The sequence below is a fragment of the Celeribacter halophilus genome (genome assembly GCF_018860305.1).
Taxonomy (GTDB): domain Bacteria; phylum Pseudomonadota; class Alphaproteobacteria; order Rhodobacterales; family Rhodobacteraceae; genus Celeribacter; species Celeribacter halophilus_A.
On sequence record NZ_JAHKPE010000012.1, the window covers coordinates 57,672 to 101,270 of the forward strand.

Annotated in this window: 35 protein-coding genes (1 of these 35 cut by a window edge); 19 read left to right on the top strand and 16 right to left on the bottom strand. The window is 57.2% G+C overall.

Annotation, left to right across the window (positions count from 1 at the left end):
• The 3 genes in view from KO492_RS01505 to glpD are tightly spaced (at most 43 nt apart) and all read right to left on the bottom strand, a layout consistent with a single transcriptional unit that may run on beyond the window.
• Positions 1–95: the beginning of an ABC transporter ATP-binding protein gene (locus KO492_RS01505; protein ID WP_216043348.1), read on the bottom strand. The gene continues 991 nt to the left of window position 1, outside the view; only the first 95 of its 1,086 coding nucleotides appear in the window; it begins with the start codon at positions 93–95; its stop codon lies off the left edge, out of view.
• 11 nt (positions 96–106) lie between these two features.
• On the bottom strand, positions 107–1,195 hold the full coding sequence (locus tag KO492_RS01510) for an ABC transporter ATP-binding protein (protein WP_216043349.1): 1,089 nt from the start codon (positions 1,193–1,195) through the stop codon (positions 107–109).
• 43 nt (positions 1,196–1,238) lie between these two features.
• Positions 1,239–2,834 carry a glycerol-3-phosphate dehydrogenase gene (glpD, locus tag KO492_RS01515; protein ID WP_216043350.1) on the bottom strand — a complete coding sequence of 532 codons (1,596 nt, stop codon included), beginning with the start codon at positions 2,832–2,834 and terminating at the stop codon, positions 1,239–1,241.
• Between the two features lie 257 nt (positions 2,835–3,091).
• Here glpD and KO492_RS01520 point away from each other — a divergent pair, with 257 nt between their 5' ends.
• The 6 genes from KO492_RS01520 to KO492_RS01545 all read left to right on the top strand — a co-directional run bounded on the left by KO492_RS01520 (position 3,092) and on the right by KO492_RS01545 (position 9,146).
• Entirely contained in the window at positions 3,092–3,853 is a 762-nt protein-coding gene (locus KO492_RS01520; RefSeq protein ID WP_216043351.1) for a DeoR/GlpR family DNA-binding transcription regulator, read from the top strand.
• Between the two features lie 83 nt (positions 3,854–3,936).
• Positions 3,937–4,293 (top strand): cupin domain-containing protein, encoded by a 357-nt coding sequence (locus tag KO492_RS01525; protein WP_216043352.1) that lies wholly within the window; start codon positions 3,937–3,939, stop codon positions 4,291–4,293.
• 409 nt (positions 4,294–4,702) lie between these two features.
• The gene (locus KO492_RS01530; RefSeq protein WP_216043353.1) at positions 4,703–5,941 is read left to right on the top strand and encodes a metal-dependent hydrolase family protein; all 1,239 of its coding nucleotides are present in this window, start codon (positions 4,703–4,705) and stop codon (positions 5,939–5,941) included.
• A gap of 138 nt (positions 5,942–6,079) precedes the next feature.
• Complete coding sequence (locus tag KO492_RS01535) at positions 6,080–7,198, top strand: C4-dicarboxylate TRAP transporter substrate-binding protein (RefSeq protein ID WP_216043354.1); 1,119 nt, start codon at positions 6,080–6,082, stop codon at positions 7,196–7,198.
• A gap of 63 nt (positions 7,199–7,261) precedes the next feature.
• Positions 7,262–7,756, top strand: coding sequence for a TRAP transporter small permease subunit (locus KO492_RS01540; RefSeq protein WP_216043355.1), 495 nt, complete (start codon positions 7,262–7,264; stop codon positions 7,754–7,756).
• A gap of 82 nt (positions 7,757–7,838) precedes the next feature.
• The gene (locus tag KO492_RS01545; RefSeq protein ID WP_066598678.1) at positions 7,839–9,146 is read left to right on the top strand and encodes a TRAP transporter large permease; all 1,308 of its coding nucleotides are present in this window, start codon (positions 7,839–7,841) and stop codon (positions 9,144–9,146) included.
• Positions 9,147–9,285: 139 nt separating this feature from the next.
• Here the strand turns inward: KO492_RS01545 and KO492_RS01550 are convergent, their stop codons facing one another.
• From KO492_RS01550 to KO492_RS01565, 4 genes are all read right to left on the bottom strand, one after another.
• Complete coding sequence (locus KO492_RS01550) at positions 9,286–9,789, bottom strand: hypothetical protein (RefSeq protein WP_216043356.1); 504 nt, start codon at positions 9,787–9,789, stop codon at positions 9,286–9,288.
• A gap of 13 nt (positions 9,790–9,802) precedes the next feature.
• Positions 9,803–11,119, bottom strand: a complete 1,317-nt coding sequence (locus KO492_RS01555; protein ID WP_066598674.1) for a TRAP transporter large permease — start codon at positions 11,117–11,119, stop codon at positions 9,803–9,805.
• 1 nt (position 11,120) lies between these two features.
• Positions 11,121–11,651 carry a TRAP transporter small permease subunit gene (locus KO492_RS01560; RefSeq protein WP_216043357.1) on the bottom strand — a complete coding sequence of 177 codons (531 nt, stop codon included), beginning with the start codon at positions 11,649–11,651 and terminating at the stop codon, positions 11,121–11,123.
• Positions 11,652–11,826: 175 nt separating this feature from the next.
• Positions 11,827–12,822 (bottom strand): TRAP transporter substrate-binding protein, encoded by a 996-nt coding sequence (locus tag KO492_RS01565; protein ID WP_216043358.1) that lies wholly within the window; start codon positions 12,820–12,822, stop codon positions 11,827–11,829.
• A 495-nt stretch (positions 12,823–13,317) separates the two neighbouring features.
• Between KO492_RS01565 and KO492_RS01570 the strand changes: the two genes are divergently transcribed.
• A complete protein-coding gene (locus tag KO492_RS01570) occupies positions 13,318–13,953 on the top strand; it encodes a TetR/AcrR family transcriptional regulator (RefSeq protein WP_216043359.1) in 636 nt (211 codons plus the stop codon).
• 3 nt (positions 13,954–13,956) lie between these two features.
• On the opposite strand, the gene KO492_RS01575 is transcribed toward KO492_RS01570, so the two are convergent.
• Together KO492_RS01575 and KO492_RS01580 are read right to left on the bottom strand one after the other, a co-directional pair.
• Positions 13,957–14,649 (bottom strand): GntR family transcriptional regulator, encoded by a 693-nt coding sequence (locus KO492_RS01575; RefSeq protein ID WP_216043360.1) that lies wholly within the window; start codon positions 14,647–14,649, stop codon positions 13,957–13,959.
• Positions 14,650–14,836: 187 nt separating this feature from the next.
• The gene (locus KO492_RS01580) at positions 14,837–15,730 is read right to left on the bottom strand and encodes a dihydrodipicolinate synthase family protein (RefSeq protein ID WP_216043361.1); all 894 of its coding nucleotides are present in this window, start codon (positions 15,728–15,730) and stop codon (positions 14,837–14,839) included.
• 221 nt (positions 15,731–15,951) lie between these two features.
• Between KO492_RS01580 and KO492_RS01585 the strand changes: the two genes are divergently transcribed.
• A complete protein-coding gene (locus tag KO492_RS01585; RefSeq protein ID WP_216043362.1) occupies positions 15,952–17,205 on the top strand; it encodes an NAD(P)/FAD-dependent oxidoreductase in 1,254 nt (417 codons plus the stop codon).
• Between the two features lie 3 nt (positions 17,206–17,208).
• Entirely contained in the window at positions 17,209–18,207 is a 999-nt protein-coding gene (locus KO492_RS01590; protein WP_216043363.1) for a 4-hydroxyproline epimerase, read from the top strand.
• Between the two features lie 67 nt (positions 18,208–18,274).
• Here KO492_RS01590 and KO492_RS01595 read toward each other — a convergent pair whose 3' ends face one another.
• The 4 genes from KO492_RS01595 to KO492_RS01610 form a co-directional block, all read right to left on the bottom strand.
• On the bottom strand, positions 18,275–18,706 hold the full coding sequence (locus KO492_RS01595; protein ID WP_216043364.1) for a universal stress protein: 432 nt from the start codon (positions 18,704–18,706) through the stop codon (positions 18,275–18,277).
• The gene (locus KO492_RS01600; RefSeq protein WP_216043365.1) at positions 18,703–21,318 is read right to left on the bottom strand and encodes a TRAP transporter permease; all 2,616 of its coding nucleotides are present in this window, start codon (positions 21,316–21,318) and stop codon (positions 18,703–18,705) included. The genes KO492_RS01595 and KO492_RS01600 overlap by 4 nt, the downstream gene beginning before the upstream one ends.
• Before the next feature lie 75 nt (positions 21,319–21,393).
• Positions 21,394–22,359: a TAXI family TRAP transporter solute-binding subunit gene (locus KO492_RS01605; protein ID WP_066598654.1), complete on the bottom strand. Its 966-nt coding sequence runs from the start codon at positions 22,357–22,359 to the stop codon at positions 21,394–21,396.
• Positions 22,360–22,408: 49 nt separating this feature from the next.
• Complete coding sequence (locus tag KO492_RS01610) at positions 22,409–23,272, bottom strand: MurR/RpiR family transcriptional regulator (RefSeq protein ID WP_303578347.1); 864 nt, start codon at positions 23,270–23,272, stop codon at positions 22,409–22,411.
• A 134-nt stretch (positions 23,273–23,406) separates the two neighbouring features.
• Here KO492_RS01610 and KO492_RS01615 point away from each other — a divergent pair, with 134 nt between their 5' ends.
• Both KO492_RS01615 and KO492_RS01620 read left to right on the top strand, forming a co-directional pair.
• The gene (locus KO492_RS01615) at positions 23,407–24,729 is read left to right on the top strand and encodes an aspartate aminotransferase family protein (RefSeq protein ID WP_216043366.1); all 1,323 of its coding nucleotides are present in this window, start codon (positions 23,407–23,409) and stop codon (positions 24,727–24,729) included.
• A 282-nt stretch (positions 24,730–25,011) separates the two neighbouring features.
• Complete coding sequence (locus KO492_RS01620; RefSeq protein ID WP_216043367.1) at positions 25,012–26,526, top strand: aldehyde dehydrogenase (NADP(+)); 1,515 nt, start codon at positions 25,012–25,014, stop codon at positions 26,524–26,526.
• Positions 26,527–26,772: 246 nt separating this feature from the next.
• On the opposite strand, the gene serC is transcribed toward KO492_RS01620, so the two are convergent.
• Positions 26,773–27,963 (bottom strand): 3-phosphoserine/phosphohydroxythreonine transaminase, encoded by a 1,191-nt coding sequence (serC, locus tag KO492_RS01625; RefSeq protein ID WP_216043368.1) that lies wholly within the window; start codon positions 27,961–27,963, stop codon positions 26,773–26,775.
• An 886-nt stretch (positions 27,964–28,849) separates the two neighbouring features.
• Here serC and KO492_RS01630 point away from each other — a divergent pair.
• From KO492_RS01630 to KO492_RS01655, 6 genes are all read left to right on the top strand, one after another.
• The gene (locus tag KO492_RS01630; protein WP_216043369.1) at positions 28,850–30,475 is read left to right on the top strand and encodes a hypothetical protein; all 1,626 of its coding nucleotides are present in this window, start codon (positions 28,850–28,852) and stop codon (positions 30,473–30,475) included.
• 373 nt (positions 30,476–30,848) lie between these two features.
• Positions 30,849–32,048, top strand: a complete 1,200-nt coding sequence (locus KO492_RS01635; protein WP_216043370.1) for a TolC family protein — start codon at positions 30,849–30,851, stop codon at positions 32,046–32,048.
• Between the two features lie 27 nt (positions 32,049–32,075).
• Entirely contained in the window at positions 32,076–34,211 is a 2,136-nt protein-coding gene (locus KO492_RS01640) for a type I secretion system permease/ATPase (protein ID WP_216043371.1), read from the top strand.
• Positions 34,208–35,380, top strand: a complete 1,173-nt coding sequence (locus KO492_RS01645) for an HlyD family efflux transporter periplasmic adaptor subunit (RefSeq protein ID WP_066601728.1) — start codon at positions 34,208–34,210, stop codon at positions 35,378–35,380. The genes KO492_RS01640 and KO492_RS01645 overlap by 4 nt, the downstream gene beginning before the upstream one ends.
• A gap of 119 nt (positions 35,381–35,499) precedes the next feature.
• Positions 35,500–36,780 (top strand): BamA/TamA family outer membrane protein, encoded by a 1,281-nt coding sequence (locus tag KO492_RS01650; RefSeq protein WP_216043372.1) that lies wholly within the window; start codon positions 35,500–35,502, stop codon positions 36,778–36,780.
• Between the two features lie 647 nt (positions 36,781–37,427).
• Positions 37,428–37,856 (top strand): hypothetical protein, encoded by a 429-nt coding sequence (locus KO492_RS01655; protein ID WP_216043373.1) that lies wholly within the window; start codon positions 37,428–37,430, stop codon positions 37,854–37,856.
• A gap of 22 nt (positions 37,857–37,878) precedes the next feature.
• On the opposite strand, the gene KO492_RS01660 is transcribed toward KO492_RS01655, so the two are convergent.
• Complete coding sequence (locus KO492_RS01660; RefSeq protein WP_252735175.1) at positions 37,879–38,532, bottom strand: response regulator transcription factor; 654 nt, start codon at positions 38,530–38,532, stop codon at positions 37,879–37,881.
• A gap of 157 nt (positions 38,533–38,689) precedes the next feature.
• On the bottom strand, positions 38,690–40,603 hold the full coding sequence (locus tag KO492_RS01665; protein ID WP_216043374.1) for a hybrid sensor histidine kinase/response regulator: 1,914 nt from the start codon (positions 40,601–40,603) through the stop codon (positions 38,690–38,692).
• A 297-nt stretch (positions 40,604–40,900) separates the two neighbouring features.
• Between KO492_RS01665 and KO492_RS18590 the strand changes: the two genes are divergently transcribed.
• Both KO492_RS18590 and KO492_RS01675 read left to right on the top strand, forming a co-directional pair.
• Positions 40,901–42,955: a BapA/Bap/LapF family prefix-like domain-containing protein gene (locus tag KO492_RS18590; RefSeq protein WP_252735176.1), complete on the top strand. Its 2,055-nt coding sequence runs from the start codon at positions 40,901–40,903 to the stop codon at positions 42,953–42,955.
• Between the two features lie 247 nt (positions 42,956–43,202).
• Positions 43,203–43,599: BapA/Bap/LapF family prefix-like domain-containing protein (locus KO492_RS01675; protein WP_436835690.1), on the top strand; the 397-nt coding region annotated here is incomplete at its 3' end.

Genomic DNA, 43,599 nt, shown 5'->3' on the forward strand with positions numbered 1-43,599 from the left:
CAGTCGTAATTGAGTTCCTTGAGCGCGAAATCCGCTTCCGAGGCAGGGTTTGCCATGTAGGAATGCGCGAGGTTATCGAGTGTTATACGTGCCATTTCCGCCTCCCTTACGCTGCCATCGCATAGGCAGCAGGCGCAACGAGACGCCCGTCTTCACCGAATACATAGACGTGACGCGGATCGAGCCAGACATCGAGCGCGCCCCCGATGTCGAGATCATGCACCCCGTGGATCAGCCCGACCCAGCGCGCGCCGTGGTGATCCAGATGCACAAAGGTCTCCGAACCGGTCAGCTCCGTCACATGCAGGCGGGTTGTGAATTTCAGGGCTGTCTCCGAATGTTGGAGAATTTCCAGATGGTTCGGACGGAACCCCGCCATATAGCGCCCGTCGGGCAGGTCCGCGAGCTTGCCTGTGGCTTTGGTGCTCTGCCCGTCTCCGAACATCAGCTGCTCGCCCGTCTTGGCGATTTGCAGGAAATTCATCGGCGGATCGGAGAACACCCGCGCCGTGGTTGCATCGACCGGCTGGCGGTAGACGGCGGGCGTCGGCCCGAATTGCGTCACGCGGCCTTCCCAAAGCGTCGCCGTGTTGCCACCCAACAAAAGCGCCTCTTCGGGTTCGGTGGTCGCATAGACGAAAATCGCGCCTGAGGCTTCGAAGATTTTCGGAATCTCGATGCGCAATTCCTCGCGCAGCTTGTAGTCGAGATTGGCCAGAGGCTCGTCGAGCAACACCAGCCCTGCATTCTTGACCAAGGCCCGCGCGAGGGCGCAGCGTTGCTGTTGCCCGCCGGACAGTTCAAGCGGCTTGCGCTCCAGCATCGGGGTGAGCTTCATCATCTCCGCGCTTTCGCGCACGCGGCGGTCGATCTCCGCACGGGAGACCCCCATCAGCCGCAGGGGCGAGGCGATGTTGTCATAGACGCTCATAGACGGGTAGTTGATGAACTGCTGATAGACCATCGCCACACGCCGGTCCTGCACCCGCATACCAGTCACATCCTGCCCGTCCCAAATGATCCGCCCCGAACTGGGCTGATCCAGCCCTGCCATGAGACGCATCAGCGATGTCTTGCCCGACAATGTCGGTCCAAGCAGCACATTCATTGTGCCTTTTTCGAGCGTCAAATCGGTCGGGGCTATATGTGTCTGCCCCTCCACGGTCTTTGACACGCCCTGTAATTCCAGCGTCATAAGGTCCTCCTCCCCGCGCCTGATTTCTGTCTGGCCGCTCCGGCTACTCTGCCGCGGCCACCCGTTCGCGTCGGGTTTTCATCCATTCCTCCAGTGTCGCGATCTGTGCCGCATCGAGCCGGAGCCCGAGTTTCGAACGCCGCCAGATCACATCTTCAGCGGTGCGCGCATATTCGTGATCCATGAGCCAGACAACCTCCGCCTCGCTCAGTGTCGCACCGAAATCCTCTCCCAGATCCTCAGCAGTTTTCGCCGCGCCAAGCAACAGCTGTGCTTCGGTCCCGTAGGCGCGCACCAGCCGTTTGGCCCAGCGATCCGTCAGAAACGGGTAACGGGCGCGTAGCTGGCCAACCAAATCCGCGACACCGTCCACCGGGAAATCGCCCCCCGCAAGAGGCACACCTGCCGTCCACGGGCCCGTCGCGTCCGGCAGATGTTCTGCAATCTTTTCAAGCGCGCTTTCGGCAAGGCGACGATAGGTCGTGATCTTGCCGCCGAAAATATTGAGCACCGGTGCGCCAGCAGTCGCATCCACCTTGAGCGTATAATCCCGCGTGGCCGCTGTCGCTGATGATGCGCCATCGTCATAGAGCGGGCGCACACCGGAATAGCTCCAAACCACATCTTCCGCAGAAATCGGCTCTTTGAAATACTTATTGGCGAAGGCGATCAGGTAATCGCGTTCCTCATCGGTGCAATAGGGTTTCTCGGACGGGTCGCGATGCTCCGCATCCGTGGTGCCGATCAGGGTAAAATCCGTCTCGTAAGGAATGGCGAAAATGATACGCCCGTCTGTGCCCTGAAAGAAGTAACATTTGTCGTGATCGTAAAGCTTGCGCGTCACGATATGGCTGCCACGCACGAGACGCACACCTTCTTTCGAGGGCAGGTCAATCGTCTCGTGAATGACATTGCCAACCCAAGGCCCCGCCGCATTCACCAGCATTTTCGCATAATGGGTCTGCGAACCGCCGCTTTCCATGTCCTGCACCTCAATGCGCCACAAATCGCCTTCGCGGGCGGCGCGGGTCACTTTGGTGCGGGTCATGATCGTCGCCCCGCGCGCCTCGGCATCGCGGGCATTGAGCGCGACGAGACGCGAATCCTCGACCCAGCAATCGGAATATTCATAGGCCTTGGCAAACCGCTCTTGCAGCGGCGCACCCTCTGGCGAGCTTCGCAGATCACGGGTCTCTGTGGCCGGAAGAATTTTGCGCCCGCCCAGATGGTCATAGAGGAACAGCCCCAAACGGATCAGCCACGCGGGGCGGCGTCCTTTCATCCACGGCATCACAACGGAGAGCAGCTTGGAAGTCGGCGTTTCCGCCTCGAACCGCATATCCTTGTGATAGGGCAGCACGAAGCGCATGGGCCAGCTGATATGCGGCATGGCGCGCAACAGCACTTCGCGTTCGATCAGCGCCTCACGCACCAGCCGCACCTCGAAATACTCCAGATAGCGCAACCCGCCGTGGAACAGTTTGGTCGAGGCGGACGAGGTGGCGGAGGCCAGATCATCCATCTCCGCAAGCGTCACGGAATAGCCGCGCCCTGCGGCGTCACGCGCAATTCCGCAGCCATTGATGCCGCCGCCGATCACAAACAGATCGACCGGATTCGAAACTTGCTGTGCGTTCACGCCTAGTCCTCCGTGCCTTCGCAAAAAACCTACACGCGAAAAGAGAAAACTCGCAAGTCCATTTTTTCGTTTTTGTTCGTTTTAAAATTTATCACCGAATTTCAATATTTTGGGAAATACGTCTTTGTATAATTTCTGCGCCTGCGAAGCCGAATTTTGGATTTTTTTGCCCTTCCGACAAGAATCGACTGGATTCGCGGGGGGGTAATAGGGTCTTTTAAGGAATACATAGCCAAAACGAACCAAAGCGAACCGATATGTCCAACAACTTCCGTCATCCCGAAATCGTCGAGATCGCCCGAAAGACGGGAAAAGTGACGGTAGAAGACCTCGCCGACCATTTCGGCGTGACGCTTCAGACGATCCGCCGCGACCTCTCCGAGCTTGCCGATGAGGGGAGGCTGGAGCGGGTGCATGGCGGGGCGGTGATGCCCTCGGGCACTACTAATATCGGCTATGAGGACCGGCGGCTGCTCAATGCCGAGGCGAAAACCGCCATCGCACGGGCCTGTGCCGCGCGTATTCCGAACGGAATCTCCCTGTTTCTCAACATCGGCACAAGTACGGAAGCGGTCGCGCAGGAATTGCTCCAGCATGAGGGCCTCATGGTTGTGACCAACAATATGAACGTGGCCAATATTCTCGCCACCAATCCGAAATGCGAAGTCATTGTGACCGGCGGGCATTTGCGGCGATCGGACGGCGGGTTGGTCGGCACATTGGCGGCGCAGACTATCCAGAAGTTCAAATTCGATCTCGCAGTGATCGGCTGTTCCGCGCTGGATCAGGACGGGGACTTTCTCGACTTCGACATTCAGGAGGTCAATGTCAGCCAGACCATCCTGCGCCAGTCCCGCAAGACCTACCTTGTCTCGGACCACACAAAATTCTCCCGCAGCGCACCAGCGCGGATCGCGTCTCTGGCGGATGTGGATGCGTTTTTCACGGATTGCGCGGTCGCCCCCGAGCTTGCCGCCTCCTGCACAAGCTGGGGCACAGAAGTGGTTTACGCCGGATAAGAACTGGCACGGCGGCTCATTCACCGATGGATAAACCGCCGGAGGGCAGATACACGGGAGCAAACAAGGATTGGAGATCACGGATGAGCGCACAGAACCCCGAACTGGTAGAAACCGATCTGGTCTCGCCCGTCCAACTCTATGACTTTGAACAAAAGACCCTGTTTTCCCCCAAAGAGCGCGGCGAGGGGTTTATCAAACTCAGTGTGACCACCGGCAAGAAAGGTGCGCGCAGCGTTGCCCATTGCCATCCGCGCGACGAGGTCACGCTAACCCTGTCCGGCGAAGCGGTCCTGCGCGCCAATGGGCAGGAGTTCTATATGAAGCCGGGCACCGCGCTACGTGTGCCGCCGGGCTGTGTGCATGAGGTCGAAGTGCTGTCCGAGGAATGGACCGTCGTGGCCGCCTATTGCGACGAATGTCAGCTCTGCCGCCCGTAAACTTCCCGTAAGACGCGCGAAGGCTCTGCCACATGCGCCCGCGCCGAATCTCCGAACCTACCTCCGCCTGTCCTGCGGTTTTGAACCGCCGCGAAAAGGGGCAGAGGGTGGAGACTTCCCGACATGTGACTGAATAAAGCACAAAACTTAGGCACTTTTCGGGCATTCATAAAAAAAACAGTCTGGACAGCTTTTTTTTATTTGCACCCCTGACCTCCGCCCCTAAGGCTGTGCAGATATGTCGCACCTGCCCAAAGGAATGGTGCACATCCGAAACCCATGCGGGACACATAACGCGTTTGCACCGTCATGCCGTATCGGCGCCAAGACCAAGACGGGGCCAGCGACCCCACCGACAACACATATATGCGGACGCAAAACGTGCCACGCATGCGAGTTAGGACAACAGATGACACTTACTTTGCTCAAGAACGCCAGAATTGTAGACGGGACATCTCCGGAGCCGACCGATCCGGTGGGGATCGTCATTGAAGGCGGCAAGATCAAAGAGGTTGGCAAGGATGTGACCGCCGATGCGGAGCACGTGTTTGATATGGCGGGCCTGACGGTCATGCCGGGTCTGACCGACTGCCATGTGCACGTCATTGCCACCACCGCCAATCTGGGCCTGAACGCCGAACTGCCGACATCGCTTGTCGCCGCCCGCAGCAGCCAGATCATGCGCGGCATGCTGATGCGTGGCTTTACCACGGTTCGGGATTTGGGCGGCGCGGATCGCGGTCTGCAACTCGCCGTCGAAGAAGGTGCGTTTCTCGGCCCGCGTCTGGTGATCTGTGGCAAGGCCCTGTCGCAAACCGGCGGACACACGGATTACCGTGGTCCGTTCAGCAACCGTGATGTGAGCTGGTATCCCGAAGTGCTCGGCACTTTGGGCCGCAAATGTGATGGCGTGCCGGAAATCCAGCGCGCGGTGCGTGAAGAGCTCAAAAACGGTGCGCAATTCGTCAAGGTCATGGCCGATGGCGGGGTGTCCTCGCCCTCCGATCCGGTCGGCTATCTGGTCTTTTCCGTCGAAGAATTGAAAGCCATGGTCGAGATTGCCAAGGGCTTTGGCACCTATGCGACCGGCCACCTCTATTGCGACGAAGCCATTGTCCGCGCACTGGATTGCGGGTTCGAATGTATCGAGCACGGCAACCTGATGTCCGACTCCACCATCGAACGAGTGGCGAAAGAGGGCGTTGCGGTTGTGCCGACCAACATCACCTATGACATTCTCGCCAAGTCGGGCGCGGAGTTCGGCATGCCTGCGGAATCTGTTGCCAAGGTCGTGGATGTGCGCGAGGCCGGTCTCGAACGCCTCGAAAAGATGCACAAGGCAGGCGTTCTGATGGGCTACGGCTCGGATTTGCTCGGCGGGATGCATTCGGAACAATCGGGCGAGTTCACCCTGCGCGGGCGATATCTGCCTGCGGATGCGGTGATCCGGTCTGCCACGGTCGATGCGGCCAAGGTGCTGCGGATGGAAGGGCAGATCGGGGAGATCACCCCGGGGGCCTTTGCCGACATCATCGCCGTCGATGGCAACCCTCTGGACGATCTGGCGCTTTTGACTGGTCAGGGCGCCCATATGCCGTTCATTATGAAAGAAGGCCAAGTCATCAAGAAAACGGCCGCGCTTTCCTGATACGCGGGCCTGATCCGCGGGAAGGCGCAATGCCTTCTCTTATCACCCACACTTCACACCGCTTCCACTCTGGCCAGCCCGCGAAACACAACAACGACTGCGGGCGGTCATACATCCTTAACCAACAGGAAAATACCAATGAAAAAACTTCTGACCTACACGGCACTTGCCGGACTTATGGCGGGTTCCGCCGTGGCCGAAACGAATTTCATCGCCAACAGCTTCTATGACGGGGCCGTGCCGATGTCCGGCGAGGGCTATATCCGCTGGGCCGAACTGGTCGAAGAACTGTCCGGTGGCGAACTGGTGCCCGAAGTCTTCACCGGCACCGTGCTTCTGGCGCCGCGCGCCTCCATGCAGGGCATTCAGGACAATGTCGTTCAGGTCGCGCACCACGCCGCCGTCTACACGCCCTCCGATCTGCCCGTCTCCAACGCGGTGCAGGATCTCGGCTTTGCCTATTCCGATCCGCTGACCGCAATTTTCGCTGTGGCCGAGTTCTCGATGACCAACGAAGCCCAGCTTCAGGAATGGAAAGACAGCAAGCTGGTCTATCTCGGTGCCTATGCCACTCCGGCCTATGTGCTGATGTGTTCCAGCCCCGTGCGCAATCTCGAAGAGATGGCCGGCAAACGTATCCGCACAGCGGGTTCTGCGGTGTCTGTCTGGGTCGAAGATGCCGGCGGCATTCCCGTCAACGTGCCTTCGAGCGAAATGTATACCGGTCTGGAACGCGGCACGCTTGATTGCGCCACAAACGCGGCCAGCGACCTTCTCGACCGTTCGCTCCTCGAAGTGGCGGAACACACCACCCTGCTCTCCACAGGCATGTATTGGTCCGGCCCGCAGTGGGGCTATAACGTCGATTTCTGGGCCTCGCTCACACCGGAAGACCGTGCGGTTCTGATGGAAGCCTCCGCCCGTTCGATGGCCCGCATCGTGATTGCCTATAACGCCAAGGTTGACGCCGGTCTCGCCGCGTCTATCGCCGCAGGTGGCAATGTCTACGAGCCGGAGCAGGATCTGGTTGAGCATGTGACCACCTTCCGCGCCAAAGCCGCTGAAGGCGCAATCGAGAAAGCCGAGGCTGCGGGTGTCGCAGATCCGGAAGCGCTGATTGGCGATTTCCAGGACACAATGCAGAAATGGGCCGACCTTCTGGCGGAAATCGAACCGACCGACGAAGATGCCCTGACCGCGCTGGCTATGGAAGAAATCTATAGCAAGATCGATCCGGCCACATACGGCGTCGAGTAAACACCTGCGGGCTCGCCTTTCGTGCGGGCCCGCTCTCCATTCAGCTACATTCAGGACGTTGCGATGCAGTTCTTACTCAACGCGATCCGCTGGCTCAACATCGGGACAGCCACCGCCGCTTGCATTGTCATGGTATTGATGATGTTCCACATCACCCTTGATGTGGGTGTCCGGTATTTTTTCAACGGCCAGATCGTCGGCACATTGGAGTGGGTTTCTTTCTACTACATGGTCGCTCTGGTCTTTCTCGCCTTCGGCTTTGTCGAGCACCGAAACGAAAATATCCGCGTTGATCTTTTCGCGCAGAAAATGCCGAAATCCGTGCAACTGGGCCTCTATATCTTTGCCTGTGTGCTGGGCCTGATCTTTTTCGGGATGCTGTTCTGGCAATCCCTGCAAGACGCCATCAGCGCCACACAACGCGGCGAGGAGGCCATGAGCAACTTCCGCTTTTTGATCTGGCCTGCGCGTTGGGCTTTGCCCGTCGGCTTTATCGGCGTTCTGTTCGCGGTTCTCGCCAATCTGTTGAAGGCGATCTCCCGCCGCGAGGCGCTCTGATGCAGGGCTGCGCTTATCCGAACACACGCCCCGACAACATAACATCTCCCACACGACACGGCACAACGAAGGACTTTGCGCAATGAGCAACCTAGAAATCGGCATCGCAGGCGTCTTTGCCGCGTTGATCCTGATCGCAATTCGTGTGCCGATCGGGCTGGCGCTCGGGCTGGTGTCCATTGCAGGCATCGGGTTCATGTTCAATATGAATGTCGCTTGGGGCATGATCTCGGCCACACCGTTTGACTATGTCGGCTCATGGGAACTTTCGGCAGCGCCCATGTTTTTGTTGATGGGGTTTCTGTGCTCCTCCACCGATATGACACGGGGGCTGTTTCTCGCGCTTAGGCTATATCTGGCGAAACTGCCCGGCGGTCTGGCGATCACCTCGGTGGGAGCCTGTGCCTTTTTCGCGGCAGCGTCCGGTTCTTCGGTTGCAACCGCCTCGGCCATGTCGCGTATGGCCGTGCCGGAAATGCTCGACAACGGCTATGACCGTGGTCTGGCAACGGGCACGATTGCGGCCTCTGGCACTTTGGGCTCGCTGATCCCGCCCTCGGTCCTGCTCATCCTCTACGGGGTTTATGCGCAGGTCTCTGTGGGCCAGCTGTTCATGGCCGGTTTCATACCGGGCATCCTCTCCGCGCTGATCTACATGGCGATGATCATGATCCGCGTCAAACTCAAACCCTCGCTTGCCGGCACTGTTCAGGTTAACCCGACCGAAGAAGAACGCCGCGAAGCCTTTCGCGATGTCTGGCCCTTGCCCACGCTGATCCTTGTTGTGCTTGGCGGGATTTTCACCGGCGTCTTTTCTCCGACAGAAGCCGGTGCGCTCGGCGCATTTGCGGCTCTGATCATTGCGATTGTCCGCCGCAAACTGACCCGCGCGGCCTTGTTCGAGGCGGTCTCTCAAGCGATCATCTCGACCGCGTCCATCTTTATCATCCTGATCGGTTCGCTGTTCTTCACCCGTTTCCTGGCCCTCTCGGGCTTCCCGCGGGCCTTCGCCGATGCGATCCTGTCGGTCAGCACGGAGACATGGTGGATTCTTCTGGCGGTCTCGGTGATCTTTCTGGTGCTTGGCATGTTGATCGACAGCATCGGCCTGTTGCTTTTGACCCTGCCGATCCTTGTGCCGCTGGTGAACGAGGCGGGCATCAATCCGGTCTGGTTCGGGATCATCGTCATCAAGCTGCTTGAAGTCGGGCTGATCACGCCGCCAATCGGGTTGAATGTCTATATGATCAACGGGGCCTTGAACAACCGCGTGACCTTGCCAGAAATTTTCCGTGGCATCTCGTGGTTTCTGGCGATGGACCTTCTGACCCTGATCATCCTGATCCTCTTCCCGATCCTGACATTGTGGCTGCCCTCGCTGGCCTACTAACAGCGCAGGCAATGACCACGCACGAAAACGGGGGCCACTTGGTGGCCCCCTTCTTTATGTCATAATGTCATATGCAAAGTTGATCGGCGCTTTTAGGAATATCTGTGCGGCCTGCTATGCAGTCGCCAAGTGGCCGGCGTTAAAAACCGGCCCCGTTCCGCTCGATGTAGCGCAGTGTCATCAAGGTCAAAGGTGCGACGAAGGCTTTGGCATGTTGAAAGCTCTGTGCATCAAACGCATCGGGTTTCGCCAAAAGATTCACAGAGCCGAGCAATACCCCGCCCCATGCGATCCGCAGGTTGATGGCACAGCCGAAGCCGAGATCGAGAATGGCAAGGGCATCCTGAAACGCGAAGTGGAGGGCGTTTGCATCCGGTGAGAACAGGTGACGGCCTTCAAACACCAGTGCGGTTTCCCAGCCGGTGCCGACCATGCTTTTGACGCTGCCGACCGGATAGCTGTCTTCTTCGCTCGAATATATCCGCCGCAGCTTTGTCTCCGGCTCCAGAAGGGAGACCGCGACATAGCACGGGCCGATAAGGCTCTGAAGAGGGGGCACAAAAGCGGAAAAGCCCGAAGGCCCCTCGCTCAGATTTTCCGCCAGCGCATCAAGAGCCGTGGTGAGGGAGGGGCTTCGGGTCATGGTATCGCCTTTGTTATTTTGCGGCTGTCATCAGTTCTGGCAGCCAGAGCGCGATTTGCGGGAAGGCCGCGAGCAGCGCCGCCCCGATGCACATAAGCACAAAGAAGGGGAAAGCATACCATGCAACCGTGAGAATGCTCTTGTCCGTCAACCGTTGCAGGATGAACAGGTTGAAGCCGATGGGCGGGGTGATCTGTCCCAGTTCGATCATGACGACCAGAAAAACACCGAACCAGAGTGGATCAATACCGGCGGCGACGATCAGGGGCAGGGTGATCGGCAGGCTCATCACGGTGATAGAGACCCCATCGAGAAACAGCCCCAAGATGATATAGAACACGGCCAGCACGAGGATGAGTTGATAGTGGCCCAGATCGAGCCGCGCAATCATTTCGGAGGTCTGTTGCGGCACGCGCAGATAGCCCATGGTTGTGGAAAGCACTGCCGCGGCGGCCAGAAGCGAACAAATCACCGCCGAAAGTTTGATCGCGCCGTAAAGGGAGTCGTAGAGCACGGACCAGTTCAGCTGCTTTTGCACGCCCGTCAGGACCAGTGTCGCAAAAACGCCAACGGCGGCGGCTTCGGTCGGGGTGGCGATGCCACTGTAGATCGAACCCAGCACCAGAACCACGAGAATGCCCACAGGGAGCAGGTCCATCATCGAGCGTGCGAGCACCGGCAGCGTCAAACGCACCTTCGCCGCAGGGGCCAGCGCGGGATTGGCCGCCGCGCGCAGCATGACATAGCCGGAATAAAGCCCCGCGATCAGCAAGCCGGGCAGAATGCCCGCCGCAAAAAGCTTTGCGACCGACACTTCGGCGAGCACACCATAGACGATCATGACGATGGACGGCGGGATCAAAAGACCGAGGCTACCAGCGCCCGCCAGCGAACCGATGGCAAGGGTCTCGTCATAACCACGGCTTTTCAATTCCTTGATGGTGATCTTCCCGACCGTCGCCGTGGTGGCCGCACTGGAGCCGCAAACGGCGGCAAAGAGCGTGCAGCCCATGATATTGGTGTGCAGCATCCGCCCCGGCGCGAGATTTGCAATGGGGGCCAGACCGTTAAAGAGCCGCCGTGCGATGTCGGTGCGGAAAATCAACTCGCCCATCCAGACAAAAAGCGGAATCGCGGAGAGCTCCCATGCACTGGAGGCACGCAGAATGATCGTGGAATTGATGACGCCGGTTTTCAGGAAGGTGAAATCCAGCATGAACACCAGAGAGGCGACGGACACCAGCAGCAAGGCAATGAATATCCAGACCCCGAACCCGAGCGCGGCCACAAGCATGACCAGAACGGCGAGGGCAACTTCGACTGACGACATATTAGGTATCCTGCTGTTCGGGGTGGAGAGAGGGATCGGCTTTTTCAGGCAAACGTCCGGTGACGGCCTGAAGAAGATGGACGGAAAGTTGCAGCCCGAAACACACAAGGCCGATCACGACCAGAGATTGCGGGATCCAGAGCGGGGTTTCGAGAATGGAGGTCGAGGTGGTGCCCCGTTCCCAACTGCGCATCACGGTGCGGATGAGGAACCAGCACAGAAAGCTGATGGTCGTCAGACCGAGCAGGGCGCAAATGCCTTCGACAAAGCGTTTGGGGATCGGGCCGAGGGCTTCCATCAGAAGCCCGACACGGATGAGTTCCCCGTCGCGCAACGCCGCCCCCAGACCGAAAAACGCCGCCGCCGCTGTTGCGTAGCCGACAAATTCCTCAAGGACGAAGGTCGACCTGGAGAAGAGATTGCGCAATACGATCTCAAGCAGGATATGGCCCACCATCAAAACCACGCAGAGCATCGCTGCATAGGCGGACAGGGATGTCACGCGATCCACAAATCTTTCGTATCGGGTCATTGTTCTGTCTTCTCCCTCACGCGCACTCCGACACCTGCGTCGCAGGCATTGGAGAAACGACATGTAGTATTTTGATTTATGAAGCCTTTTCGAGCTCAAAAATGTATCTTTAGAGGATCACATAAGGCTTGGTCAGATCACGAGACAGACAGACAGCCGCCTCGTGACAGGGGCGTTACTGCATCTTGCTTTTGTATTCTTCGAGAATGGCCGCGCCATCAGGGCCGGCTTTTTCCAGCCAGCTTGCCATCGAGGCATCCGATGCGCTGCGCAATGTATCGAGCACATCTGCGGGCACATCTTCGACAACATCCACGTTGTTCTCACGCAAGATCGCATAGTTCTCTTGCAGACGCTCGGCCAACAGACCCCACTGGCGATCCACAGTCTCCTGAGCGGCCTGACGCACGGCGGCCTGTTCGTCGTCGTTCAATGCTTCAAAGGCATCAAGGTTCATGTGAATGACATTGACCGGCGTTGTGTAGTTGACCGCCAGATAGTTCGGCAGGAATTCCCAAAGCTTGGAATTCACCCCGCCTTCAGCCGAGGTCACCGCCGCATCCAGCGCGTTGGTGGCAAGCTGGGCCATCACATCGCCCCAAGACAGTTGCAAGGGCGCAGCACCGGCCTCTTGGAAGACGATGGTCGCATTGGCATCCGCCACACGCACTTTCAGATCCTGCAAACTGGCCGTGTCCGACACCGGCTCACGCGACCACAGGCCCGACGGGGGCCAGGGCGAGGAAAAGAGATAGACCTGATTGTTGTCGGCAAAGGTCTTGGCGTAGCGCGAAGCCAGAACCTCTTCCAACACTTTGGCTTCTTTCTCGGATGTCACAACAAAGGGCTGGGACGGGAGCAGGAAGATCGGATCGACACCAGAAAGCTGGCCGATGAAGGTGTTGGCAATATCAATCGCCGCATCAGAGACCGCATAGAAGTGGTCCGCCGATTTATAGCCAAGCCCGCCACCGGGGAAATAGTCGATCGCCACCGAACCGTTGGTCAGTTCATTGACACGCTCAAGGAAAAAGCGGTCGCCGTCGGCCTGAAAGCTCGTGTCGGCATATTCGTTCGCCATGTTGAATTTGGTCTCGGCCAAGGCGGTCTGCGCCGAGCCGAAAGCCGCCGCTGCAGTGATAAGCGCGATGAGGCTGTGTTTAAGTTTCATTCGAATGATCCTTCCCGGTTGGTCTGTGTTGGGCGTTGTTTTTATGGATTGGGTAGAAAGCAGAGGTCGTCACGAGATGTGAAAGCGGTCCTGTCCTCTTGATCGGGACGTGAGGGCGCCTCTTTTTTGTAGATTGTATCCAGTATCCATAACCAGAGACCTCTTCCCGTCAAGCGCCTTTCTTTCTCTAAGAAAAGGAGCGAGGACCGGATTGAACCGCCCGAACGCAGGCAAAGGTGAAAAAACAACGCGTTACGCCGCATATTTCGGACCGGCGTGCAAAACAGCGTAGGGCAGGGGCGTTCCGCGAAATTTGCCTCGCGACAGATTTTTGAACGAATGACTATAAAATAGGCAGTTTAGACGCCGTCGCATTTTGGTGCGGGAATTCACCGCTTGCCCCACATCAATGATTTACCAGAACGCCTGACGTGATAATAATTTTACGCCAAGCCTTCTGCATCAAGACGCGTATTGAAAGACCAGACATTGATTATGACACAGACCCCGCGCCCCCTCAGCAAACAAGAGGCGAAATCCGTTGATATGCAGCGGCGCGTTTGCGCAGCGACGGTCTCTGTTCTGGCGGAGGTCGGCTATGAACGTGTGTCCACAAAGCTGATTTCCGAACGTGGAAAGATGTCCCGTGGTGCGCTGAACTATCATTTCCCGACGAAGAACGATCTGTTCGTAGCGGCCTATGAATATGTATTGGCGGAGTGGGAAAAGGAATGGCCCTTTTGCGATCTGGATGCGCAGGGTAGCCTGACCACAGAGGCGCTGATCGATGCTCTCTGGACCGAACTGTTTTCCAAAAGCACCTATCTGGCCATTCTTGAACTTATGCTGGCGGCGCGACTGGACCCTGATCTGGGCACACGGTTGCGCGCGGCTCTGGCCCGATGGTCAAAGAAACGCGATCGGCGCACCATTCAGATGATGGGACTTGATCCTGACGACGAGATGGCCTCGAAGCTCTTGCGGCTCAACCTGTGTATGCTGCGCGGGATTTGCGTCAACCGGTTCTGCGCAGATGGCACCTATGCCGAAGAGCCGCTGATCGAAATCTGGAAAGACATTCTGGCTCGCGAAATGAAGACACATTTTGCCACGCCGGTTGAGACCCCCTGAGCCTCACGCATCAACGGAACGCGCCTCAAGCGAGGATACAAGACTGTCTCCGGCATCGTGAATATGCTGTTTGAGCAGGGCCACCGCCGCCTCGACATTCCGCGCACGGCAATATTCCAAAAGCGCACGATGCTCTTTCTGGGCGGCTTCGAATGTCTCGCTGATCAACAATTGAAGCCGGACGTAGCGTTCGACCTGAAGGTTGACGCCTTGCACAATCGCCAGCGTTTGGGTGCGGTTGGCGGGCACATAGAGGCTCCGGTGGAATTCCCAGTTCAACGAGCCCCATCGGTTGATGTCTCTTTCCTCATAGGCTTTTTCAAGCTCGCGAAGCACCTGTTCGGAGGCATCAAGATCGGCATCCGTCATGTTCGGGATCGCATGTTCCAGCAAGACGCTTTCGAGATTGACGCGCAGCTCATAGAGTTCCTGCGCCTGCTCGGCGGGCATGGCGGCGACAACCGCCCCTTTGTGCACCTTGGTGACAATCAGTCCGGCGGCCTCAAGCTGACGAAATGCCTCGCGCACGGGCATACGGCTACACTCATATTCTTCGGCAAGAGCTTCTTGAACCAGAGATTCGCCCGGTTTGAATTCACCATTCAAAATGCGCTCGCGCAGGGAGTCTGCCAAGGCTTCGGGAAGGCTCTGGCGTTTCAGACTATGGCTTTTGGTCAATCCCATTCCCGATTTCATGATGTATATTCCGACGCCGTGTTATTGGATCCAGCCCGCAGATTTACATAATCTGCCGCCCACCGCCATAGGAAACGCAGTCAAGCACCTGAAACACGGGGAAGCGCGAACAGGGGAGGGGAGGGGAGAGCAGCCGATACAAAAAGGCGGCCACCCGAAAGCGGCCGCCCTCACACTCTGCAGGGGTTCAGAGTGTTTTCAGTTTCTCGATGGCATCCGTTACCGTGGCAACGACGAAATCGCGCTCGTCACCGACCAAAGGCAGACGCGGGGCACGCACCCATTCCGGCGCACCGTAAACGAGGTTTTCGGCCAGCTTGATATATTGCACCAGCTTCACATGGGTATCGAGGTGGAAAGACGGCGTCAGCACCTGATAAAGTTTGCGGGCTTGCGCATATTTCTCGTCTTGGCACAGGCCGAAGAGTTTTACACATTCCGCCGGCCAGACATTGGTCATGCCGGACACCCAGCCCGTCACACCCAGCGCACTGCTTTCGACGATGAGATCATCCACGCCGCAGAACAGGCTGAACCGGTCACCGAAAGCGATATACATATCGGTCACACGACGAATATCGCCGGTTTCTTCCTTGATACAAACGATTTCCGGCGTATCGACGAGTTCTTTGAGAACCTCGACCGTGCAATCCACGCCATAGGCAATCGGGTTGTTGTAGATCATGATCGGCAGAGGCGTGGCAGAGGCGATGCCTTTATACCACGCAACAGTTTCGCGATCATCGGTCTTATAGCCAAGGCTCGGGAAGACCATCAGACCCTGCGCACCGCAGTCCTGATAGATCTTCGCAGAGGCCTTCGCGCGTTCCAGCGTAGTTTCGGCCAGACCGGACAGCACCGGCACACGACCTGCGGCAGTCTCGACCGCGGCACGGATGATGGCTTTGCGTTCGTCCATTTCCATGGAGGCATTCTCGCCCAGCATCGGCAGAACGATCACACCGGATACGCCGTTTTCGATGAGGCGTTCAATGCTTGCTTTGGTTGCGTCGATATCAACGCTGCCGTCTTCTTTCAGCTTGGTGGTGACAGCGGGGAAGACGCCTTTCCAGATGGCCATTGCCTGTTCCTTTCGGGAATTTTGAAATTCGGATGTGAAAGAGCCGCCTCGCAGCGCCCCCTTGAAAAGCTGGTCACAACAGCTGCGCACGGCAGGGGATGCCGCATCAAAGATTCTGTTGTGACCTTGCGACCCTTAAACTGGATCCAATCGACAGTTGTCAATTTATTTTTCCCGTGTACAAGAGAAAGAGCACCTCACACAGGGGAATCGGAGTGGCCATGCAACACAAGAAAGTCGCCATCATTGGCGCAGGGATCGTTGGTCTGGCCTGCGCGTGGCATGTCCTGCAATCCGGTCACACGGTCGTGCTCGTTGATCCCGACCCTGAAGGCGACAAAACCTCTTTCGGGAATGCCGGAGGGATCGCGGTTAGCGAAGTTGTCCCCGCCTCGGCCCCCGGTGTGTTTCTCAAACTGCCCAAGTGGCTGTTCGACCCGCTCGGCCCTCTGAGCCTGCGCTGGACACATGCGCCACGGCTTCTGCCGTGGATGCTGCGGTTTTCCCGCGTCAGCACACGTTCGGAGATGGAGCGGATCGCCGGAGCCCTGTCTGCACTCAACAGCCGCACATATGACGACCTGATGCCCCTTTTGAACAGTGCTGGCCTGTCAGACAAGCTCTACAACCACGGCGCTTTGACCGTCTACGAAAGTGAAACGGCCTTTCAGGCGGATGCGGCGGAATGGGAATTGAAACGCCAGCATGGCGTGACCTGCACCCCGATGAGTGGAGACGAGGCACGCCAGCTTGAACCGGCCCTCAGCGGTCTTGTGCACAAGGCCATGTTCACCCCGCAATGGTCGCAAGTCTCGGACCCCAAAGACATTCACAACGGCCTTCTGGACATCGTGCTAGGCAACGGAGCCACCATCGCACGCGGCGCGGCCAAGCGGATCAACCAGACCGCGACAGGCGTCCGGATCGAGATGGACGGTGATGCTGATGTCAGCGCCGATCTGGTGGTCCTTGCGGCAGGAGCATGGTCCAAACCGCTTGCCGCCTCCATCGGAGATCGTGCTTTGCTCGAAAGCGAGCGCGGGTATAACACGACACTTCCAACTCCGGGCATTAGCATCACCCGTGAACTCATTTTTGCAGAACGCAAATTCGTCGCCACGCCACTTGCGACAGGATTGCGCATCGGGGGCGCGGCGGAGTTTGGCGGATTGACCTCAAGACCCAATTTCAAACGCTCCGAAGCACTGGTGAAACTGGCGAAACGCTACTTGCCCGATCTCGACAGTGACCAAGGAATCCAGTGGTCCGGCCATCGTCCCGCCACGCCCGACAGCCTGCCGGTCATCGGACATTCCCCGAACAACCGCAATGTGATCCATGCCTTCGGGCACGGCCACCTCGGCCTCACCCAAGCAGCCACGACCGGACGTCTTGTGGCGGACCTGATTGATAACAAACCTGCCAGCCTTGATCTGACACCCTACCGGATCGAGCGTTTCACATATGGAGCCTGAGTTATGAGACATAGTTTCTTTTGTGTGGATGCCCACACTTGCGGCAATCCTGTGCGCGTTGTCGCCGGTGGCGGGCCACAGCTTCCTGCCGTTCCCATGTCCGAGAAACGCGAAATCTTTCAGCGGGATCATGATTGGGTGCGTCAGGCGCTGATGTTCGAACCACGCGGCCATGATGTCATGTCCGGCACGATCCTCTACCCGTCCTCGCGCGAGGACTGTGACATCGGCGTGCTGTTTATCGAGGTGAGCGGCTGCCTGCCCATGTGCGGCCACGGCACCATCGGCACAGTGACCGCCGCCCTGGAAGAAGGGCTCGTCGTGCCGCGCACCGCCGGACAGCTTTCGCTGGAGACGCCCGCGGGGAAAGTGGACATCGAATACACGCAGAACGGCAACTATGTCGAACAGGTGCGGCTTTTCAATGTGCCCGCCTACCTGCACGCCCGCGATGTGATCCTGAACATCGACGGCTTGGGTGCCTTGAAAGTCGATCTTTCCTATGGCGGCAATTACTATGTCATCGTTGAGCCGCAGGACAACTGGTCCGGTCTCGACGATATGACCGTAAGCGACATTCAACGTCTCAGCCCGATCATCCGTGCCGCAGCGCAAGAGGCACTGGCCCCCGAACACCCGACCGACCCGCGCATTTCAGGCGTCAGCCATGTCATGTGGTGTGATGCCCCGACCCAGACCGAGGCGGATGCCCGCAACGCTGTGTTCTACGGCGAAAAAGCCATTGACCGCTCCCCCTGCGGGACAGGCTCCTCTGCGCGCATGGCGCAACTCCATGCTCGCGGGCGGCTCAAGACTGGCAACACCTTCATCCATGAAAGCATCATTGGCACGATGTTCACCTGCAAAGTGGAAGGTGAAACCCGACTGGGGGATTTCGACGCCATTCTCCCGAGCGTCGCCGGATGGGCGCGTGTCATTGGTCACAACACGATCTTCGTCGATGACCGCGATCCACTGATGACGGGATTTCAACTGCGGTAATTCGCCCGAAACAAAATGGCCTGCCGCGTTTCCGGGGCAGGCCAAATTTATTTACATCGCACAGGCGTCAGCGCACGACATACACCGAACAGTTGGAGTGCCGCACAACGCGAGCGGCATTCGGCCCCAAGAGATAGTCCTTCAAATCCGGCCGATGCGCACCGAGCACGATCAGGTCGGCCCCGTCCTTCTCCGCCGTTTCGAGGATTTCGTGATAGGCCGTTCCCACGGCCACCACATGACGGACATTTGCATTGGCTTCCGGCCCGAGAGCCTCTTCCACCAGATTGTTCAACGCCTCTTTCGCGTGTTTGCGTGCTTCCTTCGTGTGTTTCTCATCGAAGTAACCGCCCACCCAGCTCATCCCGTAATCGGGCAGCACGGTGATCACGTCGAGCTGCGCATTTTCGGCAGCGGCCAGACGTGCGGCGGTTTGCAAGACTTTCACCTCGTCTTTAACGCGGTTCACGTCGACGGCACAGAGAATGGTCTGGGTCATGCGAGTTCTCCTTCGAATTCACGCTTGGAGGCCGCCCGGCGTCGTTGCAGGACGGTCACGAGGCCCAAGAGGATGAGCGAAGGAATGAACATCAGTTCTTTCGGAAGCTGGTCGGCCGGAGCCTGAACATTCGTGATCTGCACCGGCTCGTCGCCGTAGAAATCGAAGCTCGACAGTTGCTCCGACAGGGGCGTGCCGAACATCGGCTCGTCCATGATCATGCGGTCGCCATCAGCCATGAGCATCAGCCCGAGCGCATCAAGACGCGCATCGCCGCCTTCAGCTTCCGGCACGGTGAGCGCCAGGTGGACATCCTTTTGCTCCAGCGTGTCGAAATCGGGGCCTGTCACCACGATCCGCAACTGCGAACCGGCGGGGGCTTCTTCAAGCGCCTGCGCGACAGCGGTGGGGGCGGTCTCGTGATAGGGCGGCTGGATCATGTCCATAAAGAACCCCGGACGGAAGAGGGTAAAGGCCACGAGCAAAAGTGCCACTGTTTCCCAAATCCGCGACTTGGTGATGTAAAAGCCCATCGTCGCTGCGGTGAACACCAGAATACCGATGGTCGCCACAATGAAGACGATGATCCCTTGCACCAGCGTGACATCAATCAACAGAAGGTCGGTGTTGAAGATGAAGACGAAGGGCAGGGCGACGGTCCGCAAGCTGTAGAAGAAAGCGGTGAACCCCGTGCGGATCGCATCGCCCCCCGACACAGCGGCGGCGGCGAAACTGGCCAGCCCCACAGGGGGCGTCACATCCGCCATGATCCCGAAGTAGAACACAAAGAGGTGAACGGCGATCAGCGGCACGATCAGCCCCGATTGTGCGCCAAGTTCGACCACCACGGACACCATGAGCGAGGACACAACGATATAGTTCGCCGTGGTCGGCAGGCCCATCCCGAGGATCAGCGACAGGATCGCCACGAACAGAAGCATCAGGATCAGGTTGCCGCCGGAGAGGAACTCGACGAAATCCGCCATCACCTGACCGATACCGGTGAGCGATACGGTGCCGACGATGATCCCTGCCGTTGCTGTGGCAAGGCCGATCCCGATCATGTTCCGCGCACCGTCGATCATACCTTCAACCAGATCAACCACACCTTCCTTGAGGCAATCCACCGCATCGCTTTCGCCGCGGAAGATTGCCTTGAGCGGCTTTTGCGTCAGAAGGATGAAAAACAACAGGAAGGTTGCCCAGAAGGCCGAAAGCCCCGGAGACTTGCGTTCGATCATCAGGAAATAGACCAGAACGATGATCGGCAGGAGGTAGTAGAGACCGGCGGTCCAGAGCTTGGCCACATCCGGCAGTTCCATCAATTCGGAATCAGGATCGTCGATTTCGAGATCATCGGATTTCGCGGCCAGTTTGATCAGACCGACATAGACCAGAGCAATCGCCACGGCGAGAATCCAGCCGCTGCCTTCGGGCACCATGGAGGTGATGAGGCGCACAGGGAATTGCGTGGCATAACACAGCCCGCCAAAGCCCGCGAAGAACAGGAACATCCCCATGATCGTGCGCCAGAGTGACACGACCTTGTTGCCGATGGTCGGCATGTTGTTTTTCACCGCTTCAAGGTGAACGATATAGACCAGCGCGATGTAGGAAATGATCGCGGGCACAAAGGCGTGTTTGATCACTTCGAAATAGGAAATGCCGACATATTCCACCATGAGGAACGCGGCCGCACCCATCACCGGCGGCATGATCTGGCCGTTCACCGAGGAGGCCACTTCGACCGAACCCGCTTTTTCGGCAGAAAATCCCACACGTTTCATCAACGGAATAGTGAATGTGCCGGTCGTCACCACGTTGGCAATCGAGGAGCCGGAAATCAGCCCAGTTGCCGCAGAGCCGACAACAGCCGCTTTTGCCGGACCACCACGCAGGTGTCCCAAAGCGCCAAAGGCCATTTTGATGAAATAGTTGCCCGCGCCCGCTTTATCGAGCAGCGCACCGAAGAGCACGAAGAGGAAGACGAATTGCGTCGAGACGTTGAGCGCAATGCCGAAGACGCCCTCGGTCGTGATCCACATATGCGACATGGCTTTGCGCAATGAGGCCCCCGCCCAACGGATCGAGTCCGGCACGGCTTCGGAGGCACCAAAGAAGACATAGCCAAGGAAGACAATGGCCAGAAGCACCATCACCGGCCCGAGTGTGCGGTAGGCTGCAATAAATAGGAATGCGAGCCCCGCGAGCGCGAAATAGGAGTCACTCGTATCCGCAAGCCCGCCGTTGCCGACGATTTTCTCGTAGAAGAAATAGCCATACATGGCGAGGAACGCCCCGCCGAGGCCCAAAATCCAGTCATACCACGGCACGGAGGACTTCGGCGCCGATTTGAACAGCGGATAGGCCATGGCCGACAGGAAGATCGCGAAGGCAAGATGGATCTGCCGCGCGTTGTTGATCATATCGCCGGGTAGAACTTTCAACCCGATCGGAGAGGCAAGGAGCACCTGGAAAACCGACCACAACAGCGCAACTGCCGCAATCACCTTACCCAATGTTCCCGGCACATTGCGTGCGCCGCTATCAGAAGCCGCCACCAGCTCCTGAAGCTCGGCCTCGTTCAAGGCCTGTTTCCCAGTGTCTGACATTGATCCCCATCGTCCCTTATATTTTTATGAGAAAAGGGCGGCACATGACGTGCCGCCCGGGAAGTCGAAGGCGGATTATTCCATCCAGCCTTTTTCTTTGTAGTACTTCACAGCACCCGGGTGCAGCGGAGCGGACAGACCGTCTTTGATCATTTCTTCCGGCGTCAGGTTTGCGAAGGCAGGGTGCAGACCTTTGAAGTCTTCGAAGTTTTCAAACACAGCGGAAACAACCGCATAGACCGCATCTTCGGAGACATCAGCGGAGGTCACGATGGTCGCACCAACACCGAACGTATGCACGTCTTCGTCATTGCCACGATACATGCCGCCCGGAATGGTGGCGGTGCGGTAGTAGGGGTTGTCTGCAACCAGTTCGTCAATCGCAGGACCGGCAACTTCAACGAGCACGGAGTCACAAGCGGTCGTGGCTTCCTGAATGGAACCCGACGGGTGACCCACAGTGTAAACCATTGCGTCAATCTGGTTGTCGCAGAGCGCAGCAGACTGCTCGGACGGTTTCAACTCGGTCGCCAGTGCGAAGTCGTCGCTGGTCCAGCCGAGTTTCTCCATCACGACTTCCATGGTCGCGCGCTGACCGGAACCGGGGTTGCCGATGTTCATGCGCTTGCCTTTGAGGTCTTCAAAGACTTTCACGCCAGAGTCGGCACGAGCCACAACAGTGAAAGGCTCGGGGTGCACGGAGAACACGGCACGCAGGTCTTCGAAGGGCTCGCCTTCAAACTGCACAACACCGTTGTAAGCGTTGTACTGGATGTCGGACTGGGCAACGCCGAATTCCAGCTCGCCTTCTTTGATCGTGTTCACGTTGTAAACGGAACCGCCGGTGGATTCGACCGAGCAACGCACACCGGTTTCCTTGCGGTTCTTGTTGACCAAACGGCAGATCGCGCCGCCGGTCGGGTAATACACCCCGGTCACACCGCCGGTGCCGATGGTGACAAATTCTTCGGCCATTGCAGAGCCTGCGATCATCGCAGAGGCGGCTGCCGCAGCAAATCCGAATTTCATATGTTTGGTCATAAGTGACTCCCCTTAGTGGTATGTTTGGTCCTCCCGAGGCATCCGTGCCTCACAGATCGACCACTTCTCCAAGCGCCCTGTTGTGGCGCTCGATCTCTGATATCCGTTCCACGACGTCCGGTCCGGCTTTTTGTGCAAGCATTGCCATAAGCATCTCAAGGAAAAAAACCGTCGTCGTGTAAGTGTTAAAAAAGTTCGGACTTTCCCCTGTTATAATGAAAGAGCTGTTCGCATGGCGCAAGGCAGGAGATGCGTAGCTGTCGGTGATGACGGCCACATGAACCCCTTGGTGGCGGGCGATCTCGGCGGCGTTGACCGCCACCCGCGCGGAGGGGGACATGGTGATGACGATCATCGCATCCTGCTTGTCCATCTCGCTGAGCGCAGAGCCGTAGGACGACCCCATCCGTCCGGCGAGTCGCCACTTTTCTCCCAAGAAATTGGCCATATAGCCTGCATATTCTGCAATCCCTGTTGATCCCAACGCCCCGACAATGAGCACGCGGCGCGCTTCGTGCAACACATCGACCAGTTTTGCAAGTTCAACCGGATCAAGACCTCGCACAAGCTCCTCAAGATTGCTCTGGGTCCGCTCCAGAGACCGCATGAGAATCCCCTCCGGCGCACCGGCGGGAGCCTCTCTGAGGTCTTTGGCGCGTGTGGCAAAAGTTGACACCTTGAGCGCAAGCTGCGCCCGCACCGCGTCGCGCAGGGTTTCAAATGTTTCAAATCCCAAGGCTCGCGCCAGACGGCTGAAGGTCGCCGGAGCGATTCGCGCCTCTGTGGCGACCGATCTGAGCGAGCGCGTGGCCACATCAAGCGGGTTTTCGACAAGATAATCCCCCGCCTCACGCAAACGCGGGCTCAATTCGGCGTAATGTTCCGCCAGCCTTTGCTGATAACTTGCCGACACGAGACCATCCTACAGGAAACAAAGGTTGTCGGGCACTGTTTCAATTGTTTCAAATATTGTCAAGATTTGATCGGTGTGTTTCAAATTTGAAAGGGCCTCATCCAACCGGCCCCTTTTCGTCCTCGGAGCATCAAATGACTCATGTTTTCTACCGCAATTCCCGCAGCACCCCGCCCACAGCCACACGCGGCGAGGGGGCCTATATCTATGATGACACAGGCAAGCAATATCTCGACGGCTCCGGCGGCGCTGCGGTATCTTGTCTCGGGCATTCAGATCCGGATGTAATTGCGGCGGTTCAGACACAGGTGGCCACGCTCGATTTTGCCCATACCGGCTTTTTCACCTCCGGCCCTGCCGAAGCTCTGGCCGAACGTCTGGTGACCCATGCACCAGACGGCATAGATCGGGTCTATTTCGTCTCCGGCGGCTCGGAAGCGGTGGAAACCGCGCTCAAAATGGCGCGGCAGTATTTTGTCGAGACCGGAGAGCCACAGCGCACCCGCTTTATTTCGCGCAAGCAAAGTTATCACGGCAACACCTTGGGCGCGCTGGCGGCGGGTGGGAACGTCTGGCGCAAAGAAAAATTCGCGCCGCTTTTGGCCGACACCGCGCATATTTCGCCCTGCTACGCCTATCGTGGACAAGAGGCGGGCGAGAGCCTTGAGGCCTATGGCCAGCGTGTTGCAAATGAACTGGAGAGCGAACTTCAACGAGTCGGCCCCGAAACGGTGATCGCCTTTATCGCGGAACCTGTGGTCGGTGCGACATTGGGCGCGGTGCCTGCTGTTCCGGGATATTTCAAGCGCATCCGCGAGATTTGCGACCGCTATGGCGTGTTGCTGATTCTCGACGAGGTGATGTGCGGCATGGGACGCACGGGCACTCTGTTTGCCTGCGAACAGGACGGCGTTTCCCCCGATATCATCACCATCGCCAAGGGGCTTGGCGCTGGTTATCAAGCCATCGGAGCCACGCTTTGCACCAACCGGATTCATGACGCCTTTGTGCAAGGCTCCGGCTTCTTCCAACACGGCCACACCTATATCGGCCATCCGGTCGCCTGTGCAGCAGGCAATGCGGTTGTGACCAAACTGACCGACGGCGGCATGGTCGCCCGTGCCGTGCAGATGGGGGAAAAACTCGACCAAGCCCTGCGCGATGCTTTCGGAAATCATCCCCATATCGGCGACATCCGTGGGCGCGGTATGTTTCGTGGGTTGGAAATCGTCGAGGATCGGGCAAGCAAATCCCCCTTCGATCCGGCGCGTGGGATCAACAAGCGTGTGAAAGCCGCTGCCTTCGAGGCGGGGCTGATCTGTTACCCGATGGGCGGCACCGTGGACGGACAACGCGGCGACCATGTGCTGCTCGCCCCGCCGTTTATCCTCACGGATGACCAGATCGGCGAACTGATCGAAAAGCTGGGCACGGCGCTACAATCCGCTCTGTCATAACCCACATTTCTTCCTTTGCCTCGCCACCTGCGCCTTCCGGAGAGACGGGTTCTGTGCGCAATACCATACTGGCGGGGCAGGGGATTGGCCTGCCTGTCTCGCAACCCGTCGCAAATATCGCAAAAACGTCATGACCTTTTGCTTTTGTTGCTATATTTTTTCGTATAGGAAAAACGCCAGCACGAAACAGTTGTGAGGGCGGTAAGACAGAGGCACGACACAGGTTGCCCTGCGCCAGCTCTCGTTGCTCAGACTCCAAGCAACACACGAAAAGGACATGACATGACTTTCACCCCGCATGGCAAACATCTGATCGCAGGCGAATGGGTTTCCGCACCGGAGACATTTCATTCCGCGCCCGCTCACGGTCCCGCGCATGAATTTTCCGCAGGCACACCCGAACTGGTAAACGCAGCCTGTGAAGCGGCTGAAGAGGCGTTCTGGTCCTTTGGCTACACCACACGCGAAGAACGCGCCGCCTTTCTCAACACCATCGCCGACGAGATCGAAGCCCGCGCCGAGGCGATCACCGAGATCGGCTCGCAGGAAAGCGGTCTACCCGAGGGCCGGCTCAATGGCGAACGCGGACGCACAACCGGCCAGTTGCGTCTGTTCGCTGATCACATCCTCAAAGGCGACTATCTCGACCGCCGCCACGACGAGGCACTGCCGGATCGTCAGCCCATGCCGCGCTCCGATCTACGCATGATGCAGCGCCCCATCGGCCCGATTGCGGTCTTTGGCGCGTCAAACTTCCCGCTCGCCTTCTCCACGGCAGGCGGCGACACGGCAGCGGCGCTTGCGGCCGGTTGTCCGGTGGTTGTTAAAGGCCATGACGCACATCCAGGCACGGGCGAAATCATCGCGGAGGCGATCCACGCCGCCGTCCAAAAATGCAACATGCCCAAAGGTGTCTTCTCGCTGGTGCAGGGCGGGGATCGCTCCGTCGGTCAAACGCTGGTCCAGCATCCGCTGATCAAGGCCGTGGGTTTCACCGGTTCGCTTGGTGGCGGGCGTGCCTTGTTCGACCTCTGCGCGCAGCGGCCGGAACCGATCCCGTTCTTCGGCGAATTGGGCTCCATCAACCCGATGTTCATGCTTCCCGAAGCTGTGGCAAACCGTGGCCAAGAGCTTGGCAAAGGCTGGGCCGCCTCTCTTGCGATGGGGGCAGGGCAGTTCTGCACCAACCCCGGCATTGTTGTGGTGATCGAAGGCGCGGAGAGCGATGCTTTTGTCGCCGCCGCACAAGCCGCCCTTTCGGAGCAGGGTCCGCAGGTCATGCTCACAGACGGGATTGCCGAAGCCTACACCACAGGGGCGGCCAAGATCGGTGCGCAAAGTGGCGTGCAGGATCTTGTGACCTCGATGTGTGACCGCCGCGAAGCGAAGCCCTTCCTCTTCAAAGTTTCGGCCAGTGACTGGCTTGGCAACCACGCGCTTTCCGAAGAAGTCTTCGGCCCCTTGGGCATTATGGTCGTTGCCAAGGACGCCGACGAGATGGACAAGATCGCACGGTCGCTCGTGGGGCAGCTCACCGCCACGCTGCACATGGACGAAGGCGACACAGCTCTGGCGCGTCGTCTGCTTCCGGTGCTTGAGCGCAAAGCGGGCCGCGTGCTGGCCAACGGCTTTCCGACCGGCGTGGAAGTCTGCGACAGCATGGTGCATGGCGGGCCATATCCGGCCTCGACCAACTTTGGCGCAACCTCTGTCGGCACCCTGTCCATCCGCCGCTTCCTGCGCCCCGTCTGCTATCAGGACATTCCCGAAGCCGTCCTGCCCGCCGATCTGGCATAAGCAACAGGAGATGCGCGTAACACAGGTGCGCATCTCGCCCTGTCTTCGGCCCGACGGGGCCTTGGCATGACCCCGTCGCGCTACCTGAAGGCCGGTGACGTGATCGAGCATGGTATCGTCGGATTGAGCACACAGCGTCAGATTTGTGTGGACGACATGTAAAATAAGAGGGGGCTGCAAAGCCCCCTCCATAGATTGCGCATGTGACACGAAAATCCGTATTCCGGCGTTTCGCGAAGCGCTATGTCAGCCGTGTTTACGCGCAAAATCGCGCATGAATTCGGCCAGTTTCAAAGCCCCCTCCACAGGCACCCCTGTATAGAGGCTGGCACGGAGATAGTCGCCGACACCGAAAGGCGTCAGGGTCCGAAGGCCGATCATGCCTTTTTCCCAGCTCTGGATCAGGAACATGTTTGTCAGTTCCTCGTCTCCGCCCGCGACATTGAACGGCACATTCATCCGGCTTCTGAGGGCTTTTTCATCCACGGGCGTACCATAAAAACCGTCAGAGCCATCAATGACATCATACAATGCCGTGGCCTTCTCGATGGAGCGCCGTTCGATCTCGTCAATGCCACCCTGTGCTGCGATCCAGTCCATCATGTGACCGACGACTTCGATATTGAACGTGGCCGGCGTGTTCCAGAGGTTACCCGCTTCACTGTTCGTCGTGTAGTTGAAAACGCCCGGACAGAGCGGAGAGGCCTTGTCCTTGCCGAGAAGGTCCTTACGGATCACGGTCAGGGTCACGCCGGGGTGGCCGATGTTCTTCGAGGCACAGGCGAACAGAACGCCGACACCGCAGCCCTCCCAATCGATGGGCTTGGTCGAGAAGTCCGAGCTGGCATCCACGACCAGCGGGATATGTTTGCGGGACTCCGGCAGTTCGGGCAGCCTGTGCAACTCAATGCCGTTCACCGTCTCGTTCGAACACAGATAGACATATTTGCTATCGGGATCGACGTTCTCCTCGGTCAGTGCGGGGAAGCTCTTGTAAGCGCCGGTATCCGGATCGCGGGCATCAATCGTCTGCACGCGACAATACCGCTGCCCTTCATCCCGACCACGCTCCGACCACGTCCCGTTTACCACATAAGTGGCAACATCGGATGCATCATGGCAGAGGTTCAAGGGCAAGGCTGCAAACTGCCCGTGGCCACCGCCGTGCGTGAACAACACCTCATATGTGTCGGGAATGTTCATCACAGACCGGAGGGTTTCGACTGTGTGGCTAAGGATGTCCAGAAACTCGGGAGACCGGTGCGACAAGGCCAAAGACGTCAGGCCCGGCTTTTGGAAACCGTCCGCGATCACCTGCTCGACAGCTTTCGGCAGGGACGTCGGACCCGGGCTGAAGTTTGTAACCTCGTCAGCGGGCACCGGAGGTCTGAGCGAACCGCAGAGGGCTGGATGATCAATCGTATTCAGGGAATTCATGCCACTTCACCTCGTGAAACTTGGTCTAATGTTGCGGGGACACTCCCTCTCACCAGCGTCAAAGCACATGTCACCATGGCTCCGAGAGACAAAGCAAAAGCAGCTTTCACGCGCAGCGAAGCCGGACGGGAAGCGCACGGACTCGCAAATGGGGATAGTGCTTTCAACAATGTTGCGGTCTCCAGAGGGGTGGGAAGATATGCGAGGAGATTACACAGAGACCTCCCGCAAAGATTGGACCAGTGCGCAGCTTTGGCTTGGGCCAGTGCGGAGCGCTCGGGAATGAGTCGGCCAATTCTATGCGGCAGTTCGGTTTTGTGCGAATTTACAGCTCAATATCTTTTCCGCTTCGGCTGCATTCTGCACCAATATAAATTTAACATAAGATGCATTACAGGTCAAAATGACGATGCGGGATGAGCATCATCTAAAATTGCGAACCCAATTAAAAACCAATAAGTTATCTAATCCTGTAAGTGGTTCCACGCACTCGAGACATCACGCGAATGCCGGATCATGAGTTGATGCAACTCTGCGCCCGCGTCGAATATACGTCCGAAAATGCCTGGCTGGAAGACGCCCGTAGAGGTCTTCCGAGAAAGGATGATGGCCGGAATGCGACGGTTTCCCTACCCTCAACAAAAATAAGCGCCGCGTCTCACAAAGCGCTTACAGTCTCGAATATGCCGAATTTCATCAAAAAATCGACTTTCCCTGCTTCTGACGCCACGTCAAAGTATATATAATTAACCTAAAGTATGTATTGCTAGATAATTGATCTAGCCAGATTGAGGTGGATCATATATAGAACTATTGAAATCAGTCTCGTTAGGTTTATGCTGAATGGCAGTGTAGGCCCGAGAGTGTGTTGAGGGACGTAGGTTTGGTGACCAAGAGAGAAACAGAAAGCAAGACGGAGCGCTCAAAAGAGAGTGCGGTAGCTCCTTTTTCTGTGGAGTCTGTCGAAGCTGAGCGGCTCAACACAAAATCCGGACTGAATGGTGTGTCGGCCAGTGCGATTGGCATGGGCTTGGCGCTGCAATCCGGTTTGACCGGGTCTCTGGCCGCATTTGCGCAAGATGCTGACGTATCTGATTCGCCTGATGCAGACATATCGGGCGTTCCAAACGGAATTTCCGAGGGCGCAGCGAGCGCAAATCTCCAAGACACTCTTCCCGACGTGGCAAGCGGCGACATCACCGAGGACGATGACGTTTCGCTCGAAGACATTGAAGGTGAAGCGTCCGGTGCCGTTGCTGCCGCAGGCCGAACCTCGGATATTTCAAACGCCGGAGCTGCTGCCGCTGCGGCGGAAGATCGGCTGTCGGACGCAGTTGAAACAGACAATGAAAACCTGTTGAGCGAGCAGGCTTCGGCCACAGTTGTTGATCTGCTGGATGAGGGCGATGCAGACGGTGTGCTGGGAACCGTGTTGGATCCGATCCTCGGCGATGACGGTCTTGTGGACAATCTGCTTGATACGCTCCTTGGCGAAGGCGGTATCCTTGATACCTTGCTCGGCGATGACAGTCTCGTTGACAGTCTGCTTGATACGTTGATCGGAGAAGACGGGCTTCTTGATCTTGAGGCGCTTGAAGTCGTTCTGGGGCCTGACGGACTTCTTGGCGGGGCAATTTCCGAGCTTCTCGGAGATGAGTCCCTTGTTGCAAGCATTCTCGGGGATGAGGGTGTCGTTGACGATCTGGTGGAGGCTCTGACCGGCACCGGTGGCGTTCTGGATAATATACTGGGTCCGGTCCTCGGGGACGATGTGGTCGGGAATATTATCGGTGAAGATAGCATTGTATCCGGTCTGGTCGGCAATCTGCTCGGCGACGGAGGGCTTGTTGATGAGCTCGTCGGGGACATTCCCGTTGTAGGCGACCTGCTGGATGAAGACGGATTGCTTGGCAACGTGATCGGTGAGGACAGCGCGCTTGGTGGCCTGCTTGGCCTCGGCGGCAGCGACGAAGAGACAGGTAGCTCCGAGGATGATTCTGAGGAAGGCGACTATCTCGATGCGTTGCTCGGACTGGATAATCCGGCGGGTGATCTGGGCGATACCGTATCCGGTGTCCTTGACGACATTTCGCTTGATGGGGCTGGCGATGTCATGGCGGGCCTTCTCGGTGACGAGGATGTGTTCGATGTTGACGTTCCTGACGCAGTCAGCGGTGGCTTTGATGATCTCTTTGCCGGTCTCGTGGGCGAAGACAGCCTTGTTGGCTCTCTCGTTGACGAAGGGCTTTTGGCGGGCGGTAGTGACGCGCTTCCAGATGGTGAGGTGGACACCCTGCTCAATGAAATTCTCGGCCCGTCGAGCAGCGATGTTCTGGCAGGTGGGGATGCCCTGAGCGCCCTTCTTGATGAAGCTGGCGATAGTGACACCTCTGGTGTTGGCGGTCTGCTCGCAGATAGCGTTGGTGGTTTGGTCGACGATGTTAGCGATGCATTTGACGCCGGCGCATCCCTGCTTGATGGGTTGATGGACGATCAGGACAACATTTCCTAAAAAAGATGCATCCTTGGGTTGTGTTCTTTGCGAAATATATAAATAGTCTACTCCAACATCCCTTGGTTGGGGTTGGGATGCATCCGTAAACAAACCTTTGATTTGGTGCGGAGGGGGTATCTCTATAAATAGACATAGGTATATGGGGTGCGGCTGAATGGGAATTTTGTCTCAGCGAAAAGCCATACTTACGCGTCATAGGGGTGCTGATATACGCCTGTTCCGGCGGTGTCACGATGATGCGGAAAGAAAGGGAGGCTTTGGTGCTGTGTGTCATACGCATAAGCGCGTAGGGGCGTCCGTTCGTCGCTCTATTTCATGTTTTCGCCCGAAAATTACCCACCTTTACTCTGCTCTGGCGGTTCTGTCGTTTATGCACCCTGCCCCCGCATCGGCCCAAGTGTCACTGCAAGAGGCAGTTCTGACAGCCACCGCGAACGACCCCGGGGTTGAAGCCCTTCGTCAGGAAGTGGCGATTAAAGCGGTTGATATCGAAGCTGCCCGTGATGCCTATTTCCCGTCGATCAGCCTGTCCGGTGAAACCAGTTCGGCGGATGACGACGACAACGGACTGACGCTCAGCGTGACGCAGGTTCTTATGGATTGGGGCAAAACCAAAGCCGAAATCGAGGAAACCTCACAGGCGCGAGTTCAGGCCATGTCAGACCTGAAGATGGCTGTAGAAGACTTGAGCTTCGAGATCGCAGGCTTCTTTCTTGATGTTGAAGTCCTCGACCGCAAGATTGCCTATACCAAAGAATATATGACCTTTGCGCGCCGCCTCGCCAAACAGGCGCAGGATCGCGGTCGTGCAGGGCTGAGCGACAACAGCGAGGTTGCGCGTGCCCGGTTGGAGATCGCGCGCGCTGATGAGCAAATGGCTCAGCTTCTTGCCAATCGTCAGATCGCCTTGGCACAGCTTGAATATCTGGTTGGAACTCCGATCAGTGATGTCAGCCGACCACCTGATATAGGATTTTCCACCCATTACGGGATGCCTGAAAAAATCCGCGCCGCCATTCGCCTCGCGCCTGAATATATTTCGGCACGGGCTTCCGTCGCAGAGGCCGAAGCTGGCGTGAAATCCGCAAAAGTGCAGAGGTTTCCGACCATCAACCTGCAAGCACAAGCGCTTCTGGATATGAACGGGGACACGGAAACCGCGATTGGAATTTCCACAGGAATAGACTTGAATTCGCGCGGCTTTGGGCAACGCCAGATTCAGTCCGCAATGCTGAAAGTCGAGAGCGCCAAGGCCTCTCTCAACGGTGTTGAACGCGAGCTTATGAATACCGCAAGCAGCGCATTGCAACGGTTGAGCCTGTTGCGTCAGAGCGAACAATCCAAGGCCCTCCAGTTGGCGGAATCCGAGAAGGTTCTTGCCACTTATGAACAGCAATTTGTCGCAGGGCGGCGGGAAATACTCGACCTGCTGACCACCGGCCGTGATCTCTATGACGCTCAAATCGATGAGATCGATACCTATGACGAACGTAAACGCACGGCATATGAGGCCGCCAAAGATCTCGGCGTTCTGGGCACGATGCTGTCAGTGAGACCAGTCCTGCAATAATACAAGGCACAAAGAGGCTTTAGAGACATGAAAGACACGGCATTTCACGATCCTCTCGTTCTCGGCCTTCTCGAACTCTGCCGAATACAAGGGGTTTCGACCTCCGCCACGCAGTTGACGGAGGGGCTGCCGCGCGCAGACGGCACCAAACTTACGCCGGATTTGGCACCTTTGGCGCTTCGTCGCGCAAATATGAGTTGCCGGATCAGCCGCGAACCTTTGCGCACCATTCCGGCGCACAGCTTCCCTGTTCTTGTATTCCTTAAAGACGGACGCACAGTCATACTCGAAGAGCTGACCGGCGATCGCGCGACAGTCGTCTTGCCGGACTCCGGTGGCGGCAAGGCGATATGGACGTTTGAGGAACTCGACCGTCTGCATGATGGCAAGGTTCTGATCTCAAAGCCGATCGACATTGTGTCGGACCGTCTGGACGGGAAGAAGGAAGGACACGGGCATTGGCTACTCGGGCCGTTGTGGGAAAACTGGTGGATTTATCGCGATGTGATGATCGCTTCTTTTGCCGCGAACCTTCTGGCCGTGGTGACAGCGCTGTTTTCGATGCAGGTCTATGACCGCGTCGTGCCAAACAACGCCATAGATACCTTGTGGATTCTGGCCAGCGGGGTTGGAATTGCCATCGTCCTCGAACTGATCCTGCGTCTGATGCGGGCCTCTTTGGTGGATGTATCCGGTCGTGATCTTGATCTGCGTCTCTCGGCGCAGCTCTTTGACAAGGTCGCCAATATGCGGCTCATCAACCAGCCCTCTTCGACCGGTGTGTTCGCCAATCAGGTGCGTGACTTCGCCGTTGTGCGGGAGTTTTTCACCTCTGGCACAGTGACCGCCATTAGCGACCTGCCCTTTGTGGTGATCTTTCTCGGCCTGATCTGGTTTATTGGCGGGCCGATTGCCTTTGTGGTTCTGGCTGGGGTCGTCCTGACCATTCTACCGGGCATTGTAATGCAAAAGAAACTGGCCCGCGCGTCCAAGGAAAACACCCGCGAAGCAGCGGCTCTTAACGGCCTGTTGCTTGAAACGATTTCCAATCTTGAAACCGTGAAAGCAGCCCGTGCCGAGGGGCGTCTGCAGCGGGCGCATGCGCAGCTGACCGCGACTATGGCCACCACCGCGATCAAGACCCGCAACATCACAACCCTGATGACGCAGCTTGTCAGCACAGTGCAGCGTCTGGCTTACGCCGGAGTGGTGATCGCTGGGGTCTATCTGATCAATGCCGGTGAATTGACTGTCGGTAGCCTCATCGCCTGCACGCTTCTGTCCACCCGCGCCATGTCGCCTATGGGGCAAGTCGCGGGCCTTCTGGCAAAGTGGCAGCATGTGCGCGCCGCGATGGAGGGGCTGAACAACATCATGAATCTCTCCGTCGAACGGCCAGCGGATCGTCACTTTGTTCGCGCCGAGATGATGGAGGGCAAATACCACCTTCAGGAAACCGTGTTCCGCCATGATCCCCAAGCGCCGCCGGTTCTGGCAATTCCGGAATTGAAAATCGCCGCCGGTGAGCGGATTGCCCTTCTGGGCGGCAATGGCGCGGGCAAATCTACAATGCTGCGCCTTCTGGCGGGGCTGACCGACCCGCAAGCAGGCAGCATTTTGCTTGACGATCTGTCCCTGAGCCAGATTGACCCGATCGACCGCCGCCGGCAGATCGGCTATTTGCCGCAAAGCGTGGCCCTGTTCCAAGGAACATTGCGGGAGAACCTCCTGCTGGACCACGGGCTGCATTCTGATGAGGAACTGCTTCAGGCGCTGGATGCTGTCGGGCTTGGCAAATTCGTCCGCCAACACGTCCGCGGCCTCGATCTACAGATACAAAGCAATGCGAATGTGTCCGGTGGTCAACGACAATCCATCGGACTGGCGCGCGTTCTTTTGCAGGATCCGAAAGTGGTTCTTCTCGATGAGCCGACATCTGCCTTCGACCACGTTACAGAAGCAAAAGTCATAGCCCATCTGAAGGAATGGCTCAAAGGCCGGACCACGATCATTTCGACGCACAAGCGTGAATTGCTGGGTCTCACTGAACGCGCAATTGTCCTGAAGGATGGCCGGATCGCACGCGACGGGGATTTGCTGCAAATTCTCAATTCCGCGCGTGCCAATGCATCGCAAGGTAAACCTGTAAAGGCCGTGACATGAGCAGCCCCGACCTGATGTCCACAAGCCATATTGACGGAAGCTACCGGCGGCAGACCCTGAAGCGGGCGCGGCTGGTGATCCAGACGGTTGTGCTATCGTTAGTGATCGCTGTCGGCTGGGCCTCGGTCGCCCAGATCAACGAGATCACGCGCGGCGACGGGCGTGTCGTGCCTCTGCGCAGGTTGCAGTCGATTCAAAGCCTTGAAGGTGGGATCCTCGCTGAATTGCACGTGAGCGAAGGGGACATTGTGCAAGAGGGTCAGTTGCTTGCCAAACTCGACCCGACAAAGTCGGAAACGGCCTTTAACTCGACACAGGCGGAGATCACCTCTCTTTCCGCAGAAGTAAAGCGCCTTGAGGCGGAAGTTCTGGAACAGCCCGAACTGGATTTCGGCCCCAATCCGAATGAAGCGGAAGCCACAGAATTGCGCCTGTTCCAAGCGCGGCGCACAAAACTTGAGGCTTCTATTGCATCTCTTGTCGAAGAACGTGGAACAATCGAAAGCCAGATCGAAATCACCAGTCCGCTGGCCGAGTCCGGCGCGGTGAGCCAGATCGACCTGTTGCAGCTACGCCAGCAGAAGGCCGAGCTTGATGGCAAGATCAACGAGGTGCGCAACGCCTATGTGCAGGATGCCTATAAAGACCTCGCGGCCAGTCGGGCAAAACTCACTACCTTGCAGCAGGATTTGATCCAGAAACAGGACGAGTTCCAGCGCACGGAAATCCGTTCACCCGTGGCCGGTCGCGTCAACAACATCGAGATCACAACGCTCGGCGGGGTGGTGCAACCGGGTGAGCCGATCATGGAAATCACCCCAACAGATGATCAACTTCTGATCGAGACCAAGGTCAAGCCGCAAGACGTGGCTTTCGTCGCGCCCGGTATGCCCGCCAGCGTCAAGATCACCGCCTATGATTTTGCAACCTATGGCGATTTGCGCGGCGTTGTGACCCAGATTTCCGAAGACACGGTCGAAGAAGAAACCGCGCAAGGCAAGCAGGACTTCTACCGTGTCATGGTCAAGACCGAGACCAGCTATCTGGAACAGTTTGACGAACAATTCCCCATCCGGCCCGGGATGGTGGCACAGGTGGATATCGAAAGCGGCAATCGCTCGGTGCTGAGTTACCTGACGCGACCTCTCATGCGAGCGCGGCTACGGTAAGCGAATATCTGAACCTTTGATCCGACGCGGACATCAATGAAAGTAGAAAAGAGACAACAATGCTGCCTCGTTCCTGTGTAAATTCCGCATATGTGAAAGGCCTCCTGCGAGGGGGGCTGATGTCGGGTGCAGTTCTGGCCTCTTCCTTGGGCGCTGCGGCACAATCCGGTGAAGGCAATAGCCGGATATATACGAAGGTGGTGGTGCGCGGTGCGGAGTTTATCCCCGAGGAGGATATCAAACTCACCTGTGGCGCTGTGCCGAATGTCCCCTACCTCACCATTGAACTGCGTGCGATCGAGGACTGTCTTATGTCAACGGGCGTCTTCGAAAGCGTTACGCTGACACCCGAAGATGACACGCTGGTGATTGCAGTCGAGGAGTTGAACACCCAGCCCGGGCGCATCGAAGCCTCACTGGCCTACTCCTCACAGGACGGCTTGATCGGCGGGTTGTCCTTTGAGCAATACAACCTTTTCCCCGACACTTACGGGTCTGTTCGCCTCGCATATAATGACGAAGTGAAACGTGGCATCGCGCGGCTGTATCATGTCGATATGATCGAGGATGTCCTTGATCTCGGTCTCAGGGCCGGATGGGAAGAACTGTCCTATGATGACACGCCCTATACCGAGAAAACCCGCCAGCTTGAAGCCTATGCCGTTTGGAATGCCAAACCCGACACCCGTCTGGAGGCGGGCCTCGGCTATCGGAGTTATGGCCTTTTTGACGTGTCCGCTGATGCCAGCCCGCTTTTTCTATCGGAGGAAACATCAACCATTGACGCACCGTTCATGCGGTTCGGGCTTGATCACAGTTCCATTTCCAAAGGCGAAACTTCTTGGGGGGCATGGAATTATCAGTTCGGGGTGGACCAGTATTTCTGGAATCTCGGCACAGAGGACGCCCTGAGAGATTTCCGTCTCAAGACGCGTTCCTATGTCCCGTTCGGCAGTAGCACGCGCATGTTGATTTCGCTTGATGCAGGAACGGTCTCCGGCACCAACGGCAATGCAACACGGGTTATGGACCGTTTTACCCCCGGAGCCGACAGCTTTCGCGGCTTTGCCTCGGGTGGCGTTGGGCCGCGTGACAATGGAGATGCGCTTGGGGGCAATAATTTCGCTGTCTCGACCATCGAGCTGCAGAGGAATTTTGACAACTTCGATTCAACGCCCTTGATCGGCGGTGTGTTTTGGCAGACCGGCGCGGCATGGGGGCTTGATGACACCCAATCCGGCACGATTGATGACGACTATCATCAACGCAGTTCTGTCGGTGTTTCGTTGTCATTGGAAATCGGAATCGTCCCGATCTCGCTCTATGTCGCAAAGGCCTTGAAGAAAGAGGACGGCGATGAGGAACAGGTCTTCGGCTTGAGCCTGAGCACCAATTTCTGATCCCTCATATCGCTTCGGCATTGGCTGCGCATGATGCAGGACTCTGGCCCCCTCCCCTGAATTGAAACGGTGCGCCTTCGGCGCACCGGGGCGTCTATTCAATTTTTATCCTGTAGAAACAATTGGATAGTGGATTTCAACTTCCTCCGGCGGGATGAATTCATCCGCAATAAGTTCAGTTTTCAAAGCGATTGCTCTCCGGCGGGGCTCAGCGAAAGACCCCACAAATAGGTATTTTCGTATCAAAAGATATTTTCTATATACTAACGTATATTTCTTGTGCTAGCCTCAAAACAATCGAGGGCGAGAGACAATATTTCGTGCGTAGCACAATGTCACTCTCGCGGAACCAACGTGATGGATGATGCAGATATGAAACTCTTTCGCTCACACAAACCGCGTCCGAATGTCTCCACCCTTGAGAGCCGTCTTTTCGCGCGGATGGAGAAAGAGATGGAGCATGCCAGTTGCCCCAGCAACGGCGCTGTGCGTCTTTTGCGTGCAAACCGTGGTTGGATTGATCCTTCATACAAACACACTTCTCTGACCGAGACCAAAGCCACGCGCTGGTTGCCGGTGAACAGAGCTCTTCACGCCGGGTAGTTCGCACGCACCAGCTAAATGGTGCAGGAAAAGGATGTTGCCACATGTTGCGCCAGACTTTCGACACAACAAACTCCGCGCTTGTTACACAAAATGCGCTCACCGAAGATCTGAACGTGCTTGCTCTTCTCGACTGGGACCACCTGCCCTATGAGCTCAGCCAGCCTGGCTGTGGGTTTCGCATGTCACTCTTGCGTGGCGAAGACAGCGATCAGGCCCTCGGCATCCTGCGTCATAGCGAGAACGCGCCAGACATTCTTATTGTCGATGAAGATTTCTTCGGCTCACCCGAAGCGGCCGCCGACATCTGTATGCAAATCCGGCGCGCGCAGCCCAATGCGTGCATCATCGCGATTGAAAGCGAGATGTGGGAAGGCAAATCCGTCTTGGCAGAATTGGGCCTGTGTAATGAAACCCTGCCCGCCAATGCGACCAAGAGACAAATTCTCGAAAAGCTGCGTGCTTTGAACTAAGCCCCGGAAACCCGCGCGCTTTTTAGATGTAGTTCTTGTCTTGCGCGACGATCACGGCTTGTGTGCGGTTGTTAGCGCCAAGCTTTGTGCAGATCGATTTCACATGCATCTTCACCGTAGCCTCAGCCAAAGACAACTCTTCAGCGATTTCACGGTTCGGGCGACCTTCGGCCAACAAGGCAAGCACATCCATTTCGCGGGTCGACAAAGGCGATTGCGCTGTGCCCCGCGATTTCATCATGTGCGGATCGAGAAGCTCAACCGGAACATATCGACCGCCTGCCGCCATGAACCGCATTTCATTGGCGAGATTTTTCAGGGACGTGGTTTTCAAAATAACACCGGAACCGCCCATTTGAAGAATTTCGGAGATGACTTGAGCCGTGGGATCACTGGTCAAAAGCGCTGTGGGCCGCCCCTCGTTTTTATCCAGCGCCTTCTTCAACCCGCCGACGCCATTCATGCCGGGCATTTGCAGGTCCACCAAAACCAGATCAAAAGCTCCATGTTCGTCAATAATAGACAATGCAGCATCCAGATCGGGTGCTGTGCGCACTTCAAATTCAGGTAGGTTGGATAGGAAATGATCAAACATTTCCAGAATCATGGCGTGATCGTCCGCAATCAAGACGCTAATTTTACTGCCGTGCATGGAACTTGCGGTTGCTTTTGGCATTTAGAGCCTCTCTAAAAATTATTTTGATAGCTTGTCTAATTTCCTACCGCCTAAACGATGTAAACTCAACATAGCTGACAGAAACCGTTTGAACCGAGAAATGTCAACTTGGTATGAATTATATTCTAAAAAACGACAAGTCTTGACGTCAGGTCATTTACTTTTGTGCGAGTGTGTGAATGGCTTCTTGTGTGAGATCAAGGCACTCTTCCAGTTCTGGGAAACGAGACGGGAGATCGCCGCCCTCATCAAAATCGCATTCCATTGTTCTTAAACAGTTTTCAAGCGCACCAAGGCCGGTCAGGCTACACACGCCGGTGGCTGCATGTAGCATCCGACCCGTATCCGGCCCGACCCCGTCCGACTTAAGTTTGGCTAAAATATCTTTCGCTTCTGCATGAGCACGCTGCATGTAGGTCATTGCACCCTCCGTCCCTAGCTGGGAGAGCAAATCTTGCACAACCTCATCTTTGAGGACCGGTGTGACGGTTTGCGAGATTTTAGCAACTTTAGGTTGGTGTGGCACAGATGGCTCCGACTCATCAGGTTTGTGAAGCACAGCAAGGATTGCAGCACTTAATTGCGCCGGACGAATAGGTTTTTCCAACACTTTTGCGATACCGGCCTTATGGCATGCTGTGATGATTTCGTCGGCGACATGTGCGGTCAGTGCCAGAACAGGCCCGTTCCAACCGCCCTTTTGGGTTTGGCGCACGCGCTGCGCAAATTCGACACCTGACATATAAGGCAGGGTCATATCCGTAAGTATAAGATCCAGATTGTCAGCGATCTCCGACTTGTCGAGCAAGGATAGAGCCTCAATGCCGTTACCTGCGGGCCAGACCTTTGCCCCTGCGGTAGTGAGAATATGCTGAAGCCAGTCCCGACTCGTAGGACTATCCTCAACCAGAATCATGGACACTCCTTGCAAAGACGCATCCTGTTCTGGCGGAGTTCTTGGGCTGAAATTGTCAGCCTTCTCGCCTTTCTGGAGCATAAAGGTGGCCTTTATTGTTGTCCCGATCACGTCTTTTGCGTGATCCGTACGGTCGTTTTCTGCGCCCTCTGCGTATCTGTCTGACAGTTCGAGTGTGCCCCCGAGCTGGCGCAGAGCATGGGCGAGCACATTCATCCCCGCAGAAGGACGGTCCTTGCGCTCTGTGACGACAGGTGGTTGAGCCGCATCGCCTTGCCCCAAAGCAGCGCGCAGTCGTGCCTGTTGTTCGGGAGGAATGCCGCCGCCCATGTCCTTGACCGTCAGGATAATCTTGAGACGTTCCACACCGGTCTCCGGCGACGGCAGGGGACGACAGGTCAGGCCGATCTCGACTTCCTTGCCGCCGTATTTTGCGGAGTTGTCGATGATGTTCTGGAACAGAGCGCGCACGAAACGCACCGGTCCGTGCACCCAGATGTCTTCATGCGGATCCAGCCAGAGTTTGAGCGCCACATCCTGATTGCGCGCAATCGGCGAAATCATCATGACAAGCGTGCGCAATTCCTCCGTGAGGTTGAAGGTTTCGTCAGGGCGTATACCGGCGACACTTTGTTCGCCGCGAATAACGCCAAGCACATTGCTGATATGATCAAGAGCCACTTCGGCTGTCTGCTGCAGTTGCTCACGCGCCTTATTTCGTTGCTCTTCAGAGGCTTGACCCCCATCGTCCAGCACATTCTCCGCCGTTGCCAGAAGTGATTGGATCGGCGTGCGCAAATCATGCGCCACCCGCATAAGCGTCGCCGCGCGCGACCGGTTGCGCAGCCATGTGGCTTCGAGGTCATTCGAGGCTAGTCGTAAAAGATAGCCATCACCGGCGCCCAGAGACAGGTGGACGATTTCTCCCTCCAAAGTATCCGTCCCCAGCGTCAGTGAAACGGGAATACTCCCTGCCCGATGCGCCTGTGCACAAAGCCCGGACCAGTCCAGACTGTCGTGAATGCCTTCTTGGTCGAGCAACAACCGCTGCGCAGGCGCATTGGCGAGCAACACCTTGCCGCCCTCGCTCGCGAGAACAGACGGTCTGCGATCCGTGGCGATCATGCGGGCAATCGTCTGAATAATGGGGCGCATATTAAAACCCTAACTGTTGCTTTCAGAAGGTCTGCGACGACCGTTCTGCCGCAGCCAATCCCGAAATTATAAGGCTGTTTGTTGTTTGCTTGCTCAGGTGATGAAGTAGACATCCACCGCCCGCAAACCGACCGCAAGCCGGATTTCCAGATTTCTCATAATATGGCGTATCAGCAACATCCTTATGGATAGGTATTATATATTTATTGATTATTTAGGGTGTAACGGGTAACCCTTTCCCCTGTTAACTACGTTTGGGTATTGGCCGCAGGGGTCTTCAGCAGAAGGATTTGAAGAATGGCGATGAGTGGATTTGTGGTTGGGGACGGTGTGGATGTTCAGATTCATCTGAACAAAGACAGCGTCAGCCGATATGTGAAATCGGGCAATGATCTTTTGGTTGAGCAAACCAATGGTGAAGTTCTGAATATTCAGGATTTCTATACGCCCACAGAAAATGGCGAAGCGCATCGCCTGATTTTTGAAGACGGCACTTTCAGCGGTGTAGAAGGTCTGACGTCCGAAGAGGCCGCTGCAGCAGGGCTGGGACAGGGATTTGCCATCGATGAAATCGGTGCAGGCCTCGCAGCCGCGGCCGGACTCGGCGCGGCCGTATTGTTGAGTGACTCTGATGATTCAGATGATGATACGACAATCGAAGACCCTGAACTCCCCGAGGAAACCGAGGAGCCGGAACCCGCAGTAACAACCGGGGCCGTGGACTCCCTCACGGGTGACGAAGGCGTTCTTGGTGCCGTGACCGGCAATGATGGCGGCCTTGGCGCCGTAACTGGTTCCGAAGGTCTTTTGGGTGATCTCGCTGGCGAAGATGGCCTGTTGAGCGTAGTGACCGGCGAAAACGGTCTTCTGGGCTCTCTTCTCGGCACCGGCCTGATCGGTGACGGCGCCGCTTCGGACGACCCGCTTGCCAGTCTCACGGACCCTCTTCTCGGGGAAAACTCTCTGCTTGGCGGCTTGCTTGGCAGCACCGGCCTGACGGCGGGCCTCCTCGGCTCCGAAGGCATCATTGGCGGCCTTTTGACTTCCGAAGGTCTCGTCGGTGGTCTTCTGACGGAAGACGGGCTTGTTGGCGGCCTGTTGACGGACGACGGCTTGATCGGCGGCCTGCTGGGCGGCAACAGCCTTGTCGGGGGTCTGCTGGGCAATAACGGCCTCGTTGGCGGGCTGCTCGACGGCCTGACCGACGACGATGGTCTGCTCGGTAGTTTGCTCAGCGATGATGGCCTGCTGGGAGGCTTGCTGGCCGATGACGGCTTGCTCGGTGGTCTCCTTGGTGGCGATGGCCTCGTTGGCGGGCTGCTCGGTGACGAAGACGGTCTATTGAGTGGCCTCACAGATGGCGAAGATGGGCTTCTAGGCGGCATCCTTGGGGACGAAGGTCTCGTCGGAAGCCTGCTTGGAGGCGAAGATGACTTGCTGGGGGCTGTGACCGGAGATGAAGGTCTCCTCGGTGGCATCACCGGCGGCGAAGGCGGTCTGCTTGATAGCGTCCTCGGGGACGAAGGCCTTGTCGGCAGTCTAACCGGCGGGGAAGATGGCTTGTTGAGTGCTGTGCCCGGAGATGAAGGTCTCCTTGGCGGCCTCACCGGCGGTGAAGGCGGTCTGCTTGATGGTCTCACAGGTGGCGAGGACAGTCTCCTTGGCGGGATCACGGGTGACGAAGGTCTGCTCGATGCGGTTATTGCTGATGGCGGCTTGCTTGGCGATGTCACGGGCAACAACGGTCTGCTCGGCGATGTGACTGGCAATGACGGTGTGCTCGGCGAAGTGATCGGCGACGAAGGTCTCGTCAATGACCTGACAGGCTTGAGCCTGATCACAGACGGAGACGCCTCGGATTCCAGCGACCTGCTTGGTGGTCTCACCGATGGTCTCTTGGGCGGTGATCTGCTCGGTGGTTTGACTGGTGGCCTCTTGGGTGGAGAAGATGGCTTACTGGATGCGGTAACCGGAGACGAAGGCATCCTTGGCGGCCTTACTGGCGGTGAAGGCGGTCTGCTTGATGGTCTCACAGGTGGCGAGGACAGTCTTCTCGGCGGCCTCACGGGTGACGAAGGTCTGCTCGATGCGGTTGTCTCCGATGGCGGCTTGCTCGGCGATGTCACGGGCAACAGTGGGCTGCTCAGCGATGTGACTGGCAATGACGGTGTGCTTGGCGAAGTGATCGGCGACGAAGGTCTCGTCAATGACCTGACAGGCTTGAGCCTGATCACAGATGGCGATCCTTCGGCATCCAACGGTTTGCTGGGAGGTCTGACGGACGATCTCTTGGGTGGCGATCTGCTTGGGGGTTTGACTGGCGGCCTGTTGGGCGGCGAGGACACTATCTGATTCCTCAGAACGACCCATTCACAACAAACGCCCTGCCTTCTGGTGGGGCGTTTTGCGTTTGTGTAGGTCGCAAAAGCCACACAAACGGTCCCTAACGCAAAACTGGTCAAATATAATCAACAGTTTGTATTGACTATAAACTATCGTATGTGCCTTATACATACTTAAGCCCTCATTTGAAGCGACGCTATTGTGCGCCGAGTTTTAACCAGTCGGGGGGTGAAAAATGGGTATCAGGAGTGGAACCATGTCAAATCGAATTCTCAAAGCATCTCCGGATCAGGTGCGTGTAAATCTGGATATTGATCAAACCGGCCTCGAAACATATGCGCGAACAGGCGATGATCTCATCATCAATTTGAGCACCGGAGACCAGATTACAGTTCAGGATTTCTACGTCCCTGCGTCCGACGGCTCTTTGCACAGCATTGTCTATAGCAATGACATGATGGTGGAAGGTGATCCGACCGCAGCGGCGGGTCTCGGGGCCGGCTTCTCCGAAGAAGGCATCGCCGTGGCCGCTCTGGGTGCCCTCGGCCTCGCCGCTCTGGCCGCTGGTGGCGGCGGAGGTGGTGATAACGACGATGACGATGGTAAAAATGACGGAGACAACACGCCGCCCGTAGCCAAAGACGACAGCGGTA

Coding starts and splice junctions, on each gene's coding strand:
- KO492_RS01510 (WP_216043349.1), bottom strand. CDS start 1,195: ATGACGCTGGAATTACAGGGCGTGTCAAAGACCGTGGAGGGGCAGACA.
- KO492_RS01520 (WP_216043351.1), top strand. CDS start 3,092: ATGTCCAACAACTTCCGTCATCCCGAAATCGTCGAGATCGCCCGAAAG.
- KO492_RS01525 (WP_216043352.1), top strand. CDS start 3,937: ATGAGCGCACAGAACCCCGAACTGGTAGAAACCGATCTGGTCTCGCCC.
- KO492_RS01530 (WP_216043353.1), top strand. CDS start 4,703: ATGACACTTACTTTGCTCAAGAACGCCAGAATTGTAGACGGGACATCT.
- KO492_RS01535 (WP_216043354.1), top strand. CDS start 6,080: ATGAAAAAACTTCTGACCTACACGGCACTTGCCGGACTTATGGCGGGT.
- KO492_RS01540 (WP_216043355.1), top strand. CDS start 7,262: ATGCAGTTCTTACTCAACGCGATCCGCTGGCTCAACATCGGGACAGCC.
- KO492_RS01545 (WP_066598678.1), top strand. CDS start 7,839: ATGAGCAACCTAGAAATCGGCATCGCAGGCGTCTTTGCCGCGTTGATC.
- KO492_RS01550 (WP_216043356.1), bottom strand. CDS start 9,789: ATGACCCGAAGCCCCTCCCTCACCACGGCTCTTGATGCGCTGGCGGAA.
- KO492_RS01555 (WP_066598674.1), bottom strand. CDS start 11,119: ATGTCGTCAGTCGAAGTTGCCCTCGCCGTTCTGGTCATGCTTGTGGCC.
- KO492_RS01560 (WP_216043357.1), bottom strand. CDS start 11,651: ATGACCCGATACGAAAGATTTGTGGATCGCGTGACATCCCTGTCCGCC.
- KO492_RS01565 (WP_216043358.1), bottom strand. CDS start 12,822: ATGAAACTTAAACACAGCCTCATCGCGCTTATCACTGCAGCGGCGGCT.
- KO492_RS01570 (WP_216043359.1), top strand. CDS start 13,318: ATGACACAGACCCCGCGCCCCCTCAGCAAACAAGAGGCGAAATCCGTT.
- KO492_RS01575 (WP_216043360.1), bottom strand. CDS start 14,649: ATGAAATCGGGAATGGGATTGACCAAAAGCCATAGTCTGAAACGCCAG.
- KO492_RS01580 (WP_216043361.1), bottom strand. CDS start 15,730: ATGGCCATCTGGAAAGGCGTCTTCCCCGCTGTCACCACCAAGCTGAAA.
- KO492_RS01585 (WP_216043362.1), top strand. CDS start 15,952: ATGCAACACAAGAAAGTCGCCATCATTGGCGCAGGGATCGTTGGTCTG.
- KO492_RS01590 (WP_216043363.1), top strand. CDS start 17,209: ATGAGACATAGTTTCTTTTGTGTGGATGCCCACACTTGCGGCAATCCT.
- KO492_RS01595 (WP_216043364.1), bottom strand. CDS start 18,706: ATGACCCAGACCATTCTCTGTGCCGTCGACGTGAACCGCGTTAAAGAC.
- KO492_RS01600 (WP_216043365.1), bottom strand. CDS start 21,318: ATGTCAGACACTGGGAAACAGGCCTTGAACGAGGCCGAGCTTCAGGAG.
- KO492_RS01605 (WP_066598654.1), bottom strand. CDS start 22,359: ATGACCAAACATATGAAATTCGGATTTGCTGCGGCAGCCGCCTCTGCG.
- KO492_RS01615 (WP_216043366.1), top strand. CDS start 23,407: ATGACTCATGTTTTCTACCGCAATTCCCGCAGCACCCCGCCCACAGCC.
- KO492_RS01620 (WP_216043367.1), top strand. CDS start 25,012: ATGACTTTCACCCCGCATGGCAAACATCTGATCGCAGGCGAATGGGTT.
- serC (WP_216043368.1), bottom strand. CDS start 27,963: ATGAATTCCCTGAATACGATTGATCATCCAGCCCTCTGCGGTTCGCTC.
- KO492_RS01635 (WP_216043370.1), top strand. CDS start 30,849: ATGCACCCTGCCCCCGCATCGGCCCAAGTGTCACTGCAAGAGGCAGTT.
- KO492_RS01640 (WP_216043371.1), top strand. CDS start 32,076: ATGAAAGACACGGCATTTCACGATCCTCTCGTTCTCGGCCTTCTCGAA.
- KO492_RS01645 (WP_066601728.1), top strand. CDS start 34,208: ATGAGCAGCCCCGACCTGATGTCCACAAGCCATATTGACGGAAGCTAC.
- KO492_RS01650 (WP_216043372.1), top strand. CDS start 35,500: ATGTCGGGTGCAGTTCTGGCCTCTTCCTTGGGCGCTGCGGCACAATCC.
- KO492_RS01655 (WP_216043373.1), top strand. CDS start 37,428: ATGTTGCGCCAGACTTTCGACACAACAAACTCCGCGCTTGTTACACAA.
- KO492_RS01660 (WP_252735175.1), bottom strand. CDS start 38,532: ATGCCAAAAGCAACCGCAAGTTCCATGCACGGCAGTAAAATTAGCGTC.
- KO492_RS01665 (WP_216043374.1), bottom strand. CDS start 40,603: ATGCGCCCCATTATTCAGACGATTGCCCGCATGATCGCCACGGATCGC.
- KO492_RS18590 (WP_252735176.1), top strand. CDS start 40,901: ATGGCGATGAGTGGATTTGTGGTTGGGGACGGTGTGGATGTTCAGATT.